Source organism: Paraburkholderia sp. J7 (assembly GCF_905220155.1).
Classification (GTDB): domain Bacteria; phylum Pseudomonadota; class Gammaproteobacteria; order Burkholderiales; family Burkholderiaceae; genus Paraburkholderia.
The window spans coordinates 111,933-167,975 of the sequence record NZ_CAJMYZ010000007.1 but is presented as its reverse complement, the minus strand read 5'-3'; the positions used below and the strand labels follow the sequence as shown (position 1 = coordinate 167,975).

At 64.9% G+C, this 56,043-nt stretch carries 52 protein-coding genes and 1 pseudogene (1 of these 53 cut by a window edge); 23 read left to right on the top strand and 30 right to left on the bottom strand.

Annotated elements, in window-relative coordinates:
• Nucleotides 1–140 precede the first annotated feature (140 nt).
• Both U5A58_RS13975 and U5A58_RS13970 read left to right on the top strand, forming a co-directional pair.
• The gene (locus U5A58_RS13975; RefSeq protein WP_254316654.1) at nt 141–461 is read left to right on the top strand and encodes a hypothetical protein; all 321 of its coding nucleotides are present in this window, start codon (nt 141–143) and stop codon (nt 459–461) included.
• A gap of 130 nt (nt 462–591) precedes the next feature.
• The gene (locus U5A58_RS13970) at nt 592–1,401 is read left to right on the top strand and encodes a DUF2968 domain-containing protein (protein WP_321961842.1); all 810 of its coding nucleotides are present in this window, start codon (nt 592–594) and stop codon (nt 1,399–1,401) included.
• Here the strand turns inward: U5A58_RS13970 and U5A58_RS13965 are convergent, their stop codons facing one another.
• The 12 genes and pseudogenes from U5A58_RS13965 to U5A58_RS13910 all read right to left on the bottom strand — a co-directional run bounded on the left by U5A58_RS13965 (nt 1,402) and on the right by U5A58_RS13910 (nt 13,559).
• Complete coding sequence (locus U5A58_RS13965) at nt 1,402–2,325, bottom strand: dihydrodipicolinate synthase family protein (RefSeq protein WP_321961841.1); 924 nt, start codon at nt 2,323–2,325, stop codon at nt 1,402–1,404.
• Between the two features lie 17 nt (nt 2,326–2,342).
• The gene (locus U5A58_RS13960; protein ID WP_321961840.1) at nt 2,343–4,070 is read right to left on the bottom strand and encodes an IlvD/Edd family dehydratase; all 1,728 of its coding nucleotides are present in this window, start codon (nt 4,068–4,070) and stop codon (nt 2,343–2,345) included.
• A 527-nt stretch (nt 4,071–4,597) separates the two neighbouring features.
• Entirely contained in the window at nt 4,598–4,924 is a 327-nt protein-coding gene (locus U5A58_RS13955; RefSeq protein WP_158760898.1) for a DUF4148 domain-containing protein, read from the bottom strand.
• Between the two features lie 212 nt (nt 4,925–5,136).
• Nucleotides 5,137–6,546, bottom strand: coding sequence for an NADP-dependent phosphogluconate dehydrogenase (gene gndA / locus U5A58_RS13950; protein ID WP_321911550.1), 1,410 nt, complete (start codon nt 6,544–6,546; stop codon nt 5,137–5,139).
• A 119-nt stretch (nt 6,547–6,665) separates the two neighbouring features.
• The gene (locus tag U5A58_RS13945) at nt 6,666–7,280 is read right to left on the bottom strand and encodes a DUF938 domain-containing protein (RefSeq protein ID WP_321961839.1); all 615 of its coding nucleotides are present in this window, start codon (nt 7,278–7,280) and stop codon (nt 6,666–6,668) included.
• A gap of 49 nt (nt 7,281–7,329) precedes the next feature.
• Entirely contained in the window at nt 7,330–7,947 is a 618-nt protein-coding gene (locus tag U5A58_RS13940; RefSeq protein ID WP_321961838.1) for a pyridoxamine 5'-phosphate oxidase family protein, read from the bottom strand.
• Between the two features lie 29 nt (nt 7,948–7,976).
• A complete protein-coding gene (locus U5A58_RS13935; protein ID WP_321961837.1) occupies nt 7,977–8,843 on the bottom strand; it encodes an NAD-dependent protein deacetylase in 867 nt (288 codons plus the stop codon).
• Nucleotides 8,844–8,864: 21 nt separating this feature from the next.
• Entirely contained in the window at nt 8,865–9,110 is a 246-nt protein-coding gene (locus U5A58_RS13930; RefSeq protein ID WP_321961836.1) for an oxidoreductase-like domain-containing protein, read from the bottom strand.
• 108 nt (nt 9,111–9,218) lie between these two features.
• On the bottom strand, nt 9,219–9,983 hold the full coding sequence (locus tag U5A58_RS13925) for an SDR family oxidoreductase (RefSeq protein WP_321961835.1): 765 nt from the start codon (nt 9,981–9,983) through the stop codon (nt 9,219–9,221).
• A gap of 27 nt (nt 9,984–10,010) precedes the next feature.
• Nucleotides 10,011–10,952 (bottom strand): transporter substrate-binding domain-containing protein, encoded by a 942-nt coding sequence (locus U5A58_RS13920; RefSeq protein WP_321961941.1) that lies wholly within the window; start codon nt 10,950–10,952, stop codon nt 10,011–10,013.
• A 187-nt stretch (nt 10,953–11,139) separates the two neighbouring features.
• A pseudogene (locus U5A58_RS13915) lies at nt 11,140–12,033 on the bottom strand (LysR family transcriptional regulator).
• Nucleotides 12,034–12,149: 116 nt separating this feature from the next.
• A complete protein-coding gene (locus U5A58_RS13910; protein ID WP_321961834.1) occupies nt 12,150–13,559 on the bottom strand; it encodes a DUF2252 domain-containing protein in 1,410 nt (469 codons plus the stop codon).
• Nucleotides 13,560–13,851: 292 nt separating this feature from the next.
• Between U5A58_RS13910 and gltS the strand changes: the two genes are divergently transcribed.
• From gltS to U5A58_RS13895, 3 genes are all read left to right on the top strand, one after another.
• Entirely contained in the window at nt 13,852–15,066 is a 1,215-nt protein-coding gene (gltS, locus tag U5A58_RS13905; protein ID WP_321961833.1) for a sodium/glutamate symporter, read from the top strand.
• Between the two features lie 83 nt (nt 15,067–15,149).
• Nucleotides 15,150–15,770 carry a LysE family translocator gene (locus U5A58_RS13900; RefSeq protein WP_321911561.1) on the top strand — a complete coding sequence of 207 codons (621 nt, stop codon included), beginning with the start codon at nt 15,150–15,152 and terminating at the stop codon, nt 15,768–15,770.
• A 192-nt stretch (nt 15,771–15,962) separates the two neighbouring features.
• Complete coding sequence (locus U5A58_RS13895) at nt 15,963–16,940, top strand: 2-dehydropantoate 2-reductase (RefSeq protein ID WP_321911562.1); 978 nt, start codon at nt 15,963–15,965, stop codon at nt 16,938–16,940.
• A 117-nt stretch (nt 16,941–17,057) separates the two neighbouring features.
• On the opposite strand, the gene U5A58_RS13890 is transcribed toward U5A58_RS13895, so the two are convergent.
• Together U5A58_RS13890 and oxlT (U5A58_RS13885) are read right to left on the bottom strand one after the other, a co-directional pair.
• A complete protein-coding gene (locus U5A58_RS13890; protein WP_321961832.1) occupies nt 17,058–18,179 on the bottom strand; it encodes a LysR family transcriptional regulator in 1,122 nt (373 codons plus the stop codon).
• Nucleotides 18,180–18,201: 22 nt separating this feature from the next.
• Nucleotides 18,202–19,560: an oxalate/formate MFS antiporter gene (gene oxlT / locus U5A58_RS13885; protein WP_321961831.1), complete on the bottom strand. Its 1,359-nt coding sequence runs from the start codon at nt 19,558–19,560 to the stop codon at nt 18,202–18,204.
• Nucleotides 19,561–19,929: 369 nt separating this feature from the next.
• On the opposite strand from oxlT (U5A58_RS13885), the gene U5A58_RS13880 reads away from it, so the two are divergent.
• Nucleotides 19,930–20,874: a LysR family transcriptional regulator gene (locus U5A58_RS13880; RefSeq protein WP_321911566.1), complete on the top strand. Its 945-nt coding sequence runs from the start codon at nt 19,930–19,932 to the stop codon at nt 20,872–20,874.
• A 117-nt stretch (nt 20,875–20,991) separates the two neighbouring features.
• Here the strand turns inward: U5A58_RS13880 and U5A58_RS13875 are convergent, their stop codons facing one another.
• The 5 genes from U5A58_RS13875 to U5A58_RS13855 all read right to left on the bottom strand — a co-directional run bounded on the left by U5A58_RS13875 (nt 20,992) and on the right by U5A58_RS13855 (nt 25,495).
• A complete protein-coding gene (locus tag U5A58_RS13875) occupies nt 20,992–21,966 on the bottom strand; it encodes a hypothetical protein (RefSeq protein WP_321961830.1) in 975 nt (324 codons plus the stop codon).
• Between the two features lie 49 nt (nt 21,967–22,015).
• The gene (locus U5A58_RS13870; protein WP_321945976.1) at nt 22,016–22,828 is read right to left on the bottom strand and encodes a fumarylacetoacetate hydrolase family protein; all 813 of its coding nucleotides are present in this window, start codon (nt 22,826–22,828) and stop codon (nt 22,016–22,018) included.
• 17 nt (nt 22,829–22,845) lie between these two features.
• Entirely contained in the window at nt 22,846–24,093 is a 1,248-nt protein-coding gene (gene frc, locus U5A58_RS13865) for a formyl-CoA transferase (protein ID WP_321911572.1), read from the bottom strand.
• Between the two features lie 456 nt (nt 24,094–24,549).
• Nucleotides 24,550–25,278, bottom strand: a complete 729-nt coding sequence (locus U5A58_RS13860; protein WP_321961829.1) for a GntR family transcriptional regulator — start codon at nt 25,276–25,278, stop codon at nt 24,550–24,552.
• Entirely contained in the window at nt 25,259–25,495 is a 237-nt protein-coding gene (locus tag U5A58_RS13855) for a hypothetical protein (protein ID WP_321911574.1), read from the bottom strand. The genes U5A58_RS13860 and U5A58_RS13855 overlap by 20 nt, the downstream gene beginning before the upstream one ends.
• Nucleotides 25,496–26,054: 559 nt before the next feature.
• On the opposite strand from U5A58_RS13855, the gene U5A58_RS13850 reads away from it, so the two are divergent.
• The gene (locus U5A58_RS13850; RefSeq protein ID WP_321961828.1) at nt 26,055–26,516 is read left to right on the top strand and encodes a DUF2917 domain-containing protein; all 462 of its coding nucleotides are present in this window, start codon (nt 26,055–26,057) and stop codon (nt 26,514–26,516) included.
• A 114-nt stretch (nt 26,517–26,630) separates the two neighbouring features.
• Here the strand turns inward: U5A58_RS13850 and U5A58_RS13845 are convergent, their stop codons facing one another.
• On the bottom strand, nt 26,631–27,794 hold the full coding sequence (locus U5A58_RS13845; protein WP_321911576.1) for a porin: 1,164 nt from the start codon (nt 27,792–27,794) through the stop codon (nt 26,631–26,633).
• A 628-nt stretch (nt 27,795–28,422) separates the two neighbouring features.
• Here U5A58_RS13845 and mprF point away from each other — a divergent pair.
• Both mprF and U5A58_RS13835 read left to right on the top strand, forming a co-directional pair.
• A complete protein-coding gene (mprF, locus tag U5A58_RS13840) occupies nt 28,423–31,032 on the top strand; it encodes a bifunctional lysylphosphatidylglycerol flippase/synthetase MprF (RefSeq protein WP_321961827.1) in 2,610 nt (869 codons plus the stop codon).
• Between the two features lie 92 nt (nt 31,033–31,124).
• Entirely contained in the window at nt 31,125–32,438 is a 1,314-nt protein-coding gene (locus U5A58_RS13835; protein ID WP_321961940.1) for a virulence factor family protein, read from the top strand.
• Between the two features lie 15 nt (nt 32,439–32,453).
• On the opposite strand, the gene U5A58_RS13830 is transcribed toward U5A58_RS13835, so the two are convergent.
• On the bottom strand, nt 32,454–32,717 hold the full coding sequence (locus U5A58_RS13830; RefSeq protein WP_321961826.1) for a cupin domain-containing protein: 264 nt from the start codon (nt 32,715–32,717) through the stop codon (nt 32,454–32,456).
• Nucleotides 32,718–33,198: 481 nt separating this feature from the next.
• On the opposite strand from U5A58_RS13830, the gene oxlT (U5A58_RS13825) reads away from it, so the two are divergent.
• Nucleotides 33,199–34,533, top strand: coding sequence for an oxalate/formate MFS antiporter (gene oxlT / locus U5A58_RS13825; RefSeq protein ID WP_321911581.1), 1,335 nt, complete (start codon nt 33,199–33,201; stop codon nt 34,531–34,533).
• Nucleotides 34,534–34,634: 101 nt separating this feature from the next.
• Here the strand turns inward: oxlT (U5A58_RS13825) and ahpF are convergent, their stop codons facing one another.
• From ahpF to U5A58_RS13810, 3 genes are all read right to left on the bottom strand, one after another.
• The gene (gene ahpF, locus U5A58_RS13820) at nt 34,635–36,236 is read right to left on the bottom strand and encodes an alkyl hydroperoxide reductase subunit F (RefSeq protein WP_321961825.1); all 1,602 of its coding nucleotides are present in this window, start codon (nt 36,234–36,236) and stop codon (nt 34,635–34,637) included.
• Nucleotides 36,237–36,425: 189 nt separating this feature from the next.
• Nucleotides 36,426–36,989, bottom strand: coding sequence for an alkyl hydroperoxide reductase subunit C (ahpC, locus tag U5A58_RS13815; protein ID WP_028202722.1), 564 nt, complete (start codon nt 36,987–36,989; stop codon nt 36,426–36,428).
• A gap of 323 nt (nt 36,990–37,312) precedes the next feature.
• Nucleotides 37,313–38,221 (bottom strand): LysR family transcriptional regulator, encoded by a 909-nt coding sequence (locus tag U5A58_RS13810; RefSeq protein ID WP_321961824.1) that lies wholly within the window; start codon nt 38,219–38,221, stop codon nt 37,313–37,315.
• A gap of 126 nt (nt 38,222–38,347) precedes the next feature.
• Here U5A58_RS13810 and U5A58_RS13805 point away from each other — a divergent pair, with 126 nt between their 5' ends.
• The 7 genes from U5A58_RS13805 (at nt 38,348) to U5A58_RS13775 (ending at nt 43,287) form a co-directional block, all read left to right on the top strand.
• Entirely contained in the window at nt 38,348–39,073 is a 726-nt protein-coding gene (locus U5A58_RS13805; RefSeq protein WP_321961823.1) for a pirin family protein, read from the top strand.
• Nucleotides 39,074–39,211: 138 nt separating this feature from the next.
• The gene (locus tag U5A58_RS13800; RefSeq protein ID WP_233884136.1) at nt 39,212–39,625 is read left to right on the top strand and encodes a DoxX family protein; all 414 of its coding nucleotides are present in this window, start codon (nt 39,212–39,214) and stop codon (nt 39,623–39,625) included.
• A gap of 135 nt (nt 39,626–39,760) precedes the next feature.
• Nucleotides 39,761–41,134, top strand: a complete 1,374-nt coding sequence (locus U5A58_RS13795) for an aspartate aminotransferase family protein (protein WP_321961822.1) — start codon at nt 39,761–39,763, stop codon at nt 41,132–41,134.
• On the top strand, nt 41,131–41,808 hold the full coding sequence (locus tag U5A58_RS13790) for a GntR family transcriptional regulator (protein ID WP_321961821.1): 678 nt from the start codon (nt 41,131–41,133) through the stop codon (nt 41,806–41,808). Before U5A58_RS13795 ends, U5A58_RS13790 begins: the two co-directional genes overlap by 4 nt.
• A 57-nt stretch (nt 41,809–41,865) precedes the next feature.
• A complete protein-coding gene (locus U5A58_RS13785) occupies nt 41,866–42,423 on the top strand; it encodes an FUSC family protein (RefSeq protein ID WP_321911592.1) in 558 nt (185 codons plus the stop codon).
• Nucleotides 42,424–42,701: 278 nt separating this feature from the next.
• Complete coding sequence (locus U5A58_RS13780; RefSeq protein ID WP_266227690.1) at nt 42,702–42,830, top strand: hypothetical protein; 129 nt, start codon at nt 42,702–42,704, stop codon at nt 42,828–42,830.
• Nucleotides 42,831–42,870: 40 nt separating this feature from the next.
• Nucleotides 42,871–43,287: a rubredoxin gene (locus U5A58_RS13775; RefSeq protein ID WP_321961820.1), complete on the top strand. Its 417-nt coding sequence runs from the start codon at nt 42,871–42,873 to the stop codon at nt 43,285–43,287.
• Nucleotides 43,288–43,313: 26 nt separating this feature from the next.
• On the opposite strand, the gene U5A58_RS13770 is transcribed toward U5A58_RS13775, so the two are convergent.
• Nucleotides 43,314–44,168, bottom strand: coding sequence for a helix-turn-helix transcriptional regulator (locus U5A58_RS13770; RefSeq protein ID WP_321911779.1), 855 nt, complete (start codon nt 44,166–44,168; stop codon nt 43,314–43,316).
• 130 nt (nt 44,169–44,298) lie between these two features.
• On the opposite strand from U5A58_RS13770, the gene U5A58_RS13765 reads away from it, so the two are divergent.
• Together U5A58_RS13765 and U5A58_RS13760 are read left to right on the top strand one after the other, a co-directional pair.
• On the top strand, nt 44,299–45,129 hold the full coding sequence (locus U5A58_RS13765; protein WP_321961819.1) for a carbon-nitrogen hydrolase family protein: 831 nt from the start codon (nt 44,299–44,301) through the stop codon (nt 45,127–45,129).
• A gap of 129 nt (nt 45,130–45,258) precedes the next feature.
• A complete protein-coding gene (locus U5A58_RS13760) occupies nt 45,259–46,614 on the top strand; it encodes an APC family permease (RefSeq protein ID WP_321961818.1) in 1,356 nt (451 codons plus the stop codon).
• Nucleotides 46,615–46,712: 98 nt separating this feature from the next.
• On the opposite strand, the gene U5A58_RS13755 is transcribed toward U5A58_RS13760, so the two are convergent.
• Nucleotides 46,713–47,384 (bottom strand): GntR family transcriptional regulator, encoded by a 672-nt coding sequence (locus U5A58_RS13755; protein ID WP_321911601.1) that lies wholly within the window; start codon nt 47,382–47,384, stop codon nt 46,713–46,715.
• A 385-nt stretch (nt 47,385–47,769) separates the two neighbouring features.
• Here U5A58_RS13755 and U5A58_RS13750 point away from each other — a divergent pair, with 385 nt between their 5' ends.
• On the top strand, nt 47,770–48,939 hold the full coding sequence (locus U5A58_RS13750) for a branched-chain amino acid ABC transporter substrate-binding protein (RefSeq protein WP_415774220.1): 1,170 nt from the start codon (nt 47,770–47,772) through the stop codon (nt 48,937–48,939).
• A gap of 355 nt (nt 48,940–49,294) precedes the next feature.
• Entirely contained in the window at nt 49,295–50,383 is a 1,089-nt protein-coding gene (locus U5A58_RS13745; protein WP_321961817.1) for a DUF2242 domain-containing protein, read from the top strand.
• Between the two features lie 73 nt (nt 50,384–50,456).
• Here U5A58_RS13745 and U5A58_RS13740 read toward each other — a convergent pair whose 3' ends face one another.
• A complete protein-coding gene (locus U5A58_RS13740; protein ID WP_321961816.1) occupies nt 50,457–51,086 on the bottom strand; it encodes a LysE family translocator in 630 nt (209 codons plus the stop codon).
• Nucleotides 51,087–51,479: 393 nt separating this feature from the next.
• Here U5A58_RS13740 and U5A58_RS13735 point away from each other — a divergent pair, with 393 nt between their 5' ends.
• A complete protein-coding gene (locus tag U5A58_RS13735) occupies nt 51,480–51,962 on the top strand; it encodes an Lrp/AsnC family transcriptional regulator (RefSeq protein ID WP_201697314.1) in 483 nt (160 codons plus the stop codon).
• Between the two features lie 55 nt (nt 51,963–52,017).
• On the opposite strand, the gene U5A58_RS13730 is transcribed toward U5A58_RS13735, so the two are convergent.
• Genes U5A58_RS13730 through U5A58_RS13720 form a run of 3 tightly spaced genes read right to left on the bottom strand, consistent with a single transcriptional unit; the run spans nt 52,018 to nt 54,969 of the window.
• The gene (locus tag U5A58_RS13730; RefSeq protein WP_321961815.1) at nt 52,018–52,248 is read right to left on the bottom strand and encodes a DUF2783 domain-containing protein; all 231 of its coding nucleotides are present in this window, start codon (nt 52,246–52,248) and stop codon (nt 52,018–52,020) included.
• Nucleotides 52,249–52,265: 17 nt separating this feature from the next.
• The gene (locus U5A58_RS13725) at nt 52,266–53,978 is read right to left on the bottom strand and encodes an FAD-dependent oxidoreductase (RefSeq protein WP_321961814.1); all 1,713 of its coding nucleotides are present in this window, start codon (nt 53,976–53,978) and stop codon (nt 52,266–52,268) included.
• Nucleotides 53,979–54,009: 31 nt separating this feature from the next.
• Nucleotides 54,010–54,969: an MBL fold metallo-hydrolase gene (locus U5A58_RS13720; protein ID WP_028202737.1), complete on the bottom strand. Its 960-nt coding sequence runs from the start codon at nt 54,967–54,969 to the stop codon at nt 54,010–54,012.
• 277 nt (nt 54,970–55,246) lie between these two features.
• On the opposite strand from U5A58_RS13720, the gene U5A58_RS13715 reads away from it, so the two are divergent.
• Nucleotides 55,247–56,043, top strand: the 5' portion of a protein-coding gene (locus U5A58_RS13715) for an IclR family transcriptional regulator (RefSeq protein ID WP_321961813.1). 76 nt of this gene lie beyond the right edge of the window; the window shows 797 of its 873 coding nt (coding positions 1–797); it begins with the start codon at nt 55,247–55,249; its stop codon lies off the right edge, out of view.

Below are 56,043 nucleotides of genomic sequence, written 5' to 3'. Positions count from 1 at the left end.
TGCCCGAACCGCCTTTTTTAGCCGGCATGCGCGCCCCGCCTGCGTTTGCGCGGGTCAACGCCTATACTGGTTCACGCGTCACCCGATAATCAGATGAAAGGCCTCTCGCTGCAGTCCCAATGGCCCTGAGGGATCCGAGAATGAACAAAGCCACCTTTCTTTCGCTGCAGCTCAACGTCGAAGATGTCACGTCGTCGCCGGGCCTCGTCGAATTGTTGAACAACCATCTCATCTTCGCAGCCGACGTGGCCGAGGCCGCCGACGAACTGGTGCAGCACGCCAGCATTGCGCGGCTTTCCGGCGCCACCCAGGCGTGCGTGGAAATTCCCGCCGTAGTCATCGAGCGCCTGCGCGATGCGCTCGACACCCTGAGCGGCTATGACGAAACGTGGCTTTTCGCGCTCGAACCCGGCCGTGCGCTCTTCGACGATATTGCACGCCGGCCGCGCCTGCTTCACTAGTACACGAACCCGGAGCGGACGGCGCCCTACCCGCATCGCCCGCCCCATTTGCCTGCGCGCTGGCGCCTGTGTGCCATGCTGCCGCGCGCGGAGCGCCTCGTTTTTGGCGCGCCAAACTGGGGGAACCGCCGTGAAATCCATTTTGAACCGCCGTAACACCGCGCTCTCTGGCGCGCCATCGCGCATCCTTGCCGTGGCCCATGATGCCGCCACGCAACGCGCCGTCGCAAGTGAAGCTGCCAGCCGCGCGCCGCAATCCGCAGCCAATCCCGCCGATTCCGCAGTGACGCCAACCGAGACCACCGTCGAGATCGAGTCGCGCGCGGAGCCGACCGTGGGATCCGAGGGCGCCGGCGGAACGCGAACGGTGTCCACACTCCATCCGGTGCCGGTCATGCCCGCACACCTGAACGGCCGCCCGGTGCAGATCGCCGACGGCGCCGCGTTCGAAGCGCTCCACGCCGCCGACGAGTTGATGACGTTCCGCGTGTATCGCTGCTTCGCCTATACGGTCAGCCTCTTCTTCCATGCGCCCACGCTCGGCTACTTCGTCGCGCTACATCAGGAAAGCGTACTGTGGCGCGCGCTGAAAGCCAACGATCTCGACGCGGCCGGCTCGGCGTTTCACTTGATGCAGGAGCAAGCCACGCGCCTCGCCGACGGCGAAACGCGCCGCGTGCAGCTCGTTGCGCAAAACGCGGAACTCTCGCGGCAAATCGAGGAGTCGGAAGCCCAGGCCGAACGCCTGCGCGTGGACCTGCAGCGCCACGCGGAACAGGAGGTGACAGTGACGGGCCGCCAGAGTCAGGTGCGCAAGGAAGTCGCGCAGCTGGAGGCGCAGCGCATTGCCGCGCAGGCACAGCTGAACAAGGCACACCGGGCGCTGCATCAGCTCAAGGTCGCGACGAGCGAGGGCGTGCCGCATCTGCATGCGCGGTGATCACGCAAGCGGGCCCAGTTGCCGCGCGAATCGCCGGGCGGCTTCGAGGCCAAAGCGGCTCGGCGCCAGCTTGACGTCGCGCTCATACTCGACGTCGATGCCCATGCGCCACGCCGCAATGCGCTTGCCGTAGCCAATCAGCGTATCGAGCGACTGCATGACGAAGACGATGGCGGGCAGCACCTGCTGGTACAGGGTCTGCGCGCGCTCGATATCGCCTGAGCGGAACGCCGCGTAAATCTGCTGCTGCCAGTCGAAGCAGTCGGGCGCGACGATCATGCCCGCGCAGCCGGCGCGCAGGTTGTCGAGCAATTCCATGCCGCCGCGGCCGTTGAGCACGGGCATCAGGTCGCCGATCTGCGCGATCGTTTCGGCAATCGTCACCGCAGGGCCTTCACCTTTGAGCACCCGGAAGTTCGGACATTGCGCCGCCAGCGCGCGCAAACTGGCCGGCGAAAGGCCGGCGCCCAGGTACTCCGGCGCGTTCTGAATGCCGACCCTCACGTCCAGCCCCGCCATCACGCCAGCGAAGAAGTCGAAATAGAACGATTCGGGCTGTGCGCTCTCGCCTTGCGCGCGCGCCGGCGGCTGGAGGATCAGCCACGCCGCGCCGCGCTCGATGGCGAATTGCGCGAATTCGCGCTGCGCCGCCACCGTGGAACCGCTCACCGTGACGGCAAGCGGCAGCGCGCCGCCGCTGTCCTCCTGCGCCCAGTCGATCACCTGCTCGCGTTCGGCGCGCGAAAGCTTGTTGACCTCGGTCGCGAGCCCGAGCACCGCCATGCCCGGCGCCCCGCCGCGCACGGCCGCTTCGACCTGGCGGCGCATGGCCGCGCGGTCGAGGCGGTTATCGCGATCGAAGAACGCATAGAGGATCGGATAGATGCCGGCAATGTCGCCGACGGATGTGGCAGGCGCTGCCATCGCTTCCTCCGGCACGATCAGTGCGAATCGCGCGGCACGGCCGCACCGCTCGCGCCGACCAGAAAGTCCAGGTCGGCGCCCTTGTCGGCCTGCAGCACGTGTTCGACGTAAAGCCGGTAATAGCCGCGCTCGGGCAACTCGGGCGCCTTCCATTCAGCCTTGCGGCGTGCGAGTTCCTCGTCGGAGACTTCCAGATGCAGGCGCCGCGCCGCGACGTCCAGCTCGATCATGTCGCCCGTGCGCACGAGCGCGAGCGGACCGCCCGCCGCCGCTTCGGGCGACACGTGCAGCACGACCGCGCCATACGCCGTGCCGCTCATGCGGCCATCCGAGATGCGCACCATGTCGGTAATGCCCTTTTGCAGCACTTTCTTCGGCAGCGGCATGTTGCCGACCTCGGCGAAACCAGGGTAGCCCTTGGGCCCGGCGCCCTTGAGGACCATGACGCAATGCTCGTCGATATCGAGCGAAGCGTCGTCGACCTTTGCGTGCAGTTCCTCGACGTTCTCGAACACCACCGCACGGCCGCGATGACGCAACAGCGCCGGCGTGGCGGCAGAAGGCTTGATGACCGCGCCGTCGGGCGCGAGGTTGCCCTTGAGCACGGCGATACCCGCTTTGGGCTTGAATGGCTGCGCAAACGAGGTGATGACTTCGGCGTTGTAGTTCGGCGCCTCGGCCACGTTTTCCCAGATGGTTTTACCGTTGACGGTCAACGCGTCCCGATGCAGCAGCCCTTGTTCGCCGAGTTGGCGCAGCACCGCAGGCAAGCCGCCCGCGTAATAGAAGTCCTCCATCAGATAGTGGCCTGAAGGCTGCAGATTCACGAGGCACGGTATGTCCGAGCCGAGTTCCCAGTCGTCGAGCGAAAGCGGCACGCCTATGCGCCGCGCGAGCGCGAGCAGATGCACGACGGCATTGGTCGAGCCGCCAATGGCCGCGTTGGTGCGGATCGCGTTTTCGAATGCCGCGCGGGTGAGAATCTTCGACATCGTGAGATCTTCGCGCACCATCTCGACGATGCGCCGCCCGGCGAGTTGCGCGAGCACCTGGCGGCGCGCATCGACAGCGGGTATCGCCGCGTTGTGCGGCAGCCCCATGCCCAGCGATTCGACCATCGAGGCCATCGTGGACGCGGTGCCCATGGTCATGCAGTGGCCGCGCGAGCGGTTCATGCACGACTCCGCCTCGACGAATTCGGCCTGCGACATCGTCCCCGCGCGCACTTCCTCGGACATTTGCCACACGCCCGTGCCCGAGCCGATTTCGTGGCCGCGAAAGCGTCCGTTGAGCATCGGGCCGCCCGACACGGCGAGCGCGGGCAAGTCGCACGACGCTGCGCCCATCAGCAACGCCGGCGTGGTCTTGTCGCAGCCGACGAGCAAAATCGTGCCGTCGATCGGATTGCCGCGAATCGACTCCTCGACGTCCATCGAAGCGAGGTTGCGAAACAGCATCGCGGTGGGCCGCAGGTTCGACTCGCCAAGCGACATCACGGGAAATTCGAGCGGCAGGCCACCGGCTTCGTACACGCCCTTCTTCACGTACTGCGCGAGCTCGCGAAAATGCGCGTTGCACGGCGTGAGTTCCGACCACGTATTGCAGATGCCGATGACGGGGCGGCCGTCGAATGCGTCGTGAGGGATGCCCTGATTTTTCATCCACGAGCGGTGGATGAAGCCGTCCTTGTCGGCTTTGCCGAACCAGGCCTGGCTGCGCAAGGGCTTGCGGGTGGGGTGGGTCATGGCGGGGCGTCTCCTGTCGCTGGGCAACTGTTATGGAAACTGCCGACCGATCATAGGAGTGGCGTCCGGACCCGTCAATGTTTGCTACGGCGTCCTTAGATATGGAAAAACGCGCCACAAAAAAGTACGGGCCGGTGGAGAACCGGCCCGCGCTGGACTGCCTTTTGCAACAACGTACTGCGTACTGCCTGCTACACATCATGCGTACTGCTACTGCACGGCTGCACCTCTCACTGCGCCAGCCAACTTCAACTACCTTCTGCTCTCTCTGCGTACTGCAACTGCTTCACTGCAACGACTGACCTGCGTACTGCCTGCTGCGTATTGCAACTGCACACTGCGAACTGCCACTTCTACTGCAACCGCTCTCTACGTACTGCGACTGCAACTTCTACCGCAACAACTCACTGCGTACTGCAACGACTCAAACTACGACTTCTGCTGCAACTACCAACTACGTACAGCGACAACTCACTACAGGGGGTAGCTTGCCGGAACCGCCTGGAGCGGTTCCGTTCGGTCAGGGCTTAGTGGCCGAAGTAAATGCGTTGGTTCGGTGCGACTTGCGCCGGTTGCACCGCTGCGCCCGACTGCGACGTGCCGACTGCCGGTGCGCCGTAGCCGCTGGTGTCGCCGGCGGCGAGCTTTTCCTCGGTCACGCGGGCTTGAGCGGCCTGCAGGTTTTCCGGGTAGTTCACATGGTCAGCCGACGGGTTGTAGCCAGCCTTCTCGAGTTGAACCAGTTCTGCGCGCACTTGAGCGCGGGTCAGGCCTTGTTCGCTCGACTGGGCGAACGAGATTGCCGGAACGGCAAGCGCGGCGGCAACAACGGCTGCGGAAATAAGCTTGTTCATGATCGGACCTCCATCTGTTTTATGTCGGCTTCTGAACACCGTGTTCGTCAGCCGTTGAATACAGTGTAGGCCTCCGGACTTGCTAGGGAAAACCCTAATTCATCAAAACACCGTTGCAATTTTCGCAATAAAAAAAGGTGAGTCCCTCGGACTCACCTTTCGATTCCAACAAAGACCGCAACGACATTGCGGTCTTTTGTCTTTCTATTTCCTTACGACCAGTCGGCGTGGAAGCTGCCCGGCTTGTCGATGCGCTCGAACGTGTGCGCGCCGAAGAAGTCGCGCTGCGCCTGCACGAGGTTTGCGGGCACGCGCTCCGAGCGGTAGCCGTCGAAGTACGCAACCGCCGACGAGAACGCCGGCACCGGCACGCCCGCGCTCACTGCCTGGATCACCACGTCGCGCAGCGCCGACTGATAGTTGGCCGCGATGTCACGGAAATAGGGGTCGAGCAGCAGGTTATCGAGTTGCGGGTTCTTCGCGTAGGCGTCCATGATCTTCTGCAGGAAGCGCGCGCGGATGATGCAGCCCGCGCGGAAAATCTTGGCGATCGTGCCGTACTGGAGGTCCCACTTGTACTCGTCGGAGGCGGCGCGCAGTTGCGCGAAGCCTTGCGCGTACGAAATGACCTTCGAGAAGTACAGCGCGCGGCGCACCGACTCGATGAACGCCTTGCGGTCGCCCGAGAACGGCTTCGTGTCCGGGCCCGAGAGCACCTTGCTCGCCGCCACGCGCTGCGTCTTGAGCGACGAGAGCACGCGCGCGAACACGGCTTCGGTGATGAGCGGCAGCGGCGCGCCGAGATCGAGCGCGTTCTGGCTGGTCCACTTGCCGGTGCCCTTTTGCGCAGCGCGGTCAAGAATCACGTCGACGAGATCCTTGCCCGTTTCCTCGTCTTTCTTGGTGAAGATCTTCGAGGTGATTTCGATCAGGTAGCTGTCGAGTTCGCCCTCGTTCCATTCGGTGTAGACCTTGGCCAGTTCCTCATTCGAGAGGCCGACCACCTGCTTGAGCACCGCGTAGCTTTCGGCGATCAGCTGCATGTCGCCGTACTCGATGCCGTTGTGCACCATCTTCACGAAATGGCCTGCGCCGTCCGGACCCATGTAGGCCACGCACGGCTCGCCGTCCGGGGCTTTCGCGGAGATTTCGGTCAGGATCGGCGCAACGAGATCGTAAGCATCGCGCTGGCCGCCTGGCATGATCGACGGGCCTTTGAGCGCGCCTTCCTCGCCGCCCGACACGCCCGTGCCGATGAAGTGCAGGCCCGACTTCGCGAGTTCCTGATTGCGGCGGATGGTATCGGTGAAGTGCGTATTGCCGCCGTCGATCAGGATGTCGCCCTTCTCGAGCAGCGGCTTGAGCGCGGCAATGGTGTCGTCGGTGGGCGCGCCAGCCTTCACCATCATCAGAATGCGGCGCGGCTTTTCGAGCGAATCCACGAACTCTTCGAGCGTGTACGCCGGCACGAGCTTGCGATCCGGATACTCAGCGATCAGCTCGTCGGTTCTGGCGCGGCTGCGGTTGAACACCGAGACCGCATGGCCGCGGCTTTCGATGTTGAGCGCCAGATTGCTACCCATCACGGCCAGACCCACAACGCCGATTGGCTGTTTGCTCATGTTGTTTCTCCACTTCATTCATAGACGGCGCCGCAACGGGGCGCCAACCGTGCAAGCATAAGGGAAACGCCCTGGAGCCGCGCGCACGCGCGCAATGCGGCTCATGTTTCCCTACCTGCTTAGCGTTTTCGGAACACCAGGCTGAAATTGTTCGCCGGCATCGCCACGCGCGCCTCGCAGTCGAAGCCTTGCGCCTGCGCCAGCGCCTCCACGGCCTCCATGTCGCGCACGCCCCAGGACGGGTCGCGCGCGCGCAAGTCGGCGTCGAAGGCCTCGTTGCTCGGCGCCGTGTGCGCGCCTTCGCGTCGGTACGGCCCGTACAGCACGAGCGCGCCCCCAGAAGCCAGGCGCGCGCCCGCCCCTTTCATCAACGCTTGCGCCGCTTCCCACGGCGCGATGTGAATCATGTTGATGCAAACGACGGCGTCCACCGCGTCGATCGGCCAGGGCTCGCGGCGCACGTCGAGATCGAGCGGCGCGCGCAGGTTAGCCAGGCCCGTGTGCTCGCGCCAGGCGTCGATCGAGGCGCGGGCGCGCGCGTCGGCATCGCTCGGCTGCCACACGAGGTCGGCAAACGCGCCCGCGAAATGGACCGCATGCTGGCCGGTGCCGCTCGCGATTTCGAGCACCGTGCCCCGCGCGGGCAGCGCGCCGCGCAGCACCTCCAGGATCGGCGCAGCGTTGCGCTCGGCGGCGGGGGCGGAAAGACGTTGCGCGGCTTGCGGGTCGTTCATCGTGTTGCGTTCTCTTCAGCGTTGAAATCGGCGTTGAACCGGCGTTCACTCAGTACAGCGTGGTCTTGATGCGTTCGGCGAGACCGGCTTCGTAGGTCTCGGCGTCGAACGTCTCGCCATATTGCTCCTCGTTCACGCGGCGCAGCATCTCGCCGGCGCTCGGCAGATGCGAGCGTTCGACGTGGTGCGACGGGTCCCAGAGCTTCGAGCGCACGATGGCCTTGGAGCAATGGAAGTACACGCTTTGCACGTCGATCACGAGCACCGAGCGCGGCGGCTTGCCATCCACGGCAAAGCTCGCGACGAGTTCGGGGTCTGTGCTCACGCGGCCGCGTCCGTTCACGCGCAGCATCTCGCCCACGCCCGGCACCATGAAAAGCAGTCCCACCTGCGACGACGCGACCACGTTGCGCAGGCTGTCCACCCGGTTGTTGCCGGGGCGGTCGGGCAACGCGAGCGTGCGCTCATCGAGAATGTGCACGAAACCGGGGGCGTCGCCGCGCGGCGAGCAGTCGAGACCTTCCGGGCCGCCCGTGGCGAGCACGACGAACGGCGAGCTTTCGATGAAGCGCCGATAGTCCGCGTTGACGTGATCGATTTCCTTGCGCAACGCGCGTTCGTGCGGCGTGCCGTAGTGGGCTTCGAGGTCGGCTAGCGTGGTCAGCATGGCGTCGGTTCCGTGGAAGTCGTGGAATGTCAGGGGGCGAGGCGCGCGCCCAGCGCGTCGAGCACGGCGGCGCAGGGCGCTTCGAGCTTCAGCGCGAGGAGCGGGTCGGCGCGCGTCTTGCCCATGTTGATCGCGGCCACGGGCTTGCCGCGCTGCTGCGCCCAGGCGCAGAAGCGGTAGCCGGAATACACCATGAGCGAGGAGCCGACCACGAGCACGGCGTCGGCCTCGTCGAGCGCGTTCGAGGCGCTGGCCACGCGCTCGCGCGGCACGTTCTCGCCGAAGAACACCACCGAAGGCTTGAGCATGCCGCCGCACGCCGCGCATGCGGGCACGTGGAAGGCGTTGGCGCCGTCGAAGTCGAGATGGGCGTCGCCGTCGGCGGCGGGTTCCGCGATCGCGCCCGCAATGTCCGGATTGCACGCCTCGAGTTCCGGCTGGATCGAAGCGCGCGAATACTGCGCGCCGCAGTCGAGGCAATGCACGTGCGCGATGCTGCCGTGCAGTTCGATCACGTCGCGGCTGCCCGCGCGCTGATGCAGCCCATCCACGTTCTGCGTGACGAGCGTGCGCGCGTAGCCCGCCGCACCGAGGCGCGCGAGCGCGCGGTGCGCGCCGTTGGGCTGCGCGAGACCCACCGTGGGCCAGCCGATCAGGCTGCGCGCCCAGTAGCGCCGGCGCATGCTCTCGGAGCCGAGGAATTCCTGCAGCGTGATGGGCGGCGAGCGCTTCCAGGCGCCGTTCTCGTCGCGGTAGCCCGGAATGCCCGAATCCGTGCTGATGCCCGCGCCGGTCAGCACGAACAGGCGCGGATGACGCTCGACGAATGCCTGCAGCGCGTCGAGCGTGGCGGCATCGAGAACGGGAGCGCTGGGAGCGATGATGGGGTCGGTCATGGCGGCGGGTAGCAATGCAGTTCAGTGCGAGGGCTTGCCGCGCGATTCGGTGGATTTCGCGGCTGGCTTGCGCGGGGCTTTCGCCTGCGCCACGCGTTCGGCTTCGCGCGCTTCCCACGCAGCCAGCGCGGCGCGATACCGGCCGAATTCCTCGTCGTATAGATCGAAGATGCAGGGGTCGCAGCCGCTATGGCAGCAGTCGTCGTTATCGGGACATGCGGGCGGCTGGGGACGCGGATCGTCGTCCGGACGCGGGGGCAAAGACATGGGCGCTCAGGCGGCGTGGTGGTTCAGCGGCCAGTATACGGGACTGCGCGCGAGCGCGTGCGGACGCGCCTGCCCCCGCTTACATCCGTTTGCGCCCGTCTGTCGCGCTCAGCCACGCCCTACGAACGGCATCTTCGTCGCCATGATCGTCATGAACTGCACATTCGCTTCGAGCGGCAGTTGCGCCATGTGCAGCAGCGCGTCGGCCACGCGTTCCACGTCCATCAGCGGCTCGACGGCAATCTCGCCGTTCGCCTGCGGCACGCCGCGCGCCATGCGCTCGGCCATGTCCGTCGCCGCGTTGCCGATGTCGATTTGCCCGCACGCGATGTCGTAGCGCCGGCCGTCGAGCGAAACGGTTTTGGTGAGGCCGGTGATGGCGTGCTTGGTGGCCGTGTAGGCGATGCTGAACGGCCGCGGCGCGTGCGCGGAAATCGAGCCGTTGTTGATGATGCGCCCGCCGCGTGGCGTCTGCCGCTTCATGAGCCCGAACGCCGCGCGCGTGCACAGGAACACGCCGGTGAGGTTCGTATCGACCACGGCGCGCCAGTCATCCACCGAAAGCTCGTCGATGTCCACGGCCGGCGCGTTGCGGCCCGCGTTGTTGAAGAGCAGATCGAGCCGGCCGTAGCGCGCGCGGATCGTCTCGAAGAGCGCCTCGACGGCCGCCGCGTCGGTCACGTCGCAGGGCGCCGCCAGCGCATCTTCGCCACGCGCGCGCGCCTCCCCGGCGAGCGCTTCAAGCGGCTCGGCCCGCCTGCCCGCCAGCACGACGGCGAAGCCGTTGGCCAGCAGCCTGCGCGCGCACGCGCGGCCTATGCCGCTGCCCGCGCCCGTCACCAGTGCGATTTTGCGTTGTTGCGTATCACTCATCGTTGCCTCTTGCTTTCGGTTGAGCCTTCAGTCGAGCGGCTGGTCGTTGGGATTCGCGAAGAGCGCTTTCATCGGCTCCGACATCGGATAGTCCAGATTCACGCCCGCAGGCGGAATGGGCGACTCGAACCAGCGCCGGTAAAGCGCGAGCGCTTCGCCCGAGCGCTCCATCTTCGCGATGGTGTCGTCGGCAATGCGCTTGAATGCGGTGTCGCCGCGCCGGAACATGCAGCCGTAGACCTCCGACCTGGCCGGGGTGCCAACGATTGCGTAAGCGTGTGCGTCGCTCATGGCGTTCGCGCTTTGCGCCACGGGCGCACCCGGCGTTTCGCTCGCCATGTAGCCGGTTGCGAGCGCGGCGTGCAGCAACGGCTCGTCCATCACGAAGGCAACGGCGCGTCCGGAGCGCACGGCTTCGACCGAATCGCCATGAGTCTTCGCGACGACGATGTGCATGTTCATCGCGCGCTCCAGGTTCCAGCGGCGCAACAGGCGCTCTTCCGAAGTGCCCACGGTCGTGACCACGGTGCGGCCCGCGAGATCGCCGAAGTCCTTGACTGGCGAGCCGCGCTTCACGAGCATGCGCACGCCGTACTCGAAAAAGCTGTTCGAGAATGCGACGTCGTTCTCGCGCTCGCGTGTATGGGTCGTGGTGCTGCACTCGAGATCGATCGTGCCGTTCTGCACGAGCGTGATGCGGTTTTGCGGCGTGACGATCACTTCGCGCACGCGCAGCGCCGGAAGCTTCAGTGTTTCGCGCACGCTTTCCACAATGCGCTCGGTAATCTCGTACGAGTAGCCCGTTGCGTGCCCGCCGCCGGCCATATAGGAGAACGGCACGGTCGCATCGCGCACGCCGATGGCGATCGTGCCGGTGTCGCGAATCTTGCGCAGCGTGGGGCTTTCCAGTTCATCGGCATGCACCGCGCCCGCAGACGCGCAGGCGCACGCGAGCGCCGCGCAGCGCATGGCCAGGAGCGCGCGCGCCATGCTGCCGCGCCGCATGGAGCCACGCGGTGTTCCGGCGATGCCCAGCGGCTTTGACTCGCGCTTCAACCGTCTCTCCTGTGGATCGCTCATTCGTTCGCTTGAAGCGCGCACTGCGCCGCTTCCCCCTGCGCGCAATTGTACCGGTGGCCCGTGGCGGCTCGCGCCTTCACACCGCGCAAGAATGGGCGAGGCTTGCGCGCAGGACATCCACGAACGCGTTGCCCGCCTGCGAGTCCATGCCGCCTTCGCGCCACATGGCGAACACGCCGACCGTGAGCGCCGGTTCGACACGCCGGATCGCCACGGGCTCGCCCGCCCCGCGCGCGCTGAGTTCGTCGAGCAGCACGCGGCCGACGCCGCGTGCCGCAAGTGCGCGCGCGACGTGCCACGTTTGGGCCTCCACGGCCGCGAGCCGGTCGTCCACGCCTTCGGCTTCGAGCAGGTTGCCAATCGCCTCGCCGAGCGGGTCGACGTTGCCGATGCTGATCCACTCGCCGTCGACCAGATCGCGCAACGCGAGCGGCGCATGTTCCGGCGTGGGGTCGTCGGGCGGCGCGACGCAGACCACGGCCGTGCGCGCAAGTTCGACGGCGGCAATGCCCGGCCGCGCGGGCGGATTGAGCGCGACGCCCAGATCGAGTTCGCGCGTGAGCAGCGCGTTGAGCAGTTCGGCCGTGTGGCGCGTCTGGATCTTGAGCGACACATCGGGATAGCCCGCGCGAAACGTCTGCACGGCTGCCGGAATCAGGCTCATGCCAAGGCTGGGCAGACAGCCGATGCGCAACAGCCCTTGCGGACGCAGCGCGAGATTGCGCGCGAGATCGCGAATGCTGTCGAGACTCGATTACAGCTTCTGCGTCTCGGCGAACAGCAATTCCGCCTCGCGCGTGGGCTGCAGGCGGCCGTGCGCGCGGCTGAAGAGCTTGAGACCCGCGCTGCGCTCCGCATGCGCGAGCACCTTGCTGACCGCGGGCTGGGACACGCACAGCAGCTCCGCCGCTTTGGAGAGCGAGCCGGTGCGCATGATCGCGTGAAAGACTTCGATATGACGTAGACGCATGGGGCGCATGCCGCGCATGCGTATCAGGCTCGTGCGCGGCGTGACGAAAGAAAACCGCAAGGATAGCGCGTTCGGGCCTGGAGCCAAATGCGGCTCAATTGCGGCTCAAACGTGGTTCAAACGCGGAAATCGGACGCCATATCCTCTTCGCTGCGCGCGACGATCTCGCCGCTGCGCGCGGCTTTGACGAACACGTCGTAATCGCGCTCCACCTGGTCGGCATAGCTGAACGCGTAGGTCGTGAGCGCCTCGGCGAACAGGTCGCTGCGGCCAATGTACGAAGAGATTTCGATAGCCGAGCTGCCCGACTTCGCATGCGCGCGAGCGAGCGCCCAGCCGCACAGCCGCGCATAGCCGCACAGCAGCGTGCTGTCGAGCAGCTGGAGATCGATCGAGAGCTTCATGTCGCGCAACTGGCGCACATAAAAATGGCGCCCCGCAGGTCCCGTGGTCCAGCCAAGAAAGATGTCGCTCGCCGCCTGCAGAAGACGCTGGCCGTGCACGACACGCGCGCCGTCGTGCTTGATCGAAGGCGACTTGAAGTACTGCGAAACAACCGAGCGCCGTGCCTCTTTCACCTGCAGAAAGAGCGGCTTCTCGTGATGATCGACGAGCAGCATCACGAGGCAGCGCGTGCCCACGCTGCCCACGCCCACGACCTTGAACACCAGATCCTGGATCGCGAAGTGATCGAGGAGTTCGCGCCGGTCGGGCGCGAGCGTTTTCGTGTATTCCTCGTACATCGGCTCGATCAGCGTGCGCCAGTCGCCGAGCGTGAACCAGTCGTCTTCCGGGTCGAACAGCGTGTTCACGCCGTGCACGTGAAAGAGCGCGGGCGGCACGTCGTGAATCGTCCAGTGATCACCGTCGCGCTCCGCTAGCTTTTCGAGCAGGTTCTCGTGCGTGCGGTTCGCGGCCTTCTCCATGCCGCGCCGGATCAGGCGTCGGCCTTCGGGCGTGAGCGCGGTTTCGACCATGCGATCGAAGGTGATTTTGTCGTACCAGAGATCGAGCGCGCCGTACTCGGCATATTGGCGCAGGCGGTCGCGATAGCTGGTCACGGCCGCCATCACCAGTTCCTCGGCCACGCCGCGCGAGTAGCGCATGTGCCGCGCCGCCACGACGAAGCTCGCCACGAGGCGCTTCACGTCCCACTCCCACGGGCCGGGCGCCACCTCGTCGAAGTCGTTGAGATCGAACACGAGCTGGCGCTCGGGCGTCGCAAAGCCGCCGAAGTTCAGCAGATGCGCGTCGCCGCAAATTTCCATTGCCATGCCGGTGTTGGGCACGCCGGCGAGATCGTGCGCCTGGAGAATCGCACTGCCGCGAAAGAACGTGAACGGCGAGACGATCATGCGTCCGTAGCGCAGTTGCACGAGGTTCGACACGCGGCCTTCGCTGCTTGCGCGCAGGAGGGCTAGCGGATCGCGCTTGAAGGTGCCGGTTTCCTTGTGGCTCGAACGTTTCGAGCGCTCGCGCACGGCACGCCCGGCCGCCTCGCGTTCAGCAACGGTGCTCCCATTCATGACCTTCTCCGGTTCTTGTACGGTCTCGCGCCGCCCTCGCAGACGGCCAGACTCGGGGGATATTCGTCCTGCATGAGCGGCGGCCTCGCGCGCGGTGGCCGCGGCGGACGCGCTGGCGTTCCGCTTGCGTATTTAAGCGTGGGGCCCCGTTTCGTGCAAGCAACGTGGCCGGAACCGGCGCGCGCCTGTACACCTCTGCGCACCATGCGCGCAACGCGCGAGCGCGTGGTGTACCGTGCGCGAAAGATGCGCCGCACGCCTCGCGCCCTCACCGCCCCGCCGGACACCCGCCATGAACGTCACAGTCTACGGAACGCTCGTCGTCGCATCGCTCGTGCTGCTGGCCGGCCAGTGGCTCGTCGCCGCCGTGCCAATCTTGCGCAAATGGACGATACCGGAACCCGTGGCGGGCGGCATCGTCGCCGCGCTGATCGTGTTCGGGCTGCACAGCTTCGCGCACATGGACGTGGTCTTCGACACCTCGCTGCAAGCGCCGCTCATGCAAGCGTTCTTCGCCACCATCGGCCTCAATGCGAACCTGGCCAACCTGAAACACGGCGGCCCTGTGCTCGTGCGCTTTCTCGCCGTGGTGGTCGCGCTACTCGTGCTGCAAAACGTGCTGGGCATTGTGCTCGCCATGGCGTTCGGCGTCGATCCGCTGTACGGGCTGCTGGGCGGCTCGGTGTCGCTTGCGGGCGGGCATGGCACGGGCGCCGCGTGGGGCGCGGTGTTCACCGAGCATCACGGGCTGCAGTCCGCCACCGAAGCGGCCATTGCGTGCGCCACGTTCGGGCTGATCATGGGCGGCATTCTGGGCGGCCCGGTGGCGCAGCATCTGATGAAGCGCATCGGCACGCCGGCTGACGACGCGGCGCCCAGCGCAAGCGGCGCGGCAACGCCCGACCCGTACGCATTCGAAGAACCGAAAGCCGAGCAGCCCACCACGCCGGGCGCGTTCATCAACACGCTCACGCTCATCGCCATCAGCCTCGCTGTGGGCGACGCGCTCTCCGGGCTCATCGCGGGCACCGCGTTCGAATTGCCCACCTTCGTGTGCGTGCTGTTCGTAGGCGTGCTGCTCGCCAATGGGCTCGCGCTCCTCGGGCGCCCCGTGGCCGAGCATGCCGTCGCGCTGATCGGCAACGTGAGCCTCGCGCTCTTTCTCGCCATGGCGCTCATGACACTGCGCCTGTGGGACCTCGCCGCGCTCGCGCTGCCGGTGTTCACGATCCTCGCCGCGCAAACGCTGCTCATGGTGATCTACGCGATCTTCGTGACGTTCCGCGTGATGGGCGCCGACTACGACGCCGTCGTGCTTGCGGCCGGCCACTGCGGCTTCGGCCTCGGTGCAACACCCACGGCGATCGCGAACATGCAGGCGGTCACGGCCCGCTTTGGCCATTCCCATCTGGCGTTTCTCGTGGTGCCGATGGTGGCCGCGTTCTTTATCGACATTGCCAACGCCATCACCATCAAGCTCTTTCTCTTGCTGCCGATTTTCCATTGAGCGGCAGGGCACCTCACGCCAACCGCGCTAGAATGGTGCGATTCACGGCGCGCCGCGCACGGCGCCAACGTTCGAGCGTCACTATGTCCCTCACTGCCTGGCTCTTTTTTCTGCCCGCCTGTTTCGCGCTGAACATGGCGCCGGGGCCGAACAATCTTCTCTCCATCAACGTCGCCGCGCGGCACGGCTTCCTGCGCGCGTTCCTTGGCGGCGCCGGGCGGCTCGTGTCGTTCGCCGCCATGATCGCGCTCGCGGCCACCGGGCTTGCCGTCGTGCTGCGCGCCTCCGAGGCGGTCTTTTTCGTCATCAAACTGGCGGGCGCCGCTTACCTCGTGTGGCTCGCCGTGCAGCTTTGGCGCAGCGACGCCAACCCGATCGGCGAGAGCACGGACAGCGACGCCTCGCTCGCGCGCCTCGCGTGGCGCGAGTGTCTCGTGGCGGCGGGCAACCCCAAGGCGATTCTCGTTTTCACGGCCTTCCTGCCGCAATTCGTCGATGTCGCGAAGCCCATCGCGCCGCAGTTCGGCGTGCTCGGCGCGAGCTTTCTCGTGCTCGAATGCGTGGCCATCGCGCTCTATTCGCTTGCCGGCATGTACCTCGGCCGCTGGCTCACGCGCACCACCGTGCGCCGCTGGTTCAATCGCACCTGCGGCGCGTTTCTCGGCCTGATCGGCGTGAGTTTTCTGCTTGTGCGGCGCGCCTGAAGGCCTCGTTGCGCACCGCCTCATCCATAAGTTTCTCTTGATGATTTTCGCGAGAAACTTTAACTGTCGTTAATCGACAGCACCCCCTATGCTCAAACCATCGTCCGGGGTCGCGGCGAGCGCCTGGCTTTTCCCCAACGCTCTCTGAAACGCCCACGGACAAGCGGTTTTCAACGTCATTGGGGTTTCAACATGAAGATCTGCATCTTTGGAGCGGGCGCCATTGGAGGCATGATGGGCGTGCAACTCGCACGCGCAGGCGCCGACGTGAGCTTCGTTGCCCGCGGCCCGCATCTGGCCGCCATGCGCGAAAACGGCGCTCGCCTGCTGATGGACGGTGAGGAGTACGTGGCGAAGGTGCGCTGCACGTCCGACCCGCGCGAACTCGGTGTGCAGGACGTCGTCATCATCACGCTCAAGGCGCATTCCGTGGCGGGCGTGATCGACTCGATGCAGCCGCTCCTCGGCAAGCATACGGCCATCGTCACGGGCACCAACGGCATTCCCTACTGGTACTTCTACCAGCACGGCGGCAAGTTCGCGGGCACGCGGCTCGAAAGCGTCGACCCGGACGGCTCGCAATGGAACCGCCTCACACCCGAGCGCGCGATTGGCTGCGTCCTCTACCCGGCCGCCGAAATCGACGCGCCCGGCGTGATCCGCCATGTGTACGGCAAGAAGTTTCCGATTGGCGAGCCTTCGGGCGAGCGCACCCCGCGCATCGTCCAGCTCCATGAAGCCATGCAGGCCGCCGGATTCGATGCGCCGATCCGCGAGAACATCCGCGACGAGATCTGGCTCAAGCTGTGGGGCAATCTCTGCTTCAACCCGATCAGCGCGCTCACGCATGCCACGCTCGACGTCATCACGAGCGACCCGGCCACGCGCGCCGTGGCGCGCACGATGATGCTCGAAGGCAAGCGTATTGCCGAGCAGTTCGGCGTGAATTTTCGCGTGGACGTGGAGCGGCGCATCGACGGCGCGGGCGCGGTGGGCGCGCACAAGACCTCGATGCTCGTCGACCTCGAAACCGGGCGGCCGATGGAGATCGATCCGCTGATCACCGTCGTGCAGGAAATGGGCAAGCTGGTTGGCGAGCCGACGCCGGCCATCGACACGGTGCTCGCATTGATCAAGCAGCGTGAGCGCATGGCCATGCAGGCGGCTTAAGTCACGGCGAAGGGGCGGCGCGTGCGCCGCCTTTTTTTGCGGTATTGCGGAGCCTGGAAAAGCAAAACGGATCGCATCGAGCGATCCGTTTTGCTTTGCAGCAGAAGGAAACACGCGCTATTCGATGCGCGCGTGTGTGCGGGTCACTTGCAGCGGCGGCGGCGCATCGGCACTGCGCAGCGCGACGCGCATCGGCGCGCCGTTCGAGCCGCGCATCGGCGAGCCGTCGATGGAGGTTTCCGGCAGCGCTTCGTTGTCCTGCGACGAAGCCTCCGCGTCCGAACCGTCTGGCGCCGCGCTGTCCGCCATAAACTGCGACCACGCCGCCTGAGCGCAAGGCCGCAGCGAACGATGGCGGCGGCGCACGAGCATCGTCGTCACGTTGACGACAGGATGCAGCAGGCGCGTAACGAGCGGCCCCGCGGGCGCAGGCCAGTGACACGTTGCGTGCGCAACTTCCCCTGAGCGATGCGCATGCCCTGCGCGCGCGCCCTCCACGCACACCGGCAGCACGCCGACGCCCATGCCGAGCTGCGCCATGCGCGCCACGCCCGCCACGTGCGCGAACTCCTGCAGCGGCCTCCCCTCGGGCCGCAGACCGTCCAGCGCGCGCATCACCGCACCGCGGCAGCCCGCGTCGCGATTGAGCGTGACGAGCGGCTCGCGCGCGAGATCGTCCCATCGCAGCGCCCCCTGTAGCGCAAGCGGATGGTGCGCGGGCAAGAGCGCGCAAAGCGGTGTGGCGGAAAGCGGCTGCACGTCGAGATTGCCGCTCGCGAACGGCACGCTTTCGGCGATCACGCCGAAATCGGCCTCGCCCTGCTCGACCGCCTGCAGCACGGCCGCCTGCGGCAAGTCCTGCAATTGCAGCGTGAGCGAAGGAAAGGCCGCGGCGCAGCGCGCGAGCGCGGCGGGCACCCAGGTCGACGAGAGCACCGGGTTGCTCGCCACGAGCACCACGCCGCTATGCGACTGGTGCGCGTCGCGGCCCTCGCTGAGCGCCATCTCGATCTCGTCGAGCAGGCGGCCGATGCGCCGCTCGAAGCCGCTGCCCGCGAGCGTGAGCTCGACCTGGCGCGTGGTGCGGTCGAAGAGCTTGAGTTCGACCGCTTCTTCCAGTTCGCGCACGCAGCGGCTCACCGCCGACTGCGTGAGCCCGAACTCGCGCGCGGCGCGTGTGAAGCTGCGCGCCCGCGCCACCGCGACGAACACCTTGAGTTGCTGGAGCGATACGTTCATCGACATGGCGGGCCCGCGCGCTTCATTCGCCGTTTTGGTTGGACCAGTGCGGCAACCCTGCGCCCGTATTCGTGGCCAGCGTGACATTGGGCTCGTTGCCTGCTTCGTTGCTTGCTTCGCTGCTTTGTTCGATCAGGCGCTTGCGCATCGGTGCGAGGAAGAACTTGGCGCTCACGCCCGCCGCGATCGTGATGACCGCAGCCGCGATGAACACGGCGCTCCAGCCGCCCGTGGCAGACAGCACCGAGGCTACCGGCACGAGCAGCGCGGCGGTGCCCTTCGCGGTGTACAGCGTGCCGGCATTGGAGGCGGCGTACTTGCTGCCGAACGTGTCCGCGCAGATGGCCGGGAAGATCGAGAAGATCTCACCCCAGAACAGGAAGATCAGCGCAGCGAAGACCATGAACGCATACGGGTTCGTGCCGAACTGCATCATGCCGAGCAGCGCGAGCCCTTCGCCCACGAAGATCAGGAACATCGCGTTCTCACGGCCGATCTTGTCGGAGATGAAACCGCACAGCGGACGCGTAAAGCCGTTGCAGATGTTGTCGATCGAGAGCGTGAGCGTGAGCAGCGGCAGCGTCATGCCGAACACCGTCATCGGAATGCGGGCAAGACCCCAGTCCTTGGCGATCGGTCCGATCTGCGCCGTTGCCATCAGGCCGCCAGCGGCCACCGCGACGAAGCAGATGTAGATCACCCAGAACACCGGCTGCTTGACCATCTGCCCCGGCGTGTAATCGACGCGCGAGACGAGACTGCGGCCAGCCACGACGAAGGAGCGCGGCGGCACCGGCTTTACGAGCAGGAACGAGAGCACGAGGATCGACACGCCCTGCAACACGCCGAAGAAGAAGAACGTGTGCTCGTAGCCTGAGCGCGTGATCATGTTCGCAATCGGAATTACCGTCACGGCAGCGCCGGCGCCGAAGCCCGCGGCCGTGAGACCGGCGGCGAGACCGCGGCGGTCCGGGAACCACTTGAGCGCGTTGCCCACGCAGGTGCCATACACGCCGCCCGCGCCGATACCCGCGATCACGGCAGAAACGTAGAGCATCGGCAGCGTCGTGACGTAGGAGTTGATCACCCAGGCGAGGCCTGCGCAAACCGCGCCGCCTGCCACGACCGGACGCGGGCCGAACTTGTCGACAAGCCAGCCTTCCACCGGCACGAGCCAGGTCTCGGTCAGAATAAAGATCGAGAACGCCAGTTGAATCTCCGCCTGGCCCCAGTGGTGACGCGAGTTCATCGGTGCGACGAACAGCGTCCATGCGTATTGCAGGTTGGCAACGAGCGCCATGCATAGCATGCCCACCACCAGTTGAAACCAGCGGTTCGTCCAGAACGGACCGCTCTCGCTCCTCTGACCGATTGCATTCATATCGCTTGTCTCCGCTATCTATTCATTGCAGCCGCGCAATTGCGGGTCTGCATAAATTCAGGCTTATGGTTTTATCTTTTTCACTTCCAGATGCTGTTTTTTATTGGCCAGATGAATCAGATATTCGAATTAAAATTCGTCAATCCTCATTCACCCTGACCGTACAGCAAACCCCTTAAAACATCGTTAAACAAGGGCTTTTCTACGTGTTGTCCCTTATGAAATCGTATTTCCGAGCGTTAACCCGAACATAGATTCGAGCACGTCGCACGGCATTCGGATGCCTTTCAACTATGCTAGGGTGATTGCTGAATTACTCACAATTAAAGTTTGTTATTATGTGGATTCAGTATCCTTTATGGTTCGGCCATGACGATGCGAAACGCCACGCTGCGCCAGCTCAAGGTCTTCGAGACCGTGGCGCGCCACCTCAGTTTTTCGCGTGCTGCGGAAGAGCTGCATCTCACCCAGCCGGCCGTTTCTACGCAGGTTCGGCAGCTCGAAGATCACGCAGGCCTGCCGCTCTTCGAGCAGCTCGGCAAGAAGATCTATCTCACGCCCGCGGGCACGGAGATGCTCCACTACAGCCGCGCGATCATGCAGCAGTTCCACGAAGTCGACGAGGCGATGAGCCAGCTAAAGGGCGTCTCGGGCGGCAAGCTCAACGTGGCCGTCATTAGCGCGGGCGATTACTTCTTTCCGCGCCTGCTGGCTGAGTTCACGCGCCGCTACAAGGGCGTCGCGCTCAATCTCTCCGTGCACAACCGCGAGCAGCTGCTCCAGCAGCTCGCCACCAACCAGACCGATCTCGCCGTGATGGTGCGGCCGCCCCACGCAACCGACGCCATCAACGAGCCGTTTGCGCCACACCCGTACGTGATCGTCGCGGCGCCCTCGCATCCGCTTGCGCACAAGCGCGCCATCAAGCTCAGCACGCTCGCCAACGAGGCGTTCATCGTGCGCGAGCGCGGCTCGGACACATGGAATTCGATGGAAGAAGGCTTCGCCGGGAAGATCACGAACCTCAAGATCGCCATGGAGATTCAAAGCACCGAAACGATCAAGCAGGCCGTGATCGCGGGCATGGGCATCGCCTTTCTCTCGGCGCACACCATCAGCCTCGAATTGCAGGTCGGCCACCTCACAGTGCTCGACGTCGAAGGCTTCCCGGTCATGCTCAACTGGTATGTCGTGCACCGGAAAAACAAGCGCCTGCCGCCCGTCGCGCTCGCGTTCAAGCGCTTCCTCATGGAGGAAGGCGCAGCACTCATCGAGAACATTACAAAAGTGTCAGAGGCGAGTTTGCATAAGTAAGGTTTTATACTTACGCAGCAGACTATCAGGCATGACTAATCATTCGCGTCGTGTTGCGCGTTCTGTCGTGCTCCCCTGATCCCGTGGATGCTCTTGTGGTGCCTTCGGCGGGCTGTCTCAGTGCGGCCCCTGCCGCTGCCGCAACGCGCCGCCCCGGCTGCGCCGCCGCCGTGGCAAGTCCTGCGACGCGTGATGACCCGCGCGCCCCGGGCCGCCATGCGGCGCGTCGTTCGCGGCCAGCCACGCCGGTTCGAAGGCGCCGCTGCCGCAGGCCGCCACCAGCAGTTCGTCCGGCACACCCGCGAAGCTCGCGTTGAATATCGCACTGAAGGGCTCGCCTGATAGTGACGTCTCGACCGCGCCCGTACGCGCGAGCCGCGGCCGCCGCGCGCCACTCATGAGCCGCGCGCCCAGCGCCGCACACAGCACGCTCGCCGCGACCAGTATGGAGATTTCGACGTCGAGACAAGCACGCACGCTCAGGAACCCATAGCCGAGCGCCGCTGCGAGCAACAGCGCCAGGACATGAATGAAGCGGTCGCCACGGCCGAACGGCACGCGCCTTCGAGCCGCGCCACTCGCTCGTGCGCCACGGCTGAACAGACTCAGCGCGCCGCCGACCAGCAACGCGCCGGTCGCCACGGCGACGAACAGCGCCACGCGCTCGATCGGACTACGCTCAGGCTGCAACACGTAGCCAATGAAAGCGCCGATCAACACACTCGCGCCCAAAACACCGCCGAGCAGCGCGGCCGTCCGCGCACGTCGCGTCAGGTCGCGCCGGCCCGCGAGGCACAGACCGCCCAGCACACCCGCTTCGACAGCGACCGTCGCAACGGGCGACTGCATCCAGCCCGCGGCGATCACGCCGGGCGGCACGGTCAACAGCAATGCGAACGAAATGGCGAAGGCGAGCCGATGCTGGTGCGGCGCAGCAGCACGCTTTGCACAGCGCAGCGCGGCACGGGAACGTGACGACGACCATGCACGGACCGGCGCGAGCGCCGCTAATTGTGCAAATGCACAGACGAGCCATGCGAATAGCGCACCCACACCCAGCCACGCCAGGTCGCCAGCCAGTTGCTCCGGCATCTCTCCTCCTCGCGCGGCATGTCTGCCGCGCGTCCTTGGTTTTACGCCATCAGGCCCCGCTCTCTACGGCAGCAAGCGACTCGCTCTGCGCGCATGCGGTGCCCAACATATTGCTCAACGTGCCAATCCCTTCGATGGTGACCTCGACAGTTGCGCCATCAACGATCGAGCCTACGCCGAGTGAAGTCCCGCACGCAATCACGTCACCCGGTTCGAGCGTCAGATCCTGCGAAATGAGGCTCACCTGCTGCGCCGGCGAAAACACCATGTCGTCGAGCGGATAATTCTGGCGCTCCACACCATCGAGCTTCGTGACAACGCGTGCACGCTGCCAGTCGAACCCGGAAACGATCGCCGGGCCCAGACAACAGAACGTATCGAAACCTTTGGCTCTGCACCATTGCGGGAAGTGCGGATTCTCGGTGATCAGCCCCGCAGCCGTGACGTCGTTGACGATCGTGTAGCCGAAGATCGCCGACTCGGCTTCCTCGACACTCGCGTCGCGGCAGCGCTTGCCGATCACGATGCCGAGTTCGCCTTCGAACACGATTTTTCCCGCATAGTGGGCAGGACGCCGAATCAATTCCGCAGAGCCGATGACCGAAGCCGCCGGCTTGATGAGGAAAAGCGGGTGCGAAGGCACCGGCTTTTCCAGCTTCGCGGCGAGCGCGTGAAAATTGTTCCAGAGCGCGACCACCTTGCCGGGCGCACAAGGCGCAAGCGGCGTGAGCGCGCGCAGCGACAGCACCGCGCCAGTGGGCACCGGCTGATCGAGCCCTTCGTATTCGTGCAGGTAACCGTTCTCGACGCGGCCAAACACAATGCTCCCGTCGCTCGCCATCAAACGCATCCACGTTTCCATGTTTTCGCTCCCTGGTTTCAAACGGCGCCAGACACGCGCAGCGAGTGAATCTCGTCCTTCGTGTAGCCGAATTCAGCGAGCACCTCGTCGGTGTGTTCGCCGAGCAGCGGAGAACGCGTGACTTCGGTCGGGCTGTCCGAGAGCTTGATCGGGTTGCCCACCGTGAGGTACTTGCCCCGCACCGGGTGATCCACCTCGACGATCGTTCCGCTCGCGCGCAGCGATTCGTCGCCCGCGATCTCCTTCATCGAAAGAATCGGGCCGCATGGAATGTCGTAGCGGTTGAGCAAGGCCATCGCGTCGAACTTCGTGCGGTGCATGGTCCAGTGCTCGATTTCGTCGAAGATCGCCTTCAGGCGCGGCAGACGCGCATTCGGCGTGGCGTAGTCCGGGTCGTCGATCCACTCCTCGCGTCCGATCAGCTTGCAGATGCGGTCCCACACCGGCGCCTGCGCGATGAAGTAGATATAAGCGTTCGGGTCGGTCTCCCACCCCTTGCACTTGAGAATCCAGCCCGGCTGCCCGCCGCCCGACGCATTGCCGGCGCGCGGCACCGCTTCACCGAAACTGTCGTTGGGGTATTGCGGGTACTCCTTCATGACGCCGGTGCGTTCGAGCCGCTGCTGGTCGCGCAGCTTCACGCGGCACAGGTTGAGCACGCCGTCCTGCATGGCTGCGAGCACCTTTTGGCCGCGCCCCGTGTGCGTGCGCTGATAGAGCGCCGTGACGATGCCGAGTGCGAGATGCAGGCCGGTGCCGCTGTCGCCGATCTGCGCGCCCGAAACGACCGGCGGACCGTCGTCGAAGCCGGTCGTCGAAGCCGCACCGCCCACGCACTGCGCAACGTTCTCGTAGACCTTGCAGTCCTCATAGGGCCCAGGACCGAAGCCCTTCACCGAAGCGACAATCATGCGCGGGTTCAGCGTCTGGATATGTTCCCAGCTGAAGCCCATGCGCTCGAGCGCACCCGGCGCGAAGTTCTCGACCAGCACGTCGCAGTCGCGAATGAGCCGCTCAAGCACCCGCTTGCCTTGCGGGTTCTTCGTGTCGAGCGTGAGCGAACGCTTGTTGCCGTTGAGCATCGTGAAGTAGAGGCTGTCCGCGTCCGGCAGGTCGCGCAGTTGTTCCCGCGTGATGTCGCCAGCGCCTGCACGCTCTACCTTGATCACGTCCGCGCCGAACCAGGCGAGCAGTTGCGTGCAGGTGGGTCCCGACTGCACATGCGTGAAATCGAGGATGCGCACGCCGTTCAATGCCTTGCCCATGTCATATCTCCTTATCTAATCGTGGCCGGGCGAGTTTTCGAAAATCGGTGGGGTTGCGTGGGCAGAGGCGTTTCGCGCCATGGCGCGACATCTGCGTCCTTGAGCAATACGGTATGTGATATATCAGAACGAGGCAAGAGGGGAATTGCTCATCGGGAATGCCATTAGAATCGCGTCAAAGCCTTACCCAGTCTGGTTTTCACGCTAGTTCGACGTCGTTGACGCGGTGCACACGAGGGAAAACCCCGAGAATCGATCGCGCCTGATATGCCAGATTCCGTGTGAAGGATGGCTGTAAGGGTCCGCGATTTGGTCAGGGATGCCAGGGGTTGATGCGCATAAAGTCGGCCGGTGGAGGCCTTTGAGCCGCCGGGACGCGCTGGGACGTAACTGCATGCAAAACGGGAGACCCGAAGGTCTCCCGTTTTGCACTAACCGCGGCGCTAGTTGCGCACGTCAGTCAAGGAAATCGCAGTTCTTCTCGACGTAAACTGCGAGATCGAGCGAATGCTGGCGCACGAGCTTTTCCGCCAGTTCGGTGTCGCGCTTCTCGAGCGCCTCGATAATGCGCAGATGGTCGACGATCGAGCGCGAGGCCCGGTCGCTCTGCGAGATCGTCATGCGGCGAATGGCGCGCACGTGCACGAAGATGTTCTTGATGGTGTCGAGAATGATCTGCGACTTGGAAAGCTCGACAATCGCCTGGTGGAACGCGATGTTGGCGTCCGAGTACTCGGCGATATGCTCGGCCGGCGTGCTGTCGCGGAAGTCGTCGAACATGTGGCGCAGCCGCGCGATTTCCTCGTCGGTGGCGTGGACCGTGGCGAGGCGTGCGGCCATGCTTTCGAGCGCCGCCCACATCTGGATCATCTCCACGATCTCGCGCTTGCTCTTGCGCACGATATAGATGCCGCGGCGGGGCACCATGCGCAGGAAGCCTTCTTGCTCGAGCAGCGTCATGGCCTCGCGCACCGGCGTGCGGCTCACGCCGAGCGACTCGCTCAGCACGCGCTCGTCGAGCCGAATTTCTTCGCGTGTCTGGTAGATGTCGGCGTCGGCAATGGCCTGGCGCAGCATGGCGTAAGCCTGATCGCGCAGGCTCAGTGTTGCGTTGATGGGCTGCAGCGCCAGCTTGAGCGGCGCCGCATCCCGGCTTGCTACTACTTCAGTTTGTTCTGACGACATTGATTACCTCTTTTCCGACCTGCGGACGGATTCGCGGACCGAATTGTGCACGACGCACCGCCTTCGCGCGCGGCGCTTCGCCCAAACCGACGTACCGGCCATGCTGTGCAGCTTGCTCAATAGCAGACTGCGGCAGCCACCTGGCGATCATGACCGTAGCAGCCGCACCCAGACCCACAACCGCAGCACCGAAAAGTGCGAGAGAAACGAAATCCATTTGAAGCTCCGCATGATTGAGTAATCGAATAACTCAATCATATGCTGCGTTGCGGCAGAAAGCAATATTCTGTATGTGATATATCAGATGCAGTCGTTTCCGCACAACACTTCGATGCTTCCGGGGCTCAGCAGGGGGTGCGCTCCCACATTATGGGTACAGTCGACCGTATATCTATGAAAAACAACCCATGCTAGTGAGAAACCGGTACGGCCCGCAAGAGGATACGGCATCGAAGGGCACGATCGCGTCAGGCAAACGTGTGAACGAGACTCGCGCGCAACACACACTACGGCCGCCAAAGCTATTTAAGCATTTCAGGTTGACAGCGCGGCGAGCCACCCCGCACACTCGACCCATGCACACTTCCGTCACCCGCCTCGTCATCGCAAACACGATGAATCATCCGTGGACAACCCATATGGGTCGTCCACGGGGATGGTGTGCGTACTAGCAGTCTGTCGTCACGCAAATCACAAGCCCCGCCGGCATCGACGGGGCTTTTTGTTTTTCTGGGTGGCAGCGCTCCGTTCGTCGGCTCCAAAAAATGGAGAACACGATGGATGACGCATTTCAGGCAGCTTCACAGCCCGCTTCACAGCCCGCTTCACAACCCGCTTTACAGTCCACTTCACAGCCCACTTCGCAACCCGCTCAGCTGACCGTTGCAGACGCAACCGACCGCTTCGACGACCCGTTGCCTTCGCAGTCGGTCCACTTCGCCGTGCCGCCCATGCGCACGCTCACGTGGCGCGTGAATGCGTCAGCCACGCTGCGGGTTCAATCAGCCCAGGTGTGGGTCACGCGCGCCCGCTCGCCCTACGACCACTGGCTGCAGCCGGGCGAGACGCTGCGCCTCGAACGCGGCGAGCGCATCTGGCTCAGCACCGAGGCTGTTTTGCCGGCGCGCGTGAGCATCACGAGCGCATGGCAGCCGCCGTTTGCGGGCGTGCAGCGCTGTAGGGAACGGCTCGCCGCCTGGCTTGCGCTGCTCACGCTACGGCGCTCGCGCGAGGCGTGAAGCGCGAAGCACGCATCGCCGGATACGCTCTGAGCCGAAGCCACGGCCGCACACGCCAAAACGCCGGATGCGCCGCCCAACAGGCGCATCCGGCGTCGTAAGACAGGCGCTGACTCAGAACTTGTGCCGCAGCCCGAGGTTCACGATGGTTTGGTTCGACGTGCCCGCGTAGCCATACGAACCGATCGAAGCCTCGGCCGGCATCGAGCCGCCCGAGCCGTTGCCCGTATCGCCGCTCGCATGCTGCCACGCCGCCGTCATGTACAGGTCGGTGCGCTTCGAGAGGCTGTAGTCCGCGCCGAGCGAGACCTGGTTGTAGCTCGCCGTCGTATCGCCATTGGCATGCGTATAGCTGTAGCCGAGACCCAGGAGCAGCGCGGGGGTCAGCTGATAGTTCAGGAAGCCCTGGCCGGTGTTGTACTTCTGGGTGTTGAGGAACACCGAGCTGCCGTCCGGCGAGTAGCGCGCATTGCTGTAGCCGAGGCCGAAGGTGAACTGGCCGAGCTGGTACTGCGCCGCCGCGCGCGCGATGGTGAGCGAGTGCGCCGTGGCGTAGCCGGAGTTGATCGGGCCGTCGAAGGTACCGTCCGAGGTGCTCGTCCAGCCGTCGGTGCGAATGCCGTTCACCGCCTGGCTGTTCGTCGCGTAGAAGTAACCGCCTGCGAGCGCGAGCGGGCCGTTGGTGTAGTTGACCGCCGCCGAATATGACTGCTCGGCGCCCGTCGAGCCCGCCACGCCGCCAAACGAGTACATCGCCGCGACCTGCAGGCCGCTCCACACGGGCGTCGTGTACTTGACGGCATTGTTCACGCGGAAGCTGTTGTCGTAGTTGTCGACGTCGCCCGCCGTTGCGAACACGGAGCCGAAATAGTTGTCGGCCGTGATCCCCTGCACGAGATCGATGAGCGGGTCATACTGCCGCCCCAGCGTTAGCGAACCGTACTGCTCAGCCGTCAAGCCCACGTACGCCTGCCGCCCGAACAGCCTGCCGCCTTGCGCGAGCGAGCCTGTCGACGGGTTGAAGCCGTTTTCCAACTGAAAGATTGCCTTGAGGCCGCCGCCGAGGTCTTCGGCGCCCTTCAAACCCCATCGCGAGCCGGAGAGATTGCCATTGCTGCTGTTGCCGAGCGCCCAGAGGTTGTTGCTGCCTTCGGCGTGGTTGACGTACGTAATCGAGGTGTCGATGGTCCCGTACAGCGTCACGCTGGTCTGTGCCTGAGCCATGCCGGCCACCCCGAGCGCGGCAAGCGAAAGGGAAGTCAAGGCTAGTCTGTTCACGTCTTTCTCCCGGCGCAGTAAAACAACTCTTGACCAAAGCAGACTAACTCGCCCGTCGAGCAATGTAAAAGGATTAAACAAGCTGTCTCGAATTAGTGACAGCGGTTTCAGGAAGTGCCTGGATAACTGCCGAAACATTATCTCCCGCTGCGAAACAATGCACTGAGCGCCCTCCTGAAACGCCCGCCAGGCAAGGCTTGCGGAGAACCGGCCAAACCGGCGAGCGCTTCAATATGTGATACACAAGCCCGCATTACTCATAACTTAACGATTACCTTAGCGCTTCAACTTGTCTGTTAATTAGGCTTTGCAAACATTAATCGACACGAGATAATTCCCCAATTAAATCCGCTAGTTAGGACGCGGCATGGCACCCAATCGATCCGCACCCAAAAGCGGTTTCTTGTGCCGGGGCGTCAACCGGCGGGTAGTCCTATGCGTTTGCTGAGCTTAACTAGTCCTTTCCGAACGATTACGATTCGACTCGAATTTCCGGTTCGCGGCGCGAGGTGCGCGAGAACCGGCCTCGCAAGAACGTAAACGCAGAACGCGAATAAACGCGATGTCACCGCCGGGGAAGCTGTAACAGTCGATACGGCGACACCGCAGAGAGCCACCAGACCGATCCATGTCTCAATCGCATTCTTCACGCGCGGCGCGCGCCCTCGAGGCGCTGCGCCGCCGTGCCGGAGCCCTGCGCCTGCAGCGCTTTGTCGCGCCGGTGTTCGCGCTCGGCATCTGCGCGCTGCTGCTGGTCGTGTTCCAGCACCTCTCGCGCACGGTCGACTACCACTCGGTGATCCGCCAGCTCTGGACGCTCACGCCAGCGCAATGGGCCGGCGCGCTCGCCGCCACGGCCGTGAGCTTCGTCGCGCTGGTCGGACGCGACGCCGTGGGCCTGCGCTACCTCGGCGCGCGCGTCTCGCGCGGCGCGCTGTGGGCCGGCGCGATCGCCGGCTCGGCGCTTGGCAACGTCACCGGCTTCGGCGCGCTCACAGGCGGCGCCGTGCGCTGCCGCGTGTATGGTGGCGCCGGCGTCACGCCCGCGCAGATCGGCCGCATGACGGTGTTCACGAGCGTCACGCTCGCTCTCGCGCTCGTGCTCATGACCGCGCTCGGCATGGTGGGCGCTGCCGGCACGCTCTCGGGCCTGCTGCATCTCTCGCCCGACGAACTGCGCCTGATCGGCGGCGTGGTGCTCGGCTGCGGCGCGGTGATGGTGATCCTCTGCCCGGCCCACGCACGCGAAATCGAGCCGTTTGGCCGCGCATGGCTGCGCTTTTCGGTGCCGGCGCGGCGCGACCTCGTTGCGCAATTGCTGCTGGCCGCGCTCGACGTGGTCGGCGCCGGACTCGCGCTCTGGTCGGTCATGCCGCACGCCCTCCTCGGGTTCACCGACTTCCTCACCGTCTATTGCGCCGCCATGCTGCTCGGCCTGATCGGCCACACGCCCGGCGGCATCGGCGTGTTCGAAGCCGCGATGGTCTACGCGCTCGGCCCGAGCGTGCCCACCTCCAAGGTGCTGGCCGCGCTGCTCGCCTATCGCGCGATCTACTTCGGCGCGCCGCTCGCGCTCGCGGCAGGCGTGCTCGCGGTCTTCGAAGGCCGCGCGCTCAAAACCCCGCTCAGCGCCCGCTTTGCGAAGCGCGGCGCCGACGGCGTCTCGCAGCTCGCGCCGCTCTTTCTCGCCATCGTCACGTTCGTGACCGGCAGCATGCTCGTGATCTCCGGCGCCACGCCCGCGTTCTCCAAGCGCATCGCGCTGCTGCAAACCATCGTGCCGCTGTGGGTGCTCGAAAGCTCGCAATTGATGGGCAGCCTCTTCGGCGTGCTGCTCCTCTTCGTCGCGCGCGGCCTGCTGCGGCGTCTGGACGCCGCCTGGTGGCTCGCGCTCGTGATCGCCGTGGCCAACCTCGCGCTCTCGCTTGCCAAGGGCCTCGCCTTCGTCGAAGCGGGCGTGCTGTGCGTGCTGATCGTGCTGCTCCTCGCTACACGCAAGCGCTTTAACCGCCATTCGTCGATGTTCTCCGAGCGTTTCACGCCAGCGTGGCTCGCCTCGGTCGGCTGCGTGATCGCGCTTGCCGTATGGGTGCTGCTGTTCGCGTTCCGCGACGTGCAGTACTCGCAGAGTCTCTGGTGGCAATTCGCCTTCCACAGCCGCGCCCCGCGCGCACTGCGCGCCACGCTCGGCGCCGGCGTGTTCGCCGCCGCGCTCGCGCTGTGGCAACTGTTGCGCCCCGCCGCGGGCCGCTTCGTGATGCCGCCGAGCGAAGACCTCGAAGAGGCCGCGCGCATCGTGCGTGCGCAGGAGCGCAGCGACGCGGGCCTCGCGCTGATGGGCGACAAGAGCTTCCTCTTCTCCGCCTCGCGCAAGGCGTTCCTGATGTACGCTAAGCGCGGCCGCACGTGGGCGGCGCTGCACGACCCGGTCGGCCCGCGCGAAGAGTGGCCGGCGCTGATCCGCGAATTCGTCACGCTCGCGCACGCGCACAACGGCCGCGCCGCGTTCTACCAGGTGCGCGCCGACGCGCTGCCGCTCTATCTCGACGCCGGCCTCACGCTGATGAAGCTCGGCGAGGAAGCGCGCGTGATGCTGCAGGAATTCGACCTGAAGGGTCCGCAGCGCGCGCATTTGCGCTACGCGCTCAAGCGCGGCGAACGCGACGGCTTTTCGATCGAACACATCGAGCCCACGCAGATGGGCGCGAGCCTGCCGGTGCTGCGCGCGATCTCCGACGCCTGGCTGCAGGACCGCGAAGCGCGCGAAAAGAGCTTCTCGGTGGCCGCGTTCGACGACGACTATCTCGCCGCGCAGTCCGTGCTGCTGATCCGCCAGAACGGCGAGCCGCTCGCGTTCGTCACCTTCATGACGACCGATCTGAATACCGACGCGACGGTGGGCGTCATGCGCCATTTGCCCGGCGCCTCGCCCTACGCGATGGAGTATCTGTTCACGCAGCTCGCACTGCATCTGAAGGCCGCCGGCTACCAGTCGCTCTCGCTCGGCATGGCGCCGCTCTCGGGCATGGGTCCCACGCCGCTTGCTTCGTCGTGGCACCGGCTCGCGGGCTTCATCTGGCGCTTCGGCGGCCGCTTCTATAACTTCCGGGGGCTGCGCGGCTTCAAGAACAAGTTCGCGCCGCGCTGGGAACCGCGCTATCTGGCCGCTTCGGGCTCGATCAGCGTGTTCATCACCCTCGCCGATCTATCGCTGCTGGCAGGAGGCTGGCGCTCATGACATTCCGTATCACCAGGCTGCCGCGCCTTGCAGGCACGGCAGCGGGCGCCGTTGTGCTCGCGTTTTTCACCGCTCACGCAAACGCGGCTTCGATGCCCGCTTCGACTTCCGCTTCAGCGTCCGCTTCACCGTCCGCCTCGGCGCCAGCTTCCGTCGCTACGATGCACGTTTCCGGCGGCCGTTACGGCGATGTCGCAGTGACGAAACCGACCGGCACGATCCGCGGCTTCACCGTGCTGTTTTCCGCAGACAAGCACTGGAGCGCCGCCGACCAGCAACGCGCGGACGCGCTCGCGCAGCATGGCGCGCTCGTCGTGGGTGTGGATACGGAACGCTACGCGCAGAACCTCGCGGCCGTAAAGAACGAAACCTGCCACAAGCTCTACGGCGACGCCGAAGCGCTGAGCCATCAGCTCGAACGCCAGCTGGGCGCGAGCGAATACTACGCGCCGATCGCCATCGGCAGCGGCGAAGGCGCGCTCATCGCTCAGCGCATGCTCTCGCAGGCGCCCGCGAACACGATGGCGGGTGCCGTGTCGCTCGATCCCGCCGCGCAGCTCGACGCGCGCTTCTCGCCCTGCCCGGCCGACCCCAAGCTGTCGCGCGGCACCGGCCTGCCCGGTTTCTTCGAGCAGGGCGTGACGACGAAAGATGCGCACGCAACGAACGCTGGCGCGCCGCGCACCTTCGCCCCCGGTGTAGCCGACGCCGACAAGATCGTTGCGCTCACCTCGAATCATCTGCGCGTCTCGACGGAAAGCGAAGAGGACGTGTCGGATCTGCCGCTCGTCGAACTGCCCGCGGCGCACGCGACCGACATGCTCGCGGTGGTGATCTCGGGTGACGGCGGCTGGCGCGATCTCGACAAGACGATTGCGGAAGCGCTGCAAAAGCAGGGTATTTCGGTGATCGGCTGGGATGCGCTGCGTTACTTCTGGAGCGAAAAGACGCCGGCACAAACGAGCCACGATCTCGCACGCGTGCTGAAGACTTACGGCTCGCGCTGGCATGCGCAGCACATCGCGCTCGTGGGCTACTCGTTTGGCGCGGACGTCATGCCGTTCGCCTACAACCGTCTGCCCGACGCGCTGCGTGCGAAGGTGTCGTACATGTCGCTGCTCGGCTTCGCGCCGGACGCCGACTTCCAGATCCGCGTGACGGGCTGGCTCGGCATGCCCGCCAGCGACAAGGCGCTGCAGGTGCGCCCGGAACTCGCGAAGGTGCCGCCTTCGATCGTGCAATGCGTGTATGGCGCGGGCGAGAAAGACACGCTGTGCCCGGCGCTCGTGAACACCGGCATCGACGTCGTCAAGACGAGCGGCGACCATCACTTCGACGGCGACTACAACGCGCTTGCCGCGAAGATCATCGCGGGATGGAAGAAGGAAATTGCGGCGCGGGGGTGAAGTCGCGCCCCACGCTTACTTTCTCGCGACGAGATACTGCACGCCCTGCAGCCCGTAGCGCTCGGCGTGCGGCAGGTTGGCGGCGAGATGGAACACGTCGCCGGCCTTGTAGTGCCGCTCTTCGTCGCCCACGCGAATGTGCAGATCGCCTTCGATGACGAGCGCCTTCGCTTCGAACGGATGCGAATGGACCTCCATGACGCCGGCTTCGCGCGTCACGACAACGGGTTCGGGAAAGCCTTCATCGGCCAGGCTGCGGATGAATGTTTCGCGCTGCATGATTCGTCTCCTCGCTCGACGGTGTCGACGCGACATCGGCCAGTTTGGCACGCGCGCCAACGCGCTGCACGATTTGACCTCCCGCCGGACCGCCCACTCCCCTACAGGTATCCCGGCCAACCTTTCACTCAAATCGACGTGAAAGGCTTTTGAAAAATTCCCCCTTACATTACTAAAGGCTTTCGCCTATAACGACATCACATGTCGCGATTTCCGCTATCTCGCACATGCCTCAGCCCGCCTGGCCTAGCCGGCGGGCTTTTTTTTCCGGCGTGCGCGGCATCGGTCGAAAGCTTTCAAACGCCATACTCATCAATGCGCAGGGGTAGTGGAAGCCCTGAGATGCCTTCCGCTTGACTTCGTTGATATATTACATATTGTGTAAACGACTGTCAGGCAAACGACAGGATTCGCTGACCGCGATTCGGGCAGAAAGCGCTCTTCGCGCAAGGCCGTTCATTCGAAGAAACCGGAGACACACATGGAGCATCGGCAAGGAGGGGCGTCGCGATTCGCGTCGCCGTGGACGCAACTCGTGCTCGGCGTCATCTGCATGGCGATGATCGCCAACATGCAGTATGGCTGGACGCTGTTCGTCAATCCCATCAACGAAAAGTACCACTGGGGGCGCGCCGCGATTCAGGTCGCGTTCACGATCTTCGTCGTCACCGAAACCTGGCTTGTACCCGTGGAAGGCTGGCTCGTCGACAAGTACGGTCCGCGTCCCGTGGTCGTAGGCGGCGGGCTGTTGTGCGCCGTTGCCTGGGTGCTCAACTCGGTGGCCGCGTCGCTGCCGGTGCTCTATATCGCGGCGGCGATCGGCGGGCTCGGTGCGGGCGCCGTTTATGGCACCTGCGTCGGCAACGCGCTCAAGTGGTTTCCGACCCGGCGCGGGCTCGCGGCGGGCATTACCGCGGCGGGTTTCGGTGCGGGTTCGGCGGCGACCGTCGTGCCTATCGCCAACATGATCAAGAGCAGCGGATATGAGTCCACGTTCCTCTGGTTCGGTCTGGGGCAAGGGATCGTCGTGCTCGTGCTCGGTTTCGCGCTTAGCGCGCCCGCCTCGCACGGCGTCGCCGCAGCGAAGCGCGCCATCGGACAAGCGGCGAAGCAAGTTGCGCAAAGTGCGAGCGCCGTCTACAACGCGAGTCCGCGCGAGGTGATTGCGTCGCCCATCTTCTGGGTGATGTACGCCATGTTCGTGATGATGGCCGCCGGCGGCCTGATGGCAACCGCGCAGCTCGGCCCGATCGCGAAGGACTTCGGCCTGCACGACTCGCCCGTTTCGCTACTCGGCCTCACGCTGCCCGCGCTCACGTTCGCGCTGACCATCGACCGGGTGCTCAACGGTCTCACGCGGCCCTTCTTCGGCTGGGTCTCGGACCGCATTGGCCGCGAGAACACGATGTTCGTCGCGTTCGGCATCGAGGCGGTCGGCATCGTGCTGCTCTCGCAATACGGCCACACTCCGACGGCGTTCGTCGTGCTTACCGGCATCGTGTTCTTCGCGTGGGGTGAGATCTACAGCCTCTTTCCCGCCACCTGCGGCGACACTTACGGACCGAAGTTCGCCGCGACCAATGCGGGCCTGCTTTACACCGCGAAGGGCACCGCCGCACTGCTGGTGCCGTTCACGAGCGTGATCACCGCGGCAACCGGCAGCTGGCACGCGGTGTTCATGCTCGCCGCGGGCATGGCGGCGGTCTCCGCCCTGCTCGCCGTATTCGTGCTCAAGCCATTGCGCAACGCGCATCGCCAAAAGCATGCCGAACCGGCGGCCAGCTTCGCGTATGGCAGCCCGCTCGTGCAGGACTGAGCCCTCTCTGATCTCGCGAAGGCATAAAAAAACGCCGGCGTAAGCCGGCGTAAAGAGAGACTGCTTTAAATCTTCGATCAGGCGACGACTTAGGCCGCTACTCAGGCAACGACGGGCGCGGCCTTCGCGTCTTCTTCCTGCTCGACCGACGAGCGGATCAGGTAATCGAACGCGCCAAGCGATGCCTTCGCGCCTTCGCCCACGGCAATCACGATCTGCTTGAACGGCACGGTCGTCACGTCGCCCGCGGCGAACACGCCCGGCACCGACGTTTGGCCCTTCGCGTCCACTTCGATCTCGCCGTGTTTCGACAGCGCCACCGTGCCCTTGAGGAACTCGGTGTTCGGCACGAGGCCGATCTGCACGAACACGCCTTCGAGTTCGACATGACGCTTTTCGCCCGACGTGCGCTCGAGATACGCGAGACCCGTGACCTTCTGGCCGTCGCCGGAAATCTCGGTGGTTTGCGCGTTCACGTGCACCGTGACGTTCGGCAGGCTGCGCAGCTTGCGTTGCAACACTTCGTCCGCGCGCAGTTGCGTGCCGAATTCGAGCAGCGTGACATGGCTCACGATACCGGCCAGGTCGATCGCCGCTTCCACACCCGAGTTGCCGCCGCCGATCACCGCCACGCGCTTGCCCTTGAAGAGCGGGCCGTCGCAGTGCGGGCAGTAGGCCACACCCTTGTTCTTGTACTGCTGCTCGCCCGGCACATCCACGTTGCGCCAGCGCGCACCGGTTGCGAGCACCACGCTCTTCGCGCGCAGCGTCGCGCCGCTCTGCGTGCGCACTTCGAAGCCGTTGCCGGTGGGCACGAGCGCTTCGGCGCGCTGCAGATTCATGATGTCGACGTCGTAGGCGCGCACGTGCTGCTCCAGCGCCGTGGCGAACTTCGGCCCTTCCGTTTCCGTGACCGAGACGAAGTTCTCGATCGACATCGTGTCGAGCACCTGGCCGCCGAAGCGCTCGGCCAGCACGCCGGTGCGAATGCCCTTGCGCGCCGCGTAGATCGCAGCCGCCGCGCCAGCGGGACCGCCGCCGACGATCAGCATGTCGAAAATATCCTTCTGGTTCAGCTTCTCGGCCGCACGCGACGATGCGCCGGTGTCGAGCTTCGCGAGAATCTCTTCCACGCCCATGCGGCCCTGGCCGAACACTTCGCCGTTCAGGTAGATGGTCGGCACGGCCATGATCTGGCGCTTCTCGACTTCGTCCTGATACAGCGCGCCGTCGATGGTGACGATCTGCACGTTGGGGTTGAGCGTGGCCATCGCGTTGATCGACTGCACGACTTCCGGGCAGTTCTGGCACGACAGCGACATATAGACTTCGAACGAGAACACGCCGTCGAGCGCCTTCACCTGTTCGATCGTGTCGTTCTCGAGCTTGACCGGGTGGCCGCCCACCTGGAGCAGTGCAAGCACGAGCGACGTGAATTCGTGACCCATCGGAATGCCCGCGAACGTGACTTTCACGTCGGAGTTCGCGCGCTTGATGTCGAACGAAGGAGTACGCGCGTCGCCAGCAGCGGCGCCACGGCGTTCTTCGTAAGCGATGCGATTCGAGAGCGATGCGACGTCCTGCAGCAGTTGCTGCAGTTCTTGCGACTTCTCGCCGTCGTCCAGGTACGCAACGATCTCGATCGACTGCGTGACTTTTTCGAGGTAGCTTTTGAGTTGATCTTTGATGTTGGCGTCGAGCATGGCGTATTTTTCCGGCTAGAGAAGAAGCGGGGGAATTCTAAGTAATGCCTGGCAATTTCGCCGTTCCGCTTATGGCGTGACGAAGCGAGCAGGGTTCCCGGGCCGCAGCCGCGTGGGCGCGGCCCGGGAGTACAGCTAATGAGACTTGGGCGTCATGCGATCAGGGCGATCGCACGTGAACAGCGACGCTTAGATCTTGCCGACGAGGTCGAGCGACGGCTTGAGCGTTTCAGCGCCCGGCGTCCACTTGGCGGGGCAAACTTCACCCGGGTGCGATGCCACGTACTGAGCAGCTTGCACCTTGCGCAGCAGTTCCTTGGCGTCACGGCCGATGCCGTTGTCGTGGATTTCGCACAGCTTGATCTCGCCTTCCGGGTTGATCACGAACGTGCCGCGCAGTGCCAGGCCTTCTTCTTCGATCATGACGTCGAAGTTGCGCGTGATTGCGCCCGTCGGGTCGCCGACCAGCGGGTACTTGATCTTGGCGATCGTGTCCGACGTGTCGTGCCATGCCTTGTGCGTGAAGTGCGTGTCGGTCGACACGCCGTAGACTTCAACGCCCAGCTTCTGGAATTCTGCGTACTGGTCAGCCAGGTCGCCGAGTTCCGTCGGGCACACGAAAGTGAAGTCGGCCGGGTAGAACACGACAACCGACCACTTGCCCTTCAGGTTTTCTTCAGAGACCGGAACGAACTTACCGTTGTGGTATGCGGTTGCCTTGAACGGCTTGACTTGCGTGTTGATGAGAGACATGCGTTGTTTCCTCGCTCTGGGTTGGGAAAAGGTATGGACGAAGGTTACGGGAACCGTGCCCGTTTGAAAAATTGGTTGCTTTGATCGCGGGTATTAACCCTGCCTATCGGACCCCATAGCGGCCGTCAAAGCCCGTCTGCATGGGGTTCCGCGCCCGCATCGCGCGGCCCGAGCAACCCTCGGGGCGGTGAGCATACAACGAAACTGCGACAATGCGCCTCACATGCCCGCCCTTTCGTGGTGCATCCGCGAGACGCTACCCCTTAGATGCAGGCGCAACGGCCTTTCTGCAAGGGCTGCGCGCTTGCTGCGTGCATGCTGCGTCAGAGCGCCCCGCCGCGCGCGGTTGCTGCACGCGCCGCCAGCCGCTCGCGTAAATATTGCGTGAACGCGCGGATCGTCACGGAAGCTTCACGATGCTGCGGGTACAGCGCATGCAGCGCGTTGGGCGGCGGCATGAACGGCTCGAGCACCTCGACCAGCAGCCCCGCATCCACCGATCCCGCCACGATGAAGTCCGGCAGATAGCAGATGCCGAGCCCGGCAATGGCTGCATCGCGGATCACTTCGCCGTTGTTCGCGCGCAGCGGCCCGTGCACGTCGAACGGCGTGCGCACGCCATCGACGATGAACTCCCAAGGCGCGCGGCCCTGTTGCCCATAAGGCAGGCAGGCGTGCTGCGCGAGTTCGGCAGGCGTTTGCGGCGCGCGGCGGCGGCGTCGGTAGCCGGGGCTGCAGCAGGCGATCATGCGCACGTCGATGAGCTTTTGCACGACCAGCGTGGAATCCGCCAGCCGGCCAATGCGCAACGCCATATCGAAACCCTCGCCGATCACATCGACATTGCGGTCGCTTAAGTCCATGTCGAAACGGACATCCGGGTGCTCGCGCAGAAATTCGGCGACGAGCGGCGAAAGGTGCGCCATGCCGAACGACATCGGCGCGCTCACTTTCAGGAGGCCGCGCGGTTCGCTGCGGCGGTCCGACATGGCCTGCTCGGCCTCTGACACATCCGCAAGGATGCGCTTGGCGCGCTCGTAGAAGTCCTGGCCGAGGTCCGTGACCGCCAGCTTGCGCGTGTTGCGCACGAGCAGGCGCGCGCCCAGATCGGCCTCCAGCGCCGCCACGCGCCGGCTCACGAACTGCTTGGAAAGCCGCAGCCGGTGGGCCGCCGCCGTGAAATTGCCGGCATCCACGGTGTTCACGAAGATCCGCATGTCGTCGAGTTGCATGTCGATTGTCCACTTCAATGTGACAGTGAGTCGTATTTTACGGCGATTCCAGTCGATTTAATTGACCTAAAATTCTTTCCATCGCAACCAACACTGAATCGAAACGATTCACACGGAGAGACGAAAATGATCGAAGTTCGCAAGGCAGACCAACGCGGCCGCGGTGAACATGGCTGGCTCAGCTCGCGTCACACGTTTTCGTTTGCCAATTACTACGATCCGAAGCAAGTCGGCTTTTCGGACCTGCTTGTGATCAACGACGACCGCGTAGCCCCGGCGCGCGGCTTCGGCAAGCACCCGCACCGCGACATGGAAATCTTCTCGTACGTGCTGGAAGGCGCGCTCGAGCACAAGGACTCGATGGGCACGGGCTCGGTGATCGTCCCCGGCGACGTGCAACTGATGAGCGCCGGTACGGGCGTCGCGCACAGCGAGTTCAACCACTCGGCCGACGAAGGGGTGCACTTCCTGCAGATCTGGATTGCACCGAACGTGAAGGGCGCGCAACCGCGCTACCAGCAGAAGAACATCGCCGATGAGCAAAAGCGCGGCAAGTTCCGCGTGATCCTCTCGCCGGACGGCGCCGAAGACTCGCTGTTGCTGCGCCAGGACGCACGCGTGTATGCCGGACGCCTCGACGGCGCGGAAACGGCGAAGGTCGAAGTGGGCGCCGACCGCTACGCCTACGTTCATGTGGCGCGCGGCAGCGTGAAGCTGAACGGCGTGGAACTTGGCGAAGGCGACGGCGCGCGCATCCGCTCCGAGCGCGAGCTTGCCTTCAGCGACGGACACGATGCAGAGGTCCTGGTGTTCGATCTGCGTAATATCGAAGTGTCGGAGCTCTGGTCTTAACTTCGGCGCGGCGTCTGAGGTTATGCTGGCGCACACCGGCACGCGGCGGCCCGCTTACTGAAAGCGAAAGCGGGCCGCCGTCCGGCGAAGCGCGAACTGATACGTAGTGAACTGCTTAAAACTTCTTCGGAGAAAACCATGCGATACAACCTGTTCGGGCCGGGCAACGACGTCGTGCTACTGGTCTCGCGCGTTCTACTGACTTCCCTGTTCATCCTGTTCGGTTGGTCCAAGATCACCGGCTTTTCGGGCACCGTCGACTACATGGCGCACGTGGGCGCGCCCGTGCCGATGCTCTCAGCCGTCATCGCCGTGATCATGGAGTTCGCGGTTGGCATTCTGCTGCTCGTGGGGTTCTACACGCGGCCGCTCGCCGTGCTGCTCGCGATCTACACCGTCGCGACGGCGTTCATCGGCCATCACTTCTGGACCATGACTGGTGCAGACCAGATGATGAACATGATCAACTTCTACAAGAACATCAGCATTGCCGGCGGCTTGCTCGCACTCGCGGTAACGGGTCCGGGGCGGATCTCGATCGACAGGAAGTAACGTACTGTTTTCTCGGGCTGTAGAAAGGCGCGATGCTGCAAGGCATCGCGCTTTTTTTGCGTCGCCAGTAATTTGATCAAATTTACTTCCCCGTTTGCTCATGCGAAGATTTGATCAAATCACAAGGAGACACGCATGCAACCCCGTCAAGGCGTGAACTGGGACCGTGCGCAGCACGTCCTCGCCCGGGAACGCGAAGCCTTCGCCGCCGCGCGTCCGAAGTCGCGGGCATTGTCCGCGCAAGCCGCACACCATCTGCTGTTCGGGGTGCCGCTGCACTGGATGAATGATTGGTCCACGCCCTTCTCGCTGTACGTGGATGCCGCGCGCGGCGCGGCCTTCACCGACGTGGACGGCCACCGCTACACCGACTTCTGCCTCGGCGACACGGGCGCGATGTTCGGCCATGCGCCGCAGCCCGTGGCGCGCGCGCTCGCGGCTCAGGCACAGCGCGGCTTCACGACGATGCTGCCGGGCGAAGACGCCGTGGCCGTGGGCGAAGCACTCGCGCAGCGTTTCGGCCTGCCCTTCTGGCAGTTCGCCATGACCGCAAGCGACGCCAACCGCTTCGCCGTACGCTGGGCGCGCGCGGCCACAGGGCGACGCACGATACTCGTGTTCAACGGCTGCTATCACGGCACCATCGACGATGTGTTCGTCGATCTCGTCGATGGCCAGCCCACGCAGCGCGCGAGCCTGCTCGGGCAGGTTCACGACCTGCTGCCAACTACGCGCGTAGTCGAGTTCAACGATCTCGAAGCGCTCGCGCGCGCACTCGCCGGCAACGACGTCGCCTGCGTGCTCGCAGAGCCCGCCATGACGAACGTGGGCATGGTGCTGCCCGAGCCCGGCTTCTGGCGCGAGGCGCAGGCGCTCATGAAGCGGCACGGCACGCTGCTGTTGATCGACGAAACGCATACGATCAGCAGCGGGCCGCGCGGCTACGCGCGCGAGCATGGCATCGAGCCCGACCTCTTCGTGCTCGGCAAGCCGGTAGGCGGCGGCGTGCCGTGCGCGGTCTACGGCTTCTCCGCCGAATTCGCCGCGCGTGCACAGCAGGCCAAGCTCGACGCGCCGCCGGGCCATTCGGGCATCGGCACGACGCTCACGGCGAACGCGCTTTCGATGAGCGCAATGCGCGCAACGCTCAGCGAAGTCATGACCGACGCCGCCTACACGCACATGTTCGCGTTGGCCGAGCGGCTCGCCGACGGACTGACAGCGACGATCGCGCGCCATGCGCTGCCGTGGTGTGTGACGCGAGTGGGCGCACGCACCGAGTTCCAGTTCTGCGCCATACCGCCGCGCAACGGCAGCGAGGCGCGCGCCGCAATGGACGACGAACTCGAGCACCTTCTGCATCTGTACCTACTCAATCGCGGCGTGCTCATCACGCCGTTCCACAACATGATGCTCGTGTGCCCGGAAACGACCGAGGCAGACGTCGACCGCCTGCTCGCCGCATTCGAAGCCTGCTTGTGTGAAATAAGCGCACTGACCGAACGATGAAAACCCGCGCGCATCAATCGCTGCAGGACGAGACCTACGCCACGCTGCGCCGCTGGCTGAGCCTCGGGCGCTTCGTGCCGGGCGAGCGTTTGCGCATTCACGCGCTCGCTGAGCAACTGGGTGTGGGCGAGATGCCGGTGCGCGCGGCGCTCGTGCGCCTGGCAGGCGAGTCTGCACTCGTAAACCTGCCTAACCGCGGTGTCGTGGTGCCGCAACTCACGCGCGCGCAGTTCGACGACGTGCTCAACGTGCGCGTGATGCTCGAAGGCGAAGCGGCGTTTCTCGCCGCCACGCGCCTCACCGCCAGCGAAATCGCGCAGCTCGACGCCCTATGCGCACAGATGGCCGAGGCGCTGAAGCAGAACAAGCGGGCGCACTATCTCGACGCCAACGAAGACTTCCACCTCATGCTCTATCGCGCGAGCGGCTCGCCGCTGCTCGTGGATCTGATCGAAACGGTGTGGCTCCAGGTGGGACCGATCTCGAACCTGCTGTTCGACGAGCCCGGCTTTACGCGCACGCTCAACGATGCACACGAAGGCCTGATGCGGCGGCTCAAACGCCGCGACGCACCGGGCGCGCGGCGCGCCGTCGAGCGCGACCTGCGCCACGCGGCGAAGTCGCTGCGCCTGCATTGCCTGCCCGACGATCCGCACACGGCAGACACGGCTTGATATGCTTGGCAGCGCGCCCGCCAGGCCTCACGTTCTCCTTACGATCCATTACGCGCGATGCACGATCCACAAGACAACCTCTACGCGTACCTCACTTCGCTCCAGCAATCGGCGCTGAGCGCGCTCAAGCGCCTGCCACTCAAGAGCCGCGCCGTGCAAGGCACGCTCATGGCGCTGCGCGCCGTATGCGCGGCGGGGCTTGCGTACAGCATCGGCCGCGCGCTCCACACCGAACAGGCGTTCTGGGCCGCGATCACGGCGATCGCCGTCACCCAGCACGATTACGCCGATACGCTCGCCCAGTCGCGCGACCAGTTCATTGGCGCGATTGCGGGCGGCGTGGTGGGCTTCGCAACGGCGGCGTTCGGCCCGGAGAATCTCGCGGCCTATCTCGTAGCGGTGAGCGTGGTGATCATCGGCTGCTGGTGCCTGAGTGTGAGCACCGCCGCACGGCTGGGCGCGATCACCACCACCATCGTGCTCCTCGTACCCATGAACGGACCGGTATGGGACGTCGCGCTCTTTCGCGTGGCGCAGGTGGGCATCGGCATGGCCTGCGCGGTGCCGGTCAGCTGGCTGTTTTCGTATATCGAGCAACGCTGGCTGCATGCCTGAGCATCGTCTCTCAACGCACGCGAAATAATCCATCTCCGGGCGCTCAGGAATCTGGCCCGCGTTAGAGGCGATAATCCCTACCGCTGTGCGGCCCGGTTGCCGGGGGCGAAATCTGCGGCGCGTGCGCGCAGTCGCCGCGCAAATACCCCCGTCGACACGAAATCGTGCGAAACTCCCCCGCCGCGCTCTGCCGACGCCATGCAAAACATGGCGACATTACGGGGCGCAATCGCGAATGCAACCCGAGAACGCAACCCACGCCGCCGCAATATCACCCTATGAACACCACCACCCGTCCCGCCGCTTCGAACGCCAAGTCCAGCAAGTCCATCACGCTCCTGCAAATGCTCGCGCTGATCGCGGCTGGCGGCATCGCGGCCTCGCTGCTGTTCCGCTATTTCCTGTGAGCGCAGCGCGCGCGGGGCACCAAGCCAACCGTTTTCGCTTATGTACAAGAAAGGCGTCGCCCTCGAAATCCAGTTCTCTCCCGAACGCCTGAATGACGGCGCAGGCGACCCGTACTGGATCGACCTCACCGCCGACGAAGCCGCCGCGCTGCTCGCCACGCTGCAAGCAAAGCTCGCCGCGCGCGAAAGCACTGCGGCGCCGCTCGTCGTCGCGCTCGACACGCCGCGCGAAAGCGCCGCGCCCGAAGCCCCTGCAAGCGCCTCAACGGCTGCTGCGGGCGCCGACGACGGCCTCAAGCAATGGGTCTGCGTGATCTGCGGCTGGGTGTACGACGAAGCGGCAGGCGCCCCCGACGACGGCCTCGCCCCCGGCACCCGCTGGGCCGACGTGCCCGACGACTGGCGCTGCCCGCTTTGCGACGTGGGCAAGGAAGACTTCGCGCTCGTCGAGTTCTAACGCGCACCGCTAGCGGCGCGCGGCGCTCACACGCCCGCGCGTCCGAGCGGCTCGTAGAACAGCGCGAACAACTCCGACTGCGAGCTCACGCCGAGCTTCGCGTAAATATGCTTCTTGTGCGCGCGCACGGTCTCGAACGAGATTTCGAGCCGTTCCGCAATCGCGCGCGTGGAAAAGCCGCTCAGGCTCAACCGCACCACTTCGATCTCGCGCGCGGTGAGCGGCACGCGCCCGCTTTGCTGCGTGACCGTTTCGATGCGGCTGGCGAACCCCGCCTCGCTCAACTGCCCCTGCTGCGCCGCGCTTTCGGCTTCAACCGAATCCGAAGCGACCGCTTCGGCAACGCCCTCGGCAAACGTCTCATGCGCAAGCCGCTGCTTCATGAGCGCGACCACCCACGGCGCGAACATCGCGAACAACGCAATATCGCGCTCCGTGTAATGGTGCTTTGCGCCCAGCGAGAAAATCAGCGTGTGGGCTTCGTCCAGAGGCAAGTTGAACTGCACTTCGTCGCCGATGATGTTGCTCTTGAAGTAGCGCTGGTAATAGTCCGTCATGCGGAAATTATCGGGCGCGACTTCGGCGAGCGTGACGAGGCCCGCGCGAGGCTTTTCGCTTGCGTTCAGATAGAACGGATCGAGCAGGTACATCCCCTCCAGATACGCGCGGAACAAGAGATCCACGGTGCCGTCGGGCATGGGCGACTCGGCGCACACGAGCGGCGCGCGATCGCGCCGGAAGACGAGCGCAACCCAGTTGTCGAAAGCGACGAAGCGCTCGATTACGCGCGTCATGCGAGTCCAGAAGTCGGGGCCGTCGAGGGCGTCGATCAGCGTCGCGATATGGTGATGGAACGCGCGGTCCTGCCAGTCCAGTTCCATTAGGGGCTCCATGAGTCCTCCGATCAGGGTACCCCTGCAGGGTAATTTCTCGACAAAAATAACGTGGAGATAATAGCCGCTCCTGACGCCCACGCGGTGCTTTACGTAATACATAAGGAAGGAGACAGGCATGCAACTCGAACTCGCGCAGATCCCGGTCGTGGACGGCGCAGTCGCGCCCAACCTTGCCCGCGTGCTCGACACGATTGGCAAGCGCCGCGAAGGCAGCGATCTCATCGTCTTTCCCGAAGCCACGCTCACCGGCTTTCCCACGCGCGAAAACGTGCGCGACATTGCTGAAACGCTCGAAGGCCCCTCGCTCTCCAAAGTGCGCGACGCGGCGCGTGCCGCCAATATCGGTGTTGCCGTGGGCCTCGCCGAGCGCGAAGGCGATCGCTTCTACAACACCACCGTGCTGATCGACGAACGCGGCGACATCGCGCTGCGTTACCGCAAGACGCACCTGTGGGCCTCGGACGTGGGCGTGTTCACGCCGGGTGACCGTTACGAGGTCTGCGAATTCAAGGGCACGACCGTTGGCCTCCTGATCTGCTACGACATCGAGTTTCCCGAAACGGCGCGCGCCGTTGCTTCGCTCGGCGCGGAAATGCTCGTCGTCACGAACGGCAATATGGATCCGTTCGGCCCTGTGCATCGCCGTGCAATCGTCGCGCGCGCCATGGAGAACCAGATGTTCGCGGCGCTCGTGAACCGCACCGGCGACGGCGACGACAACCTCACGTTCCCCGGCGAAACGGCGCTCGTGAGCCCGTTCGGCGACGTGCTCTGCGAGTTGAAGGACGAAGACGCGGTGCTGCACGCGAAGGTCGATCGCGCGCTCCTCGCGCAAAGCCGCGAGCATTACAGCTATCTGCACGACGCACGCATTGCGCTCAATCTCGTGGACGAGAACGACGCGCAGGGCCGCCGCTCGCTCAATATCCGCCCGCGCACGCGCTAAAGACGTTAAGGGCGTTAAGCGCGCCAAGCAGCAAAACCCGGCAACACGCGATCCGGCAAGCCACTTCTCGTGGCTCGCCAGGCTCGCCCATGCCTGCCAGAACCGCAGCACCCTGGAGACAACTGCATCATGAATCCTGCCTCGCCATCGCATGAACGCGGCACTCACGTACCTCACCTGAAGCGCACGCTCGGCCTGCCGTCCGTGCTCCTGTTCGGCCTAGCCTACATGGCGCCGCTGATCGTCTACGGCACGTATGGCGTGCTCGCAGGCGCGAGCCAGGACACCGCCGCCCTCGCGTATCTCATCGCGCTCATCGCGATCGTGTTCACGGCGCTCAGCTACGGCAAGCTCGCGCGCCTTTTCCCCGTGGCAGGTTCGGCCTACACGTACACGCGCAAGAGCTTCAATGCGCACCTGGGCTTCATGATCGGCTGGGCCACGCTGCTCGATTACTTCTTCCTGCCGATGGTGATCTGGCTGATCGGCGCAGCCTATCTTGGCGCTGCGTTCCCGAGCGTGCCCACATGGATCTGGATTGTCGCGTTCATCGTGTTCACGAGCGCGCTGAACATCGTCGGCATCGAACTCGCCGCGCGCTTTAACATCGTGCTGATGATCGTGCAGCTCGGCATTACGGCAATGTTCGTAGTCCTGTGTGTGCACTACGCCTCTGCGGCCGCGGGCCCGGGCGGACTCATCGCGGCGCAGCCGTTCTTCCAGCCGCACGTGCCGCTTTCGGCCACGATGGCGGGCGCTGCGATTGCCGCATATTCGTACCTCGGCTTCGACGCCGTTTCCACGCTCACCGAGGAAACCATCGAGCCCGAAAAGACCATTCCGCGCGCCATCGTGCTGATCGCGCTGGTGGGCGGCGCGATCTTCGTGATCGCGGCGTACACGCTGCAACTCGCGCATCCGGGCGCCGTGTTCAAGGACCCCGATTCGGCCGCGTTCGAAATCGCGCGCAAGGTGGGCGGCGATATCTTCGTGACGATTTTCCTCGCAGGCCTGATTCTCGCGCAGTTCGCTTCTGGCATCTCGGCGCAGGCCAGCGTGGGGCGTTTGCTCTATGCAATGGGCCGCGATGAAGTGCTGCCCAAGTCGATTTTCGGCTACATCCACCCGCGTTTCCGCACGCCTGCGATCAACATTGCGATTGCCGGTGTCGTAGGTTTGATCGCGCTGAAGCTCGACGTGGCCACGTCCACCTCGTTCATCAACTTCGGTGCGTTCCTCGCGTTCACTTCGGTGAACCTGTGCGTGATCCGCCAGTACTTCAGCGGCGCGGCAGGCACGCGTGGCTTTGGGTTCCTCGGCGGTCTGGTATTCCCGCTGATCGGCGCCGTGACCGATATCTGGCTGCTGTGCAGCCTCGAGAAGACGGCAATCGTGCTCGGCATCATCTGGTTCGTGCTCGGCCTCGCGTACCTCGGCTGGATCACGCGCTGCTTCCGCCAGGCGCCGCCGGAAATGGCGGTGTAAGCGAAGCGCTTCACAGCCAGTTCCGCTTCAAACAAAACGGCGAGCGTCCCTTACAGGGCGCTCGCCGTTTTTGTATCCAATGCAGCGAAAAGAACCGCTCAGCTATCCAGCCCCGCCAGTCGCGCGGCGGCCATCACCTCGCGCTTGGTATCGAGAATATGCCGCTCGATCAGCGCCACTACTTCATCCACGGCGCGCCGCTTGCAAGCATCGACGATCGCGTAGTGATCGCTTTGCACCTCGTTCTTCTCCGTATCGAGCGACATGCGCAGGTGCGGATATCGATTCGTCGTGCTCAGGCAGTACTCCTCGATCATCTTGCGCAAACGCGTGTTGTTCGCGGGCGCGCACAGCGCGAGATGGAACTGGCGGTTGCATTCGGCCCACTCGGCGGGCGACGAAGCGGCGTCGTACGCCGCGAGAATGCGCTTCATCACGTCGATGTCGCCGGCCACCATGTTCGGCACCGCGAGCTTCGCCGCATAGGTCTCCAGTGCCGCGCGAATGTCGAGCAGCTCGCAGATCTCCTGCGTCGACATGGCGATCACCACCGCACCGCGATTGAGCTGGTAGCTCACAAGCCCTTCGGCCTCGAGCTGGCGCAGCGCCTCGCGCACGGGAATGCGGCTCGCGCCGAAGCGCTCCGCCAGGCTTTCCTGGCGTAGCTGCGCACCGGGCGGCAGCACGCCGCGCAGGATCTCGTCACGCAGCTGGTCTCGGATCGTCTGGGGCAGCGATCGCTGGTCTTCCTTGGCCTGCACTGTCGTCATGAGCTCGTGGGCGCCGGACAGACGAACGCCGTCCGACGAAAAAGTGTTGTCGTCAATATTTTTGCCTGCCAGAATTGGATACAATCCAATCGCTTCTGGATATTTAAGCTGGCAAGACGGATCCGCCAGCCGTTCCCACTGTGCCGTGTCCTTGTCGGGAGACTGTATAGGTTTCTGTAAGCATCTGAAAACCAAGCAATTTTAGCGTATCCACCGGGTCGGCCCGAGGCCGTTGCGTGCGCAACGGATTCGATTGGCAAACCGCCGTCTGGCGGCCGATTTCTTTTACTTCACCCCTGCGCAAAAAGGCACGCCGCGCGCTCCGAACGCGGTGCGGGCCCGCTTGCGCCCATGAAAAACGTAGACCGCTGAGGAGAGAACCAGGATGAACCCAAGCAACCGAAACACGCAAATGCGACTGCGCCTGCGCGCACCTATCGTTCTTGCCGCCGTGGCGGCCCTGTGGAGCGCCGGTGCGCTCGCCCAGACCACCGACGTCAAGATCGGCTTCGCCGCCCCGCTCACGGGCGGTCAGGCCCACTACGGCGCGGACTTCCGCAGTGGCGTGCAGATGGCGATCGACGACGAGAACGCCACGAACCCGACCATCGGCGGCAAGCCGGTGCGCTTCGTGCTCGACGCCTACGACGACCAGGCCGACCCGCGCACCGGCACGACCGTCGCGCAAAAGCTCGTGGACGACGGCGTTTCCGCCGTGATCGGCCACTTCAACTCGGGCACCAGCATTCCGGCCGCGCCGATCTATGCGAAGGCCGGCATTCCCGAAATCGCGACGGCCACTGCGCCCACCTATACGCGTCAGGGTCTGCCCACCACGTTCCGCCTCGTGACCTCCGACTCGCAGCAAGGCGGCGTGCTCGGCGAGTACGTCGTGAAGGACCTGAAGTTCAAGCGCTTCGCCGTGATCGACGACCGCACGGCTTACGGTCAGGGCGTGGCCGAAGAGTTCGCCAAGGCCGTGAAGGCGGCGGGCGGCACGGTGGTCGCGCAGGAGTTCACGAACGACAAGGCCGTGGACTTCCGCTCGATCCTCACGCACATCAAGTCGGCCGACGCCGACGCGATCTTCTACGGCGGCGCCGACACCCAGGCCGCGCCGATGCTCAAGCAGATGAAGTCGCTCGCGATCAAAGCCACGCTGATCGGCCCCGACATGATGCACTCGGACGAACTGATCAAGATCGCCGGTCCGGCGGCGGAAGGCGCGCTCGCTTCGTCGGGCGGCAGCCCGCTCGACCAGATGCCGGGCGGCAAGGCTTATGTCGAGAGCTACACGAAGCGCTTCAACAAGCCGGTCGAACTGTATTCGCCGTACGCGTATGACGGCACGCGCGCCGTGATCGCCGCCATGAAGAAGGCGAACTCGACCGATCCGCACATCTACCTCGCCTCGCTCAAGGCGACCAACATGAAGGGCGTGACCACGAACGAACTGGCATACGACCAGTACGGCGACCTCAAGTACGGCGGCGTGACGGTCTACAAGGTCGTGAACGGCAAGTGGCAGCCGCTCACGACGGTCGGCACGAAGTAAGCCGACTCGGTTGGCCGATGAAGTGAGCCCACACTAACGCCGCGTTGCGGGCGCGGCGGCAAGTGTGGCCCCACAATTTTGCGCATTGCGCACTGGAACAGCCGGCGGTACCCGGCTGCGGCGCACGCCAGCGAGTTCGCTTCTCCGCTCGCTGCCCCGGGCGCCGGGTTGACACGGGCTTTCGCGTTGGGCGGAAGCCCGTTTTTTTTCGCCATACGGAATGCAAGCTTCGAAACGCCTTCGTCCGGCTTTCGAAAAGCCTCGAAAAAACGAGCGTTCGGTCGTGCGCAGCGGAACCGAACTACAATCATGCCGTCCGATGCAATGCCGCATTGCTGCCCTGTTTGCCCCGAACATGTCCCGTTTTTCGAAAGTTTTCCCTCGTTTGCCCGTCCCGCTGCGCAGCGCCGCCCTCGCCGTCACCACGGTAGCGCTGGCCGCTGCGCTCGGCGCGTGCTCGTCGCCCAAGCCCAAGTTCCAGGAAGATCAGTTGCTGAGCACCGCGCCCAGCCAGTTCTCGCGCAGCTTCAACTACGCGAGCACGGACGCCTGTGAATCGTCGCGCCGCGCACTGCTGAGCCAGGGCTACATGACGACGATGACGCGCAACGACACCGTCGACGCCACCAAGAACTTCCAGCCGACGATGGATCAGCACATCGTCGTGGAGGTGCACGTGGTCTGCACACCCGGCGACGCGAGCAATACGAGCATGGTGTATGTGAACGCCGTGCAGAACGGCTATGCGCTCAAGAAGAGCGATACCTCGGCGAGCGTGGGGCTCTCGATTCTGGGGTCGGTTTCGCTGCCCATTCGCTCGAACAGCGACGAGATGGTGAAAATTTCGAGCGAGACGATCCAGTCGGGGCCGTTTTACTCGCGCTTCTTCGAGCTGGTGGGGCAGTATTTGAACGCTGCGGCGCGCAGCGAGGCCGTGCCGGCCACCGGCGCGATCAAGATTTCGCCGCTGCCGCCGCCCATCGAGCCGGTCGCGGCGAGCGCAGCGCCTGCCGCGACCACGGTGGGGTCGGCAGCGCCGGCTGCTGCGGCAGCCGCTGCGGCAACGGGTGCGGCGGTGCTGCATGGCAACACGCTGCCGGCCGCGCCGGTGGTGACGGCGCCTGCGGCGGCGTCTGCCCCTGCAACGGCTGCCCCCGCGCCCGCCGCTTCGGCGCCGGGCGCCTCCGCTCCGGTCGACCACGCCACGGCGGCTGCAGCCGCGATCATGGGCGTCCCCGTGACGGCTCCGGAAAGCCCGCAGGCTGCGGGGCTCGCGGCGAGTGTGACCACTCACAACGCGGCGTCTGCGCCCGTTGCGGCGTCGGCTAGCGCAGCGACGGCGCAAACGCTCGCGTCCACCTCGGCGAGCTCCGGCATCGCCAGCACGCCGGGCACGGCGGCTACGCCGACCGTATCGGCCACCAGCACTACGACCACGCCTTAAGCGGCGCGCCGAACCGGCGTCACGCCAACCGGCTCGCGCACAGCCGCGCGCGAGCTATCCGCCGCCTGCGCGCTCAGCGCAAGCCGGCCATCATTGCGCCCATTCCCACGAGCAGGCCGCCCATCAGGCGATTCACGGCGCGCATGCGCCTGGGTCGTTGCAGCACATGGCGCAGCCGGTGCGAGAACAGCGCCATCGAAGCCACGCCGCCCGCGAACAGCAGAGCGAACGTCGCCGCCAGCAGCAAATACTGGCGGTTGGCGCTCCAGGGCGCGTCGGCGCTCATGAACTGCGGGAAAAACGACGGGAAGAACAGCAAGGTCTTCGGATTGAGCCCCGAAGTCGCGAATCCGCGCCAGAACAAATCACGACGGCTTTCGCTATCGGCTGCCTCGGCAGGCGCATCCGTACCGGCCAGCGACCGGCTGCGCCACTGCTTGCAGCCCAGCCAGACGAGATAGGCCGCACCCAGCCAACGCAGAAACGTAAGTGAATGCTCACTAATGAGCAGCAGTGAATTGAGGCAAAGCGCCGTCAACGCGAGCTGGAGCAGCACCGCGAGCGTGCCGCCCCAGACGCAGGGCAGCGCGCGGCGCCAGCCGGCATGAAGCGCCTGACTCATGGTGAGCACGTTGACGGGACCGGGGGTGTAGACGAGTACGAGCGCGGCGGCGAGAAAAGATAGATACAGCTGGATCGACATTGCTGGGCGTGCGGGCTAAGACGTTGTGACGGACGGCGCTCGGTGTAATGAAAGGCATCGAAAACGGGCAACAAAAAACCGCGCAAAAGCGCGGTTTTCAAATGCCATCTGCCTGACCGGACATTGCTGGCTGCGTGGTGTACACGCGCAACGCCCGGTAGCCGCCGCAGGGTGCAACGGAAACCGGCCCTGACGGACCACCGCGGCTTGTGGCTGCGGCGGCGCTCCCCAACGCGGGGAGGTGGCCGCGTGGGTCGTGCCAGGCAAGAAGGCATGTGGAAAATATACCGGTGAATAGCCGGATTAGGCTTCCGGTTTTCAGGTGAAAACGGCCGATATCCGGAATCTTCTTCCGTTAGAATCCATCTAACCTGAACAAGATTCTTATTCCCCATGAGCCCTCGTGAACGCGCGCCCAAAGCGCTCGACAATCAGGACCGCAAGATCCTCAGCGCCCTGCAAAAGAACGCCCGTCTGTCGAATGCCGAACTGGCCGAGCAAGTGGGCATGTCCACCACCGCGTGCTGGAACCGCACGCGCCAGCTCGAAGCCGACGGCTACATCGACGGCTATGTCGCGCTCGTGAACCAGCAGAAGCTGGGCTACGCCGACATCGTGATTCTGGAAGTGACGCTCGACCGCCACGAAGACGACGCGCTCGCGCGCTTCGGTGCCGAACTCGCGGCGCTGCCCGAAGTGCTCGAGGCGTATCTCGTCTCCGGCGAGTACGACTACTGGATCAAGGTGGCGGTGGACGGCACCGCAGGCTACGAACGTTTCCTGCGCGAGAAGCTCTATCGCATCTCGAGCATTCGTCACAGCCGGTCGATGTTCGCCTTGCGCTGCATGAAGGATGTGCCGTCCATGCAGGTGTGACGGCGAGCAAGCGGCCGGCAGGCATCCAGCCGCTCGCGTCGACGCAGTTGCGCATTCACGCCGCGAGTTTTCCCGTCGCGCCGTTGCTCGCCGGCGCACTCACGCCTGCGCGCGCGAAGTGAAGCGCTTGCATCAGCGTTTCGTGTTCGCCGATGTGATTCGCGAGCAGCAGAATGAGTTGCGCGTTGGCCGATTGACTCTGCGCCTCGTCGAGATCGCGATGCATGTCGATGAGCGCTTCGTAAAAATCGTCCGGTCTTGCCAGGTTCGGTTGAGTGTTCAGCATGGTTGTCTCCTCGTCCTCTATGCCGTGCCTTGCACGCAAAGCGAGCGCTTGAGCGCGCTTTCCACGCGCGCCGCGTCGGCGCGCCGCCAGCGCGCGCTCACGTGCTGGTCCGGACGAATCAGATAGAACGCACCCTCCTGCGCGCCGTAGCGCTGCGCCGCCAACCCTTGCACGTCGCGCAACACCACCGTCGATGCAGGCAGGCCCGCGGGCACGGCCGCGTCGCCTTCGAGCATCACCACGAACTTGAGCGGCACCGGCGAATGCGAGAGCGCCTGCAGCGTGTCGAGCGTCGCGGTATCGAATGCCGAGCCCGCGCGGCTGAACACGAGACCCGCGAACTGGTCGCCCAGATGCGCAAGCAGCCAGCTCTCGTCACCCGCTGCGCTTAGCACCGGTGCATCTGCACACGAAGCACCCGGCTCCATCTTGCCGTCGAACGCATCTTCGTCGGGCGTGTTCAAGGTCGATTCGCGCAGCACCGCCGGAACGGAAAGCCGGCCGCTGTTCACCAACTGCCGCGCGAACGCATGCTCGCGAGCGAGCGTGAGCACGGCGTCGCGGAACACGCGGCTCACCGCGCTCTTCGGCGTGATGAAGTCGGTCGAACGCGTGGAGTTGCGGATGTTTTCGTCGGCCGCGTATTCGCGCTCGCTTGCATAGGTGTCGAGCAGCGCGTCGGGCGCGTGATTCTCCAGCACCATGGCGAGCTTCCATGCGAGGTTCTCGCCGTCCTGGAAGCCGCTATTCGCGCCGCGCGCGCCGAACGGCGAAACCAGATGCGCCGAGTCGCCCGCGAACAGCACGTTGCCCTGGCGGAAGCTGTCCATACGCAAGCACGAGAACGTGTAGATGCTCACCCACTCCAGCTCGAACTTCACATCGGGGCCGAGCAGTGCGCGCACACGCGGGATCACGCGCTCGGGCGTTTTCTCGAGCACCGGGTCGGCGTCCCAGCCGAGCTGGAAGTCGATGCGCCACACGTTATCGGGCTGGCGATGCAACAGCACCGACTGGTTCGGGTGGAACGGCGGATCGAACCAGAACCAGCGTTCGGTGGGGAAGTCGGCTTCCATCTTCACGTCGGCGATGAGAAAGCGGTCCTTGAACGTGCGGCCATGGCTGTCGAGGCCGAGCAGCTTGCGCAGCGGGCTGCGCGAACCGTCGGCGGCCACCACGTAGCGCGCGAGCAGCGTGTACGGACCGTCGGGCGTGTCGATTTCGAGCGCGACGTGCGCATCGCTTTCGCCCGGCGTGCCGCGCTGCGCGACGCCCGTCACCTTGTTCTTCCAGCGGATTTCGAGGTTGGGCAGTTCCTGCGCGCGTTCGAGCAGATAGCCTTCCACGTAGTACTGCTGAAGATTCACGAAGGCCGGCCGATGGTGACCGCTTTCAGGCAGCAGGTTGAACGTGTAGACGAGCTCGTCCTTGCGGAACACTTTGCCCACGTTCCAGCTCACGCCCTTTTCGACCATGCGCTCGCCGCAGCCGAGGCGGTCGAAGATGTCGAGCGAGCGCTTGGAAAAGCAGATGGCGCGCGAGCCCGTGGAAAGCGTGCAGTCGTCGTCCACGAGCACCACCTGCACACCTTGCCGCGCGAGGTCGATGGCCGTCGCAAGGCCCACCGGCCCCGCGCCGACCACCACGACCGGACGCACGCAGGCGGCGGCGTCCGGGGTTTGTTCGCTGCTTCGCGCGTAGTCGAAGGTCAGCGTTTGATAGTCGATCATCGTTTTGTCTCCACCATGCCCGGCTTTTTGCTTAGTCCTGCAACGCGTCCCACATCTCCTTGTCGCGCTGCGCCGTCCAGATGCGCGGATGCGTAATGCCGCTCGCTTCGTCATACGCGCGGGTCACGTCGAACGGCAGGCAATGCTCGTAGATGAACACATGGCCGAACTTCGGGTCCATCGCTTCACGCGTGAGCGACATCGCGCCCTTCAGGTCGAGCTTCTGCTCCACGGCGGCGCGGCCCTGTGCGAGCAGCGTGGTCACGAAGTCCTTCGTATAGTCGAGACCCTTGTTGACTTCGGCGGGGTTCAGCAGCGCGGGGCCACGGCCCGGCACGAGCTTTTCGGCGCCGAGCGAGCGCAGCGCTTCGAGCGTGGCGGGCCAGTCGGCGAGCTGGGCATCGCCGCAATAGCACGCAGCGTCGTATTCGACGAGGTCGCCCGAGAACAGCACCTTCTGCTGCGGCAGCCACACCACGGTGTCGCCCTTCGTGTGGCCCGAGCCGAGGTGCGCGATCTTCACTTCGAGCTTGCCGAGGAACAGCGTGATTTCCTTCTCGAACACGAGCGTGGGCCACGTGAGGCCCGGCACCGTTTCGACACCCGCAAAGAGGCGCGGGAAGCGCTCGATTTCCGACTTCATGTCGGCTTCGCCGCGCTCGACGATCATTTCATACGTGCCGCGGCTCGCGATGATCTGCTGCGCGCCTTCCTTGAAGTACGCCGAAGCGCCCAGCACGCGCACGGCGTGATAGTGCGAGAGCACGACGTACTTGATGGGCTTGTCCGTGACCGTGCGGATCTTCGCGATGAGGTCCTGCGCCATGGCGGGCGTAGCCGTGGTGTCGACGATCAGCACGCCGTCGTCGCCGATGATGACGCCCGAGTTGGGGTCGCCTTCCGTGGTGTACGCGTATGCGTTTTCCGAAAGCTGCGTGAACGTGACCTTCTTTTCTTCGAGGTCGGCCTGGGATGCGAACGCCTTTGCCATGTTGAGTCTCCGTATTGAGGGCGGGCGAAGCGCGGGCAGGCCTGGCGCACGCGCCAGCCTCGTTGTCTCGCCCCGTTTTGAATCTGACTGAACCACTGTTATGCCGAGGTTAGGGCATCATAGGCCTCACGCTTTTTATTTGTCAATAGCGAATCATATTGCCATACGCTAATTTCTTGCCGTGCCCGGCTGAATGGCATGACGGGATCGCGTCCGCTGACAATGCACGCCGCCGTTCAGTTAACATGGACCCTTTTTCAGCCAGAGAAAAGCGCCAATGAGACGTCGCAACGACAGTGCCGCGTCCGCGCCGGAAGGCAGCGCAGCGGCGGCACGCACGCAGCGCGGCATTCAGAGCGTCGAGGTGGGCGGACGCCTGCTGCGCGCCCTCGCCAACGCGCGCGCACCGCTTGGCGCCACCGATCTCGCGGCGATCGGCGACATTCCGTCGAGCCAGGCGCACGCCTATCTCGTGAGCTTGACGCGCCTCGGGCTCATCAAGCGCGACGCGCTTTCGGGACGCTATGAGCCCGGCCCGCTCGCGCTGCGCCTGGGCCTCCTGCATCTCGCGCAGCAGCCCGCACTGCGCGAGGCGGTGCCGCGCGCGGCCGCGCTCGCGCAGGCGCTGAACTGCAGCGTCGCGCTCTGTATTGCCGGGCCGCAGGGGCCGACGATCGTGCGTTACGAGCACGCGAGCCTGCCGCTGCACGTGAACCTGCACGTCGGCACGGTGATGTCGCTGCGGGCCACGGCCACCGGCCGCGCATTCTGTGCGTACCTCGGGACCGAGGCGCTCGAAGCCGTATGGGCCGCGCAAACCGAGCAGCCGGTGTGGCGCGGCACCAGCCACGCGGCGAGTGCCGCCAGCGCGCCGCCGGAAGGCACGCCCGACGCCAGCTTCCTCGCCTCGCTCGACGCCATCCGCGCGCGTGGCTACGAACTCGCCATCGACGCACCCAGCCCCGGCGTGAGCAGCGTGTGCGTGCCCGTGCTCGGGCCGCAGCGCGAACCGAGCCTCCTGCTCACCGCGATTGGCGCGAGCGGCACGCTCGACGTGCGCGCGGAAGGAGCGGT

Coding starts and splice junctions, on each gene's coding strand:
- U5A58_RS13975 (WP_254316654.1), top strand. CDS start 141: ATGAACAAAGCCACCTTTCTTTCGCTGCAGCTCAACGTCGAAGATGTC.
- U5A58_RS13965 (WP_321961841.1), bottom strand. CDS start 2,325: ATGGCAGCGCCTGCCACATCCGTCGGCGACATTGCCGGCATCTATCCG.
- U5A58_RS13960 (WP_321961840.1), bottom strand. CDS start 4,070: ATGACCCACCCCACCCGCAAGCCCTTGCGCAGCCAGGCCTGGTTCGGC.
- U5A58_RS13955 (WP_158760898.1), bottom strand. CDS start 4,924: ATGAACAAGCTTATTTCCGCAGCCGTTGTTGCCGCCGCGCTTGCCGTT.
- gndA (WP_321911550.1), bottom strand. CDS start 6,546: ATGAGCAAACAGCCAATCGGCGTTGTGGGTCTGGCCGTGATGGGTAGC.
- U5A58_RS13945 (WP_321961839.1), bottom strand. CDS start 7,280: ATGAACGACCCGCAAGCCGCGCAACGTCTTTCCGCCCCCGCCGCCGAG.
- U5A58_RS13940 (WP_321961838.1), bottom strand. CDS start 7,947: ATGCTGACCACGCTAGCCGACCTCGAAGCCCACTACGGCACGCCGCAC.
- U5A58_RS13935 (WP_321961837.1), bottom strand. CDS start 8,843: ATGACCGACCCCATCATCGCTCCCAGCGCTCCCGTTCTCGATGCCGCC.
- U5A58_RS13930 (WP_321961836.1), bottom strand. CDS start 9,110: ATGTCTTTGCCCCCGCGTCCGGACGACGATCCGCGTCCCCAGCCGCCC.
- U5A58_RS13925 (WP_321961835.1), bottom strand. CDS start 9,983: ATGAGTGATACGCAACAACGCAAAATCGCACTGGTGACGGGCGCGGGC.
- U5A58_RS13920 (WP_321961941.1), bottom strand. CDS start 10,952: ATGCGCTGCGCGGCGCTCGCGTGCGCCTGCGCGTCTGCGGGCGCGGTG.
- U5A58_RS13910 (WP_321961834.1), bottom strand. CDS start 13,559: ATGAATGGGAGCACCGTTGCTGAACGCGAGGCGGCCGGGCGTGCCGTG.
- gltS (WP_321961833.1), top strand. CDS start 13,852: ATGAACGTCACAGTCTACGGAACGCTCGTCGTCGCATCGCTCGTGCTG.
- U5A58_RS13900 (WP_321911561.1), top strand. CDS start 15,150: ATGTCCCTCACTGCCTGGCTCTTTTTTCTGCCCGCCTGTTTCGCGCTG.
- U5A58_RS13895 (WP_321911562.1), top strand. CDS start 15,963: ATGAAGATCTGCATCTTTGGAGCGGGCGCCATTGGAGGCATGATGGGC.
- U5A58_RS13890 (WP_321961832.1), bottom strand. CDS start 18,179: ATGAACGTATCGCTCCAGCAACTCAAGGTGTTCGTCGCGGTGGCGCGG.
- oxlT (WP_321961831.1), bottom strand. CDS start 19,560: ATGAATGCAATCGGTCAGAGGAGCGAGAGCGGTCCGTTCTGGACGAAC.
- U5A58_RS13880 (WP_321911566.1), top strand. CDS start 19,930: ATGACGATGCGAAACGCCACGCTGCGCCAGCTCAAGGTCTTCGAGACC.
- U5A58_RS13875 (WP_321961830.1), bottom strand. CDS start 21,966: ATGCCGGAGCAACTGGCTGGCGACCTGGCGTGGCTGGGTGTGGGTGCG.
- U5A58_RS13870 (WP_321945976.1), bottom strand. CDS start 22,828: ATGGAAACGTGGATGCGTTTGATGGCGAGCGACGGGAGCATTGTGTTT.
- frc (WP_321911572.1), bottom strand. CDS start 24,093: ATGGGCAAGGCATTGAACGGCGTGCGCATCCTCGATTTCACGCATGTG.
- U5A58_RS13860 (WP_321961829.1), bottom strand. CDS start 25,278: ATGTCGTCAGAACAAACTGAAGTAGTAGCAAGCCGGGATGCGGCGCCG.
- U5A58_RS13855 (WP_321911574.1), bottom strand. CDS start 25,495: ATGGATTTCGTTTCTCTCGCACTTTTCGGTGCTGCGGTTGTGGGTCTG.
- U5A58_RS13850 (WP_321961828.1), top strand. CDS start 26,055: ATGGATGACGCATTTCAGGCAGCTTCACAGCCCGCTTCACAGCCCGCT.
- mprF (WP_321961827.1), top strand. CDS start 28,423: ATGTCTCAATCGCATTCTTCACGCGCGGCGCGCGCCCTCGAGGCGCTG.
- U5A58_RS13835 (WP_321961940.1), top strand. CDS start 31,125: ATGCCCGCTTCGACTTCCGCTTCAGCGTCCGCTTCACCGTCCGCCTCG.
- U5A58_RS13830 (WP_321961826.1), bottom strand. CDS start 32,717: ATGCAGCGCGAAACATTCATCCGCAGCCTGGCCGATGAAGGCTTTCCC.
- oxlT (WP_321911581.1), top strand. CDS start 33,199: ATGGAGCATCGGCAAGGAGGGGCGTCGCGATTCGCGTCGCCGTGGACG.
- ahpF (WP_321961825.1), bottom strand. CDS start 36,236: ATGCTCGACGCCAACATCAAAGATCAACTCAAAAGCTACCTCGAAAAA.
- ahpC (WP_028202722.1), bottom strand. CDS start 36,989: ATGTCTCTCATCAACACGCAAGTCAAGCCGTTCAAGGCAACCGCATAC.
- U5A58_RS13810 (WP_321961824.1), bottom strand. CDS start 38,221: ATGCAACTCGACGACATGCGGATCTTCGTGAACACCGTGGATGCCGGC.
- U5A58_RS13805 (WP_321961823.1), top strand. CDS start 38,348: ATGATCGAAGTTCGCAAGGCAGACCAACGCGGCCGCGGTGAACATGGC.
- U5A58_RS13800 (WP_233884136.1), top strand. CDS start 39,212: ATGCGATACAACCTGTTCGGGCCGGGCAACGACGTCGTGCTACTGGTC.
- U5A58_RS13795 (WP_321961822.1), top strand. CDS start 39,761: ATGCAACCCCGTCAAGGCGTGAACTGGGACCGTGCGCAGCACGTCCTC.
- U5A58_RS13790 (WP_321961821.1), top strand. CDS start 41,131: ATGAAAACCCGCGCGCATCAATCGCTGCAGGACGAGACCTACGCCACG.
- U5A58_RS13785 (WP_321911592.1), top strand. CDS start 41,866: ATGCACGATCCACAAGACAACCTCTACGCGTACCTCACTTCGCTCCAG.
- U5A58_RS13780 (WP_266227690.1), top strand. CDS start 42,702: ATGAACACCACCACCCGTCCCGCCGCTTCGAACGCCAAGTCCAGCAAG.
- U5A58_RS13775 (WP_321961820.1), top strand. CDS start 42,871: ATGTACAAGAAAGGCGTCGCCCTCGAAATCCAGTTCTCTCCCGAACGC.
- U5A58_RS13770 (WP_321911779.1), bottom strand. CDS start 44,168: ATGGAACTGGACTGGCAGGACCGCGCGTTCCATCACCATATCGCGACG.
- U5A58_RS13765 (WP_321961819.1), top strand. CDS start 44,299: ATGCAACTCGAACTCGCGCAGATCCCGGTCGTGGACGGCGCAGTCGCG.
- U5A58_RS13760 (WP_321961818.1), top strand. CDS start 45,259: ATGAATCCTGCCTCGCCATCGCATGAACGCGGCACTCACGTACCTCAC.
- U5A58_RS13755 (WP_321911601.1), bottom strand. CDS start 47,384: ATGACGACAGTGCAGGCCAAGGAAGACCAGCGATCGCTGCCCCAGACG.
- U5A58_RS13750 (WP_415774220.1), top strand. CDS start 47,770: ATGAACCCAAGCAACCGAAACACGCAAATGCGACTGCGCCTGCGCGCA.
- U5A58_RS13745 (WP_321961817.1), top strand. CDS start 49,295: ATGTCCCGTTTTTCGAAAGTTTTCCCTCGTTTGCCCGTCCCGCTGCGC.
- U5A58_RS13740 (WP_321961816.1), bottom strand. CDS start 51,086: ATGTCGATCCAGCTGTATCTATCTTTTCTCGCCGCCGCGCTCGTACTC.
- U5A58_RS13735 (WP_201697314.1), top strand. CDS start 51,480: ATGAGCCCTCGTGAACGCGCGCCCAAAGCGCTCGACAATCAGGACCGC.
- U5A58_RS13730 (WP_321961815.1), bottom strand. CDS start 52,248: ATGCTGAACACTCAACCGAACCTGGCAAGACCGGACGATTTTTACGAA.
- U5A58_RS13725 (WP_321961814.1), bottom strand. CDS start 53,978: ATGATCGACTATCAAACGCTGACCTTCGACTACGCGCGAAGCAGCGAA.
- U5A58_RS13720 (WP_028202737.1), bottom strand. CDS start 54,969: ATGGCAAAGGCGTTCGCATCCCAGGCCGACCTCGAAGAAAAGAAGGTC.